At 67.8% G+C, this 56,529-nt stretch carries 47 protein-coding genes (1 of these 47 only partly in view); 17 read left to right on the forward strand and 30 right to left on the reverse strand.

What is annotated here, in order from left to right; genetic code table 11:
* The first annotated feature begins 187 nt into the window (after positions 1-187).
* Positions 188-1,534 (forward strand): phospholipase D-like domain-containing protein, encoded by a 1,347-nt coding sequence (locus tag FBZ89_RS27170; protein ID WP_186457608.1) that lies wholly within the window; start codon positions 188-190, stop codon positions 1,532-1,534.
* Here FBZ89_RS27170 and FBZ89_RS27175 read toward each other — a convergent pair.
* A complete protein-coding gene (locus FBZ89_RS27175; protein WP_145753882.1) occupies positions 1,531-2,340 on the reverse strand; it encodes an amidohydrolase family protein in 810 nt (269 codons plus the stop codon). The two genes, FBZ89_RS27170 and FBZ89_RS27175, sit on opposite strands and share 4 nt — an antisense overlap.
* Positions 2,341-2,351: 11 nt before the next feature.
* Positions 2,352-3,698 carry an L-fucose:H+ symporter permease gene (fucP, locus tag FBZ89_RS27180; RefSeq protein ID WP_145753883.1) on the reverse strand — a complete coding sequence of 449 codons (1,347 nt, stop codon included), beginning with the start codon at positions 3,696-3,698 and terminating at the stop codon, positions 2,352-2,354.
* Between the two features lie 241 nt (positions 3,699-3,939).
* Between fucP and folD the strand changes: the two genes are divergently transcribed.
* Positions 3,940-4,848: a bifunctional methylenetetrahydrofolate dehydrogenase/methenyltetrahydrofolate cyclohydrolase FolD gene (gene folD / locus FBZ89_RS27185; protein ID WP_145753885.1), complete on the forward strand. Its 909-nt coding sequence runs from the start codon at positions 3,940-3,942 to the stop codon at positions 4,846-4,848.
* Here folD and FBZ89_RS27190 read toward each other — a convergent pair.
* From FBZ89_RS27190 to FBZ89_RS27225, 8 genes are all read right to left on the reverse strand, one after another.
* Positions 4,841-7,084, reverse strand: coding sequence for a tetratricopeptide repeat protein (locus tag FBZ89_RS27190; RefSeq protein WP_145753886.1), 2,244 nt, complete (start codon positions 7,082-7,084; stop codon positions 4,841-4,843). The genes folD and FBZ89_RS27190 overlap by 8 nt on opposite strands.
* Positions 7,081-8,571, reverse strand: coding sequence for a tetratricopeptide repeat protein (locus FBZ89_RS27195; protein WP_145753888.1), 1,491 nt, complete (start codon positions 8,569-8,571; stop codon positions 7,081-7,083). Before FBZ89_RS27195 ends, FBZ89_RS27190 begins: the two co-directional genes overlap by 4 nt.
* Before the next feature lie 169 nt (positions 8,572-8,740).
* Entirely contained in the window at positions 8,741-9,751 is a 1,011-nt protein-coding gene (locus FBZ89_RS27200) for an efflux RND transporter periplasmic adaptor subunit (protein WP_186457609.1), read from the reverse strand.
* A 19-nt stretch (positions 9,752-9,770) separates the two neighbouring features.
* A complete protein-coding gene (locus FBZ89_RS27205) occupies positions 9,771-9,986 on the reverse strand; it encodes a DUF1656 domain-containing protein (RefSeq protein ID WP_145753891.1) in 216 nt (71 codons plus the stop codon).
* The gene (locus FBZ89_RS27210; protein ID WP_145753893.1) at positions 9,983-12,073 is read right to left on the reverse strand and encodes an FUSC family protein; all 2,091 of its coding nucleotides are present in this window, start codon (positions 12,071-12,073) and stop codon (positions 9,983-9,985) included. Before FBZ89_RS27210 ends, FBZ89_RS27205 begins: the two co-directional genes overlap by 4 nt.
* Positions 12,070-12,561, reverse strand: a complete 492-nt coding sequence (locus tag FBZ89_RS27215) for a MarR family winged helix-turn-helix transcriptional regulator (RefSeq protein ID WP_145753895.1) — start codon at positions 12,559-12,561, stop codon at positions 12,070-12,072. Before FBZ89_RS27215 ends, FBZ89_RS27210 begins: the two co-directional genes overlap by 4 nt.
* 237 nt (positions 12,562-12,798) lie before the next feature.
* A complete protein-coding gene (locus FBZ89_RS27220) occupies positions 12,799-13,104 on the reverse strand; it encodes a hypothetical protein (protein WP_145753897.1) in 306 nt (101 codons plus the stop codon).
* Between the two features lie 158 nt (positions 13,105-13,262).
* Positions 13,263-14,030, reverse strand: coding sequence for a helix-turn-helix domain-containing protein (locus FBZ89_RS27225; protein WP_145753899.1), 768 nt, complete (start codon positions 14,028-14,030; stop codon positions 13,263-13,265).
* Between the two features lie 6 nt (positions 14,031-14,036).
* Between FBZ89_RS27225 and FBZ89_RS27230 the strand changes: the two genes are divergently transcribed.
* Positions 14,037-14,231, forward strand: coding sequence for a helix-turn-helix domain-containing protein (locus FBZ89_RS27230; RefSeq protein ID WP_145753901.1), 195 nt, complete (start codon positions 14,037-14,039; stop codon positions 14,229-14,231).
* Positions 14,232-14,239: 8 nt separating this feature from the next.
* On the opposite strand, the gene FBZ89_RS27235 is transcribed toward FBZ89_RS27230, so the two are convergent.
* The 6 genes from FBZ89_RS27235 to FBZ89_RS27260 form a co-directional block, all read right to left on the reverse strand.
* Positions 14,240-15,076 carry a beta-keto acid cleavage family enzyme gene (locus FBZ89_RS27235; RefSeq protein ID WP_145753903.1) on the reverse strand — a complete coding sequence of 279 codons (837 nt, stop codon included), beginning with the start codon at positions 15,074-15,076 and terminating at the stop codon, positions 14,240-14,242.
* Between the two features lie 13 nt (positions 15,077-15,089).
* Positions 15,090-16,439 (reverse strand): sigma-54-dependent transcriptional regulator, encoded by a 1,350-nt coding sequence (locus tag FBZ89_RS27240; protein ID WP_145753905.1) that lies wholly within the window; start codon positions 16,437-16,439, stop codon positions 15,090-15,092.
* Positions 16,423-18,270 carry a sensor histidine kinase gene (locus FBZ89_RS27245; RefSeq protein ID WP_145753906.1) on the reverse strand — a complete coding sequence of 616 codons (1,848 nt, stop codon included), beginning with the start codon at positions 18,268-18,270 and terminating at the stop codon, positions 16,423-16,425. Before FBZ89_RS27245 ends, FBZ89_RS27240 begins: the two co-directional genes overlap by 17 nt.
* On the reverse strand, positions 18,233-19,024 hold the full coding sequence (locus tag FBZ89_RS27250) for an ABC transporter ATP-binding protein (protein ID WP_145753908.1): 792 nt from the start codon (positions 19,022-19,024) through the stop codon (positions 18,233-18,235). Before FBZ89_RS27250 ends, FBZ89_RS27245 begins: the two co-directional genes overlap by 38 nt.
* A 3-nt stretch (positions 19,025-19,027) precedes the next feature.
* Positions 19,028-19,849 (reverse strand): ABC transporter permease, encoded by an 822-nt coding sequence (locus FBZ89_RS27255; protein ID WP_040850280.1) that lies wholly within the window; start codon positions 19,847-19,849, stop codon positions 19,028-19,030.
* 75 nt (positions 19,850-19,924) lie between these two features.
* Positions 19,925-20,920 (reverse strand): ABC transporter substrate-binding protein, encoded by a 996-nt coding sequence (locus tag FBZ89_RS27260; protein WP_246172619.1) that lies wholly within the window; start codon positions 20,918-20,920, stop codon positions 19,925-19,927.
* 380 nt (positions 20,921-21,300) lie between these two features.
* On the opposite strand from FBZ89_RS27260, the gene FBZ89_RS27265 reads away from it, so the two are divergent.
* The 3 genes from FBZ89_RS27265 (at position 21,301) to FBZ89_RS27275 (ending at position 24,454) form a co-directional block, all read left to right on the forward strand.
* Positions 21,301-23,397 carry a S9 family peptidase gene (locus FBZ89_RS27265; protein ID WP_145753909.1) on the forward strand — a complete coding sequence of 699 codons (2,097 nt, stop codon included), beginning with the start codon at positions 21,301-21,303 and terminating at the stop codon, positions 23,395-23,397.
* A gap of 140 nt (positions 23,398-23,537) precedes the next feature.
* Complete coding sequence (locus FBZ89_RS27270) at positions 23,538-23,987, forward strand: NlpC/P60 family protein (RefSeq protein ID WP_145753911.1); 450 nt, start codon at positions 23,538-23,540, stop codon at positions 23,985-23,987.
* The gene (locus FBZ89_RS27275; protein ID WP_145753913.1) at positions 23,984-24,454 is read left to right on the forward strand and encodes a hypothetical protein; all 471 of its coding nucleotides are present in this window, start codon (positions 23,984-23,986) and stop codon (positions 24,452-24,454) included. The genes FBZ89_RS27270 and FBZ89_RS27275 overlap by 4 nt, the downstream gene beginning before the upstream one ends.
* A 4-nt stretch (positions 24,455-24,458) precedes the next feature.
* Here FBZ89_RS27275 and FBZ89_RS27280 read toward each other — a convergent pair whose 3' ends face one another.
* Positions 24,459-25,724, reverse strand: coding sequence for an MFS transporter (locus FBZ89_RS27280; protein WP_342780658.1), 1,266 nt, complete (start codon positions 25,722-25,724; stop codon positions 24,459-24,461).
* A 183-nt stretch (positions 25,725-25,907) separates the two neighbouring features.
* Between FBZ89_RS27280 and FBZ89_RS27285 the strand changes: the two genes are divergently transcribed.
* On the forward strand, positions 25,908-26,711 hold the full coding sequence (locus FBZ89_RS27285; protein WP_145753919.1) for an AraC family transcriptional regulator: 804 nt from the start codon (positions 25,908-25,910) through the stop codon (positions 26,709-26,711).
* Between the two features lie 63 nt (positions 26,712-26,774).
* Here FBZ89_RS27285 and FBZ89_RS27290 read toward each other — a convergent pair whose 3' ends face one another.
* The 4 genes from FBZ89_RS27290 to FBZ89_RS27305 form a co-directional block, all read right to left on the reverse strand.
* Positions 26,775-27,038, reverse strand: a complete 264-nt coding sequence (locus FBZ89_RS27290) for a hypothetical protein (RefSeq protein ID WP_040850272.1) — start codon at positions 27,036-27,038, stop codon at positions 26,775-26,777.
* A gap of 186 nt (positions 27,039-27,224) precedes the next feature.
* A complete protein-coding gene (locus FBZ89_RS27295; RefSeq protein ID WP_145753921.1) occupies positions 27,225-28,001 on the reverse strand; it encodes a cyclase family protein in 777 nt (258 codons plus the stop codon).
* Between the two features lie 167 nt (positions 28,002-28,168).
* On the reverse strand, positions 28,169-29,446 hold the full coding sequence (locus tag FBZ89_RS27300) for an MFS transporter (protein ID WP_145753922.1): 1,278 nt from the start codon (positions 29,444-29,446) through the stop codon (positions 28,169-28,171).
* Between the two features lie 13 nt (positions 29,447-29,459).
* Positions 29,460-31,838, reverse strand: a complete 2,379-nt coding sequence (locus FBZ89_RS27305; protein WP_145753923.1) for a TonB-dependent receptor — start codon at positions 31,836-31,838, stop codon at positions 29,460-29,462.
* 315 nt (positions 31,839-32,153) lie between these two features.
* On the opposite strand from FBZ89_RS27305, the gene FBZ89_RS27310 reads away from it, so the two are divergent.
* A complete protein-coding gene (locus FBZ89_RS27310) occupies positions 32,154-33,254 on the forward strand; it encodes an LLM class flavin-dependent oxidoreductase (RefSeq protein ID WP_145753924.1) in 1,101 nt (366 codons plus the stop codon).
* 95 nt (positions 33,255-33,349) lie between these two features.
* A complete protein-coding gene (locus FBZ89_RS27315; protein ID WP_145753926.1) occupies positions 33,350-33,997 on the forward strand; it encodes a TetR/AcrR family transcriptional regulator in 648 nt (215 codons plus the stop codon).
* Here FBZ89_RS27315 and FBZ89_RS27320 read toward each other — a convergent pair.
* The 3 genes from FBZ89_RS27320 to FBZ89_RS27330 are packed head-to-tail and all read right to left on the reverse strand — an operon-like array spanning position 33,969 to position 36,960.
* Positions 33,969-34,844 carry a carboxylesterase family protein gene (locus FBZ89_RS27320; protein ID WP_145753928.1) on the reverse strand — a complete coding sequence of 292 codons (876 nt, stop codon included), beginning with the start codon at positions 34,842-34,844 and terminating at the stop codon, positions 33,969-33,971. The genes FBZ89_RS27315 and FBZ89_RS27320 overlap by 29 nt on opposite strands.
* A gap of 14 nt (positions 34,845-34,858) precedes the next feature.
* Positions 34,859-35,644 carry an ethanolamine ammonia-lyase subunit EutC gene (gene eutC / locus FBZ89_RS27325; RefSeq protein WP_145753930.1) on the reverse strand — a complete coding sequence of 262 codons (786 nt, stop codon included), beginning with the start codon at positions 35,642-35,644 and terminating at the stop codon, positions 34,859-34,861.
* A complete protein-coding gene (locus tag FBZ89_RS27330) occupies positions 35,644-36,960 on the reverse strand; it encodes an ethanolamine ammonia-lyase subunit EutB (RefSeq protein ID WP_246172645.1) in 1,317 nt (438 codons plus the stop codon). Before FBZ89_RS27330 ends, eutC begins: the two co-directional genes overlap by 1 nt.
* A 242-nt stretch (positions 36,961-37,202) precedes the next feature.
* On the opposite strand from FBZ89_RS27330, the gene FBZ89_RS27335 reads away from it, so the two are divergent.
* Together FBZ89_RS27335 and FBZ89_RS27340 are read left to right on the forward strand one after the other, a co-directional pair.
* Complete coding sequence (locus tag FBZ89_RS27335; protein WP_145753932.1) at positions 37,203-38,282, forward strand: DUF5700 domain-containing putative Zn-dependent protease; 1,080 nt, start codon at positions 37,203-37,205, stop codon at positions 38,280-38,282.
* A gap of 115 nt (positions 38,283-38,397) precedes the next feature.
* Positions 38,398-38,883 carry a TspO/MBR family protein gene (locus FBZ89_RS27340; RefSeq protein WP_145753934.1) on the forward strand — a complete coding sequence of 162 codons (486 nt, stop codon included), beginning with the start codon at positions 38,398-38,400 and terminating at the stop codon, positions 38,881-38,883.
* Positions 38,884-38,958: 75 nt separating this feature from the next.
* Here FBZ89_RS27340 and FBZ89_RS27345 read toward each other — a convergent pair whose 3' ends face one another.
* A complete protein-coding gene (locus FBZ89_RS27345; RefSeq protein ID WP_145753936.1) occupies positions 38,959-39,864 on the reverse strand; it encodes a LysR family transcriptional regulator in 906 nt (301 codons plus the stop codon).
* A 92-nt stretch (positions 39,865-39,956) separates the two neighbouring features.
* Here FBZ89_RS27345 and FBZ89_RS27350 point away from each other — a divergent pair, with 92 nt between their 5' ends.
* Positions 39,957-40,937 (forward strand): zinc-binding dehydrogenase, encoded by a 981-nt coding sequence (locus FBZ89_RS27350; RefSeq protein ID WP_145753937.1) that lies wholly within the window; start codon positions 39,957-39,959, stop codon positions 40,935-40,937.
* A gap of 185 nt (positions 40,938-41,122) precedes the next feature.
* Here the strand turns inward: FBZ89_RS27350 and FBZ89_RS27355 are convergent, their stop codons facing one another.
* Positions 41,123-42,838, reverse strand: coding sequence for a tyrosinase family protein (locus FBZ89_RS27355; RefSeq protein ID WP_145753939.1), 1,716 nt, complete (start codon positions 42,836-42,838; stop codon positions 41,123-41,125).
* A 260-nt stretch (positions 42,839-43,098) separates the two neighbouring features.
* On the opposite strand from FBZ89_RS27355, the gene FBZ89_RS27360 reads away from it, so the two are divergent.
* Together FBZ89_RS27360 and FBZ89_RS27365 are read left to right on the forward strand one after the other, a co-directional pair.
* Positions 43,099-43,599 (forward strand): DUF2231 domain-containing protein, encoded by a 501-nt coding sequence (locus FBZ89_RS27360; RefSeq protein WP_211115371.1) that lies wholly within the window; start codon positions 43,099-43,101, stop codon positions 43,597-43,599.
* Positions 43,596-44,915 (forward strand): PQQ-dependent sugar dehydrogenase, encoded by a 1,320-nt coding sequence (locus FBZ89_RS27365; RefSeq protein WP_145753941.1) that lies wholly within the window; start codon positions 43,596-43,598, stop codon positions 44,913-44,915. The genes FBZ89_RS27360 and FBZ89_RS27365 overlap by 4 nt, the downstream gene beginning before the upstream one ends.
* A gap of 128 nt (positions 44,916-45,043) precedes the next feature.
* On the opposite strand, the gene FBZ89_RS27370 is transcribed toward FBZ89_RS27365, so the two are convergent.
* Positions 45,044-47,476 carry a TonB-dependent receptor gene (locus FBZ89_RS27370; RefSeq protein ID WP_145753943.1) on the reverse strand — a complete coding sequence of 811 codons (2,433 nt, stop codon included), beginning with the start codon at positions 47,474-47,476 and terminating at the stop codon, positions 45,044-45,046.
* A 209-nt stretch (positions 47,477-47,685) separates the two neighbouring features.
* Between FBZ89_RS27370 and FBZ89_RS27375 the strand changes: the two genes are divergently transcribed.
* Genes FBZ89_RS27375 through FBZ89_RS27385 form a run of 3 tightly spaced genes read left to right on the forward strand, consistent with a single transcriptional unit; the run spans position 47,686 to position 50,199 of the window.
* Positions 47,686-49,068, forward strand: coding sequence for an ATP-binding protein (locus FBZ89_RS27375; protein ID WP_145753945.1), 1,383 nt, complete (start codon positions 47,686-47,688; stop codon positions 49,066-49,068).
* A 16-nt stretch (positions 49,069-49,084) separates the two neighbouring features.
* Positions 49,085-49,702, forward strand: a complete 618-nt coding sequence (locus FBZ89_RS27380) for a response regulator (protein WP_145753946.1) — start codon at positions 49,085-49,087, stop codon at positions 49,700-49,702.
* 56 nt (positions 49,703-49,758) lie between these two features.
* Positions 49,759-50,199 (forward strand): hypothetical protein, encoded by a 441-nt coding sequence (locus tag FBZ89_RS27385; protein WP_145753947.1) that lies wholly within the window; start codon positions 49,759-49,761, stop codon positions 50,197-50,199.
* Here FBZ89_RS27385 and FBZ89_RS27390 read toward each other — a convergent pair.
* The 3 genes from FBZ89_RS27390 to FBZ89_RS27405 all read right to left on the reverse strand — a co-directional run.
* Positions 50,186-52,258 (reverse strand): methyl-accepting chemotaxis protein, encoded by a 2,073-nt coding sequence (locus tag FBZ89_RS27390; RefSeq protein ID WP_145753949.1) that lies wholly within the window; start codon positions 52,256-52,258, stop codon positions 50,186-50,188. The genes FBZ89_RS27385 and FBZ89_RS27390 overlap by 14 nt on opposite strands.
* Positions 52,259-52,682: 424 nt before the next feature.
* On the reverse strand, positions 52,683-53,081 hold the full coding sequence (locus FBZ89_RS27400; RefSeq protein ID WP_186457611.1) for a response regulator: 399 nt from the start codon (positions 53,079-53,081) through the stop codon (positions 52,683-52,685).
* A protein-coding gene (locus FBZ89_RS27405) for a chemotaxis protein CheB (protein ID WP_145753951.1) crosses the window boundary here: on the reverse strand, positions 53,065-56,529 show its 3' portion. It continues 24 nt past the right edge of the window; 3,465 of the gene's 3,489 nt are visible here — the last part of the coding sequence; its start codon lies beyond the right edge, outside the window; the stop codon is at positions 53,065-53,067. The genes FBZ89_RS27400 and FBZ89_RS27405 overlap by 17 nt, the downstream gene beginning before the upstream one ends.

Raw genomic sequence — 56,529 nt, forward strand, 5'->3', positions numbered from 1 at the left:
CAATCATCCGGCGATTCTATAAGCTCCGTGTCAGCCGGAGAATCCCCAAACCGCAAAAAATCATTGATTCATTTATTTATCAACAGTCCCTTAGGCCGCCGGCCCGGCACGTCTAAGCCGGAAATCAGGCCCCGCTCCGCCGCTGGTCGCAATGGCCGGCCGGCGGCGGCGATGGCACGATCCGGCCATGCCGCCCCGCCTAAGCTTCGTCAGAACCGCCCTCATCGCCCTTACCATGGTTGGCAGCCTCGCCGGCTGCGCCACGCTGCCCTCGGCCGATCCCGACATCGCCCGGGCGCTGGCCACGGCGGACGCGACCAGCCGGTTGGACCTGCTGCGCCGGCAGGGGGAGATCATCGGCGGCGCGCCCTTCGTCGGCGGCAACAGCGTCACCCTGCTGCGCAGCGGCACCGAGACCTATGCCGCCATGGACGCCGCCATCGACGGCGCCCGCACCCGCATCGACATGGAAAGCTATGAGTTCGATGGGGTGGAAGGATCCCGCTTCGCGGAGAAGCTGGTGACCAAGCGGGCGCAGGGGGTGGAGGTCAACCTGATCTATGACGCCTGGGGCTCGCAGGACACGCCCAAGGAGGTGTTCGACCGCCTGCGCCACGGCGGCGTGAACCTCCTGGTCTTCAACCCGGTCGATCCCGCCACCCTGCTGACCCTGGACGTCAACCGCCGCGACCATCGCAAGCTGCTGATCGTGGACGACGCCGTCGCCATCGTGGGCGGCGTGAACATCAGCGAGGTGTACGACCGCCGCCATCACGCCGGCGCGGGCGCTGAGAACCAGGACCCGGAACAGCGCCCCTGGCGCGACACCGATGTGCGCATCGCCGGCCCGGTGGTGGCGGAGTTCCAGCGCCTGTATGCGGACACCTGGGACCAGCAGCGCCAGGCCCAGGGGCCCGACACCGCCCCGGCCCTGGACGCGCCGCCACCAAGCCCGCGGACCCGTCCCGGCGATATCGTCCTTCAGGCCCTGAGCGGCGCGCCGACGGAGGGCCGCCCGCTGATCTATCGTAGCCTGCTGGTGGCCATCACACTGGCCCGCAAGTCCATCCACCTGACCACCGGCTATTTCGTGCCGACGCCGGACCTGGCCCGGGCATTGAGGCAGGCGGCGGGGCGGGGCGTGGATGTCACCGTGCTGGTGCCGGGGCCCAGCGACAGCCCCCTAAGCGACAGCCCCCTATCGGTCATGGCGGGGCGTGGGTATTACAGCGACCTGCTGGCCGCCGGCGTGCACATTTATGAGTACGCGGACGCCATCCTGCATGCCAAGACCGCCGTCATCGATGGCGACTGGTCCACCGTCGGTTCCTCCAACCTCGATTGGCGCAGCGTTGCCTTCAACAATGAGATCAACGCCGTGGTCCTGGGCGCCGGCTTCGGACGGGAGATGGAGGCCATGTTCCAGCATGACCTGACCCACGCCCGGGCCATAGAGCCCGAGGCCTGGCGCCATCGTGGCCTGGACGAGCGCCTGGGCGAATGGGGCGCCCGGCTGGTGGAGGAAGTGCTTTAAAGACGGTAGAAGCGCCGGGCCGCGCCGCCGAAGACTGCAGGATGCGCCTCGGCCGGCACCAGATCACGCGCCATGGCCAGCCAGCCGGCATAATCGCCGGCCAGGTTCAGCACCGGCCAGTCGCTGCCCCACATCAGGCGGTCGGGGCCGAAGGCGTCCAGCAGGACGTCCACATAAGGTTTCAGGGCGTGGACCGTCGTTCGGTCGCCAGCCTCGGTCAGCAGGCCGGACAGCTTGGCGTGGACCTGGGGCAGGGCGGCCAGGTCGCGTATGCGGGCGGCCCAGTCGTCGATCTCACCCCGGGGGATGTAGGGTTTGGCGCCGTGGTCGATCACCATGGCCAAGTCCGGGTGCCGGCGGGCGAAGTCCAGCAGGGCGGGCAGGTGGGGCGGCAGGACCAGGGCGTCGAAGCTCAGGCCATGGGCCACCATGGCGCGGGCGGCGGCATCGACAGCCGCATCGGCGATCCAATCCACGGGCAGGGACTGCAGCATGGGACGCAGGCCCCGCATCTTGGGCCGGGCGGCCAAGGCGGCGATGCGCGCGGGCGCGTCCGGCGCCTTCAGGTCCGTCCAGCCCACCACACCCCGCACGAAGGGCTGGCGTGCCGCTTCCTCCAGCAGGAAATCGGTGTCCTCGTCACAGGGCTGGGATTGCACCAACACGCTACCGGTGATGCCCAGGGGGACGGCCAGGGCTTCCAGGTCCGCCACCTCATGGTCGCGGTGGATGACCGCCAGGTCGGGCGTGGGCCAGCTGTGCCCGTGCCGGCCCAGGCGCCAGATATGCTGGTGGGCGTCGATCATGCCGGTCGCCCTTAGTGTGAGGCCACGACCTTCAGGCGTTCATCGCGCCGACCCACCGGTGCCGTGCGGCCCGCCAGGCTGAAGGTACCGACGACGGCGAAGCACGCCCCCGGCACCACCATGGCGACGGCGATGCTGGCCATGTCCGACACACGGCCCATGATCACGGGGATGGCGGCGCCCCCGATGATGGCCATGACCAGCCAGGATGACCCCAGCTTGGTCAGCGGCCCCAGGCCGCGCAAGGACAGGGCGAATATGGTGGGGAACATGATGGACATAAAGAAGCTGGTGGCGATCATGGCGCCCAGCCCCAGCCAGCCGCCGCCAAATGCCCCCACCAGGCACAGTACGACGTTGATGGCGGCGAACACGCCCATCAGCCGTTCCGCCGGCACGCGGCCCATCAGGGCCGTTCCCGCGAAGCGCCCGGCCATGAAGGCCATCAAGGACAGGGTGAGGTAGGCGGCAGCCGTCTTCTCCCCCGTGCCCGGCAGGGCGTGCTGGGAATAGCGGATCAGGAAGCTCCACACCCCAACCTGGGCGCCGACGTAGAAGAACTGCGCCACCACGCCGAACAGGAAATGGCGGTGGCGCAGCAGACGGCGGAAGCCGCCCCCATCACCGGCTGCCGCCTCATCTGCCCGTTCCTCCGGTCGTTCCTCCGTCCCGTCGGTCAGGGTGGGGAAGCGCACGGCGAACACCACCACCGCCCACAGCAGGACCAGCAGGCCCAGCACCAGGTAGGAGGATTGGGCCGCTATGGCCTCCGTATCCCGGAACCGGGCCAGTGCCTCGGGCGACAGCGCGGCCAACTGCTCGGGCGTGTATTCCACGCCGGACAGGATGAACTGCCGCCCCACCAGGACGCCCGCGACCGAGCCCAGGGGATTGAAGGCCTGGGCCAGGTTCAGCCGCCGCTCCGCCCCCGCCGGGTCGCCCAGCACGGTCATCAGCGGGTTGGCGGAGGTTTCCAGGAAGGCGAGGCCGCTGGCGATGACGAACAGGGCGCCCAGGAAGGCGCTGTAAGCGCGCAGTTCGGCCGCCGGATAGAACAGCAGCGCGCCGATGCCGTAGAGCGCCAGGCCGAGGACAATGGCCGCCTTGTAGCCGTAACGCCGGGCGAACAGGGCCGCCGGCATGGCGCAGAAGAAATAGCCCAGGTAGAAGGCGGACTGCACCAGGCCCGACTGCCAATCCTGAAGGTCGAAGGCCTTGCGGAACTGCGCGATCAGCACATCATTCAGGTTGTTGGCCACGCCCCACAGGAAAAACAGGCTGACGATCAGGGCGATGGGGATCGCCCATTTCGGCTGTGCGGCTTGGTGCTGATGCGGATGCGCGCGGCCGTCCGACATGTCCCCTCCCAGGGTGTTCTTTGTGCCGGCGTGCGGCCCGGCTGGTGATCAGCACATCAAATATGAATTTATACGTCAAATATAAAAATGCCTGGCGGTAACCTCGTCACGGCACCGAGGGAACCGACGGCGTCGCATGGCAGGGTTCGGAAGGCTTTTGAGCCCAAGGGATTGGCGGCGCAGTGCGCTGCGGCTAATGTCCCCGCGCAATTCTCAGGTTTCGCTGGCGGAGGAACAGGTCATGGCGCACATCATCGATGGTAAGGCATTCGCGGCCGCCCTTCGGGAACGCATCGGCGCCAAGGTCGCCCACCTCACCACCCGCCACGGGCTGAAGCCCGGCCTGGCCGTGGTGCTGGTGGGCGAGGACCCGGCCAGCCAGGTCTATGTCCGCAACAAGGGGGAGCAGACTCACGCCGCCGGCATGCACTCCGTCACCCACCGGCTGGAGGCCAGCACCACGCAGGAAGACCTGCTGGCCCTGGTGCACAGCCTGAACGCCGATCCCGCCATCCACGGCATCCTGGTGCAGCTGCCCCTGCCGGCCCATATCGACAGCAACGCCGTGCTGGCCGCCATCGACCCCAACAAGGATGTGGACGGCTTTCACGTGGTCAACGCCGGACGCCTGGCGGTGGGCCTGCCCGGCATGGTGCCCTGCACCCCGTTGGGTTGCCTGATGCTGCTGAAGGACCATCTGGGCAGCCTGAAGGGCAAACACGCCGTGGTGGTGGGGCGCTCCAACATCGTGGGCAAGCCCATGGCCCAACTGCTGCTGCAGGCCGACTGCACCGTCACCATCGCCCACAGCCGCACCGCCGACCTGCCGGCCCTGTGCCGCACCGCCGACATCCTGGTGGCCGCCGTCGGCCGGCCGGAGATGGTGAAGGGCGATTGGGTGAAGCCCGGCGCGGTGGTCATCGACGTGGGCATCAACCGCGTGCCCGCCCGCGCCCCCGAAGCGGCGGCGGCCGGCAAGACCCGCCTGGTGGGCGACGTCGCCTATGACGAGGCGGCATCCGTGGCCGGTGCCATCACCCCGGTGCCCGGCGGCGTGGGCCCCATGACCATCGCCGTCCTGCTGCTGAACACCCTGACCGCCGCCTGCCGCAGCCGTGGGCTGGAGGGTGAGGTGGCGGAGTTCAACTGACCGGCTGCATTGGGGCGGGCAGTCTCGCCCGGTCCGCGATTTCCGCCAGCGCCGTCCGCACCTCCGCCACCACGCGGTCCCAGTCCCCCGGCGCCGTCTGGTTGAACAGGCGCAGGGTCGGGTACCAGGGGCTGTCGTTCCGGCCCCGGAACCATCGCCAGCAGCTGTCGTGGCGGTTCATCACCCACACCGGTTGGCCCAGCGCGCCGGCCAGATGGACGACCGAGGTATCGACGCTGATCACCAGGTCCAGATTGGCGATCAGGGCGGCGGTGTCGGCGAAGTCCGCCACCTGATCCATGCGGTCGATCAGGGGAAGGGCGGGCGGCAGCGTGTCGTCCTTCTGCAGGCTGTGGAGGCGCACGCCGGGCACGGTGCCCAGCGGCATCAGCAACTCCGGCGCCACGGAGCGGCGGCGATCCACGGCCGCCAGCTCCGGCCGGTCGCGGCGGGGGTTGCCGGCCCAGGCCAGGCCGACGCGCAAGCCCGCGCCGTCCCCGGCCAGGCGATCGTGCCAGGCGGCCACGTCCAGCGGGTCGGCCGCCAGGTAGGGCACGTCCGCGGGGATGGTTTCCACCGTGGTGCCAAAGGCCAGGGGCAGGCTCATCATCGGACACTGCAGGTCGAAGGGCGGTAGGGGCTCTCCTTCCACCAGGATGTGGGTCACGCCGGGCAGGGGGCGCAGCAGGCGGGCCAGCTGCGGCTGCACCGCCAGGGTGATGGTCAGGCCCCGCGCCGCCACCAGGGGCAGGTAACGACTGAACTGCAGGGTATCGCCCAGGCCCTGTTCGGCGTGGACCAGGATGGTTTTGCCGGCGGCGTCCTCGCCCCGCCATTGCGGCTGGGGGAACTGACGGGCGTAGGGCGTCATCTGGCGGGTGCGCCAGCGCCATTCATATTCCCGCCAACCTTCCGCGTACTGCCCGGCGGCCAGCAGCGACATGCCCAGATTGTTGTGGCAGGCACCGTAGTCGGGCTTCAGCGCGATGGCGCGGCGGAAGCAGGCGGCGGCCATGTCCAGCTCACCTTTCGCCTGAAAGACGGCACCCAAGTTATTGTGCGCCTCCGGATAATCCGGGTTCAGGGCCAAGGCGGCCTGAATGCTGGCCTGCGCCAGGTCCATCCGCCCCTCGGCATGCAGGGCCATGCCGAGATTGTTGTGCGGCTCGGCATAGTCCGGCTGGGCATCGATGGCCAGATCGAAGGCTTGCGCCGCCGCCGCGCCCTTACCCTGCGCCAGAAGGGCGAGCCCTAAGTTATTGTGGGTCTTGGGATTGCCGGGCAACAGCGCGATGGCGCGGGCGAAACAAGACTCCGCCTCGGCATAGCGGCCGTGGACGTAGAGGATAAGGCCCATGTTGTTATGGGCGTCGGCGAAATCAGGATTCAGCGCCAGCGCCCGCTGATAGCACAGCAGCGCCTCCGGCGCGTGCCCCAGGGTTTGCAGGGTGGTGCCCAGGCTGCTGTGCGGCACGGGATCGTCGGGGCGCAGGGCCGTCGCCCGGCGCAGGTGCGGCAGGGCGGCGTCATGCCTGTCCAGGTCCTGCAAAGCCAGGCCCAGGTTGAAGCAGGCTTCGGCATGGTCGGGCGACCGGTCCACCGCTCGCTCCAGCCAGGGCAAAGCCTCCTCCAGCCGGCCGGTCAGGCGCAGCACCAGGCCCAGGTTGTAGAGGGCGTTGACATAGGTGGGCTTGACCGTCAGCGCTTCGCGGAAGCCGGCCTCGGCCTCCGCCCAGCGGCTTTGCAGGCGATGGACGACGCCCCGGTTGTTGAGCGCCGCCGCATAGGCGGGGCGGAGTTCCAGCGCCCGGTCCAGCGCCGCCAGGGCTTCCCCCAACTTTCCCTGAGCTTTCAAGGCATTGCCAAGGTTGTTGTATCCTTCGGCGAAGTCTGGTTTCAGCGCCACGGCGCGCTGGAAGCAATCGGCGGCGGCATCGATGTCGCCCTGCGCCTCCCGTACCGTGCCCAGGTTGTTCAGCGCCTCGGGGAAGGCCAGCCTCAAGGCCAGGGCCTGGGTGATCAACGCCACCGCCTCATCCACGCGCTTCTGCTGGAAGGCGACGACGCCCAGCAGGTGCAGGCTTTCCGGGTGCCGGGGCATCAGCGACAGCGCCTTGCGGTACAGCACGGCCGCCGCCTCCAGCCGGCCGGCTTTGTGCTGGACCACGGCGGCGGCGAACGCCTTCTGCGCCGGCGGCAGGGGCGGCTTGGGAACGGCGGCGGGGCGGGCGGTCATGGGCGGTTTCCAGAGGTGAAGGTGGCGGCCAGCGCCGTGCGTACGGATTGAACGACGTCCCCCCAGTCACCCAGGCGCGCTTGCCGGAACTGACGCAGCGTCGTGGGATACCAGGGGCTGTCATCCCGGCCGCGCAGCCAGCGCCAGCAACTGTCGAACCGGTTCAGCAGCCAGACACTGACGCCCATGGCCGCCGCCAGGTGGGCCACGGCGGTATCGACGCTGATCACCAGATCTAGGTTGCTGACCAGGGCGGCGGTGTCGGCGAAATCCACCACGCTGTCGATCAGGCCGCCCAGGCGGGCCGGCACGTCCACCTCCGCCGCGCCTTTTTGCAGGCTGATGAAACGCACGCCGTCTTCATCCAGCAGGGGTATGAGGGCGGCCAGGCCCATGGACCGGCGGCGGTCGGCCACCGCCACGTCGGGCGTGCCGGCGCGGGCTGCCCCCGCCCAGACCAGTCCCACCCGGGGCCGGTCGTCACCCGGCGCCGCCAGCACCAGGCGCCGTCGCCAAGCCTCCGCCTCCGGCGGGTCGGCCGCCAGATAGGGCGCGGCCGCTGGGATGGTTTCCACCGTGGTACCGAAGGCCAGCGGCAGGCTCATCATCGGGCAATGCAGGTCGAACGGCGGCAGGGCCTGGCCATGGGCCACCACCTGCTCCACCCCCGGCAGCCGGCGCATCAGCCGGACCAGGGGCTGGGGCACTTCCACCACCACGCGCAGACCCCGGTCCGCCACCAGGGGGATGTAGCGGCAGAACTGCAGGCTGTCGCCGTAGCCTTGCTCCCCATGGATCAGCACGATGCGGCCGGGCGCCTCCTCACCGCGCCATTGCGGGCAGGTAAAGGGGCGGCGGGCACCGGCCAGCTGGGCGTCCTGCCAGCGCCACTCGAACTCCCGCCAGCCTTCCTCGTACTGGCCGGCGGCCAGCAGGGTCATGCCCAGGTTCTTGTGGGCGGCGGCATAATCGGGGCGCAGCGCCACAGCGCGCCGATACAGCGCGATGGCCTGATCCAGCCGGCCCTGCATCTGCAGCACCACGCCGCTGTTGTTCAGCGCCTCCGGATAGTTCGGGCGCAGGGCCAGCGCCCAGTCGAAGAAGGCCAGCGCGTCGTCCAGCCGGTTCTCCACCTGCAACAGGTGGCCCATGTTGTTGTGCGCCTGGGGGTCGTCCGGGTCGCTGGCCAGCGCGTCCTCGAAACAGCTCATGGCCTGGGCCAGGTCGCCGGCGTCGTGGTGCGCGATGCCCAGGGCGTTGTGCAGACGGGCGTCGAAGGGGTTGAGCACCAGGGCCTGGCGGTACTGCGTCACCGCCTCATCCCGCCGGCCGTCGGCCTGCAACAGGACGCCCAGGTGGAAGCGCGCGTCGATGGCGGTGGGACTGTCCGCCACCACGCCCTCCAGGCGCAGGATCGCGCGCCGGATGGCCTCGGCATCCGGCAAACCGTCCGTCGGCACGGTCGTCGTGCCGGATGCCCATTGCATGATGCCGATCACCCCCGATAGCCGGCACCCGCCCACGGGGCACCCGGCTCATTGAACGGGGCGCGGCCCGCCGGCTGTCGAGCGCCTATCGGTCCGCGACATCATGTCCTGGAATGAAAGGGGCGGCACCCCTCGGCGCCGCCCGTCATGCACCTTCCGGCGGACCGCTTCACCGGGCCTTGGGCTTGTTGGCCGGGGCCGCCGGCTGGGGTGCCATCTGGGGTGTGGCTGCCGCCGGGGTCGCCTGGGGCTGCTCGGCCCCCTGCGGCGTCGGATGGGGCAGCTTGGTCAGGGGCGTCTTCAGCACGGCGTCTGAGCCCACGACCGCCACGGTGGCGGTGCGGCCGGGGATCAGGCGCAGGTCGGGCGGCGGGTTGTCCAGCACCACCCGCACCGGGATGCGCTGGGCCAGGCGCACCCAGCTGAAGGTGGGGTTCACGTTGGCCAGCAGGTTGCTGCCGTCCGTGCGTTCGCGGTCCTCGATGGCGGCGGCCACGCTCTCCACATGACCACTGAAGCTGCGCGGGTCGCCCATCAGGCGCACGGTTACCGGATCACCCACATGGATGCGGCCCAGCTTGGTTTCCTCGAAATATCCCTGGACGTGCAGGCTGTCGCTGTCCACCAGGGCGGTCACGGCCTTGCCGGCGGTGACATAGTCGCCGGGGCGCAGGTCGAAGTTGGTGATGTAGCCGTTCACGGTGGCCATTACCTCCGTCCGGTCCAGGTTCAGCTTGGCGACGTTGCGGTCGGCCACGGCCTGCAGGTAGATGGCCTCGGCCTGCTTGGCGGCGGCCACCGTCTGCTCCTGCTTCTCCCGCGACACGGCGGAGGCACTCAGCGACTGGTAGCGGTTCCGCTCCAGCACCAGCTCGTCGAAATTGGCCTTCTTGGCCGCCACGGCGGCGTCGGCCTGCTGCAGCGCCAGGGTGAAGCGGGCGCGGTCGATGCGGAACAGCACCTGGCCCTTGGTCACGGTCTGGTTGTCATGCACCAGCACCTCATCCACCAGGCCGGAGACGTCGGGCGTGACGCCCACGATGTCGGCGCGCACCCGGCCGTCGCGGGTCCACGGCTCTTCCATGTAGTAGATCCAGAAGCGCCAGCCCACCAGGGCGGCGATGGCGACCACGACCAGGGTGACGGCCAGGCGGGTCAGGGCGGTGATGAAGCTGCGCATGGCGGCGACGTCCAGCAAGTCAGGGATGAGAAGTGTAATGGGTGAAGACGGCGGCGACGCCGCCCAGGACGATGACGTAGATGGCCAGGTCGAACAGCGGCCGGTGCCAGACCAGGCGATAGGCGCCCACCAGGCGCAGCCCCCAGCGCACGGCCATGGAGATGAGGAAGGCGACCACGCCCCAGACCAGCAGGGGAGAGACGAAGACGCCGTGAATGTCCATTTCGCCGATCATGCGGCCAGGCTTTCTTCCGGGGTGGGAACGGCGGGTGTGGGCGGCGGCAGGTCGGGCATGCCGTCCGACAGGGCCCGGCGGATACCGGCCAAGGCCAGTAGCGCCTGGCGCGGCTTGCGGCCGGACAGGGGCATCAGCGCCGCCAGGGCGGCGTCGATGTCGCCCAGCAATTCCGGCGCGGGCGGGCGCGGGGCACCGGCGCGGCAGACCGCCCGGTAATGGTCGGCCAGCTGGGACAGCGCCCCGTCCACCGCCGCCCGCGCCCGCACAGGCAGGGCCCGTTCCACCCCGCGCAACTCCAGCACGTTCATGCCCGTGCGGATGTCGGCCAGGGCATCGGCGGCCGCGATTTCCGACCCCGGGGGCAGGGCGGCCAGGCGCGGCACCAGCAGGCCCATGCGGTCCAGCAGCTTGCCGGCGAACACGGGACGCAGGCCGCCGTCGGGGGCGGGGGTGCGGGTGTCGGCCACGGCCCGGATGTCGTACCAGCAGGCGCGCAGGATTCGCCGGGCGCCCCATTCCGCGCCCACCGCGCGCACCAGCGCCGTCATCAGCCCAGCGAACCCCATGCCCAGTACCAGCGCCAAAGCGCTGTTGAGGTAGGAGGCGAAGTCGGCGCTGTAGGTATTGCTTAGGCCGGCCAGGGTGGGCAGGGTGGCGCCCACCGCCAGGGCCCGGCCGGCCAGGCGCGGATTGGCGATGACGCGGCCCAGCAACAGGAACATGGGCCCCAGGGCGAAGGCCAGCATCACGAAGCCGTCGATGTGCGGCATGATGGCGAAGATGTAGATGCCGGCCAGCACCGCGGCCACGGCGTTGTACAGCGCGAAGTCCAGGATGGCCGGCACCGGGTTGTCCTGCGCGGCGAAGAAACAGCAGGCGACGGCCGCCATTTCCAGGGCGATGGCACCATCCGCCCATTCCGTGCCGATCCAGAAGGCGCTGCCCAGCAGGATGGTGATGGCGGCGCCCGCCCCAGACCACAGGGCCATGCCCAGGTCCCGGTGCATCACCACCTCCGCCCCCGCCCGACCGCCCCGGCGGCGGCGCACCTTGGGGCCATGCCCGCCGCTGATTATATACAGGCGCAGGTCGCGGCAATCCTGCAGCGCGTCCATCAGGTCCTTCAGCCGCGTCAGCAGGTTCAGGGTCAGCACGTCGCGCCAGTCGGCCGGCGCCGTGCGCAGCGCCGCGATGCGGGCGCGCAAATCCGCCGTGCGGTCCGCCGGCGCCTCTACGTCCGCCACCCAGTCGCCGACATCGGCCAGCAACGCCTCCAGCGCCGCCGGCAGCGGTCGGCCGTCGGCTTTCAAGGCGCGAACGCGGTCGCCCAGGCCCGACAGGATGGGCAGCAGCATGACCAGGCGCTGGCGCAGTTGCCGCACCTCCTGGCTCATGCCGTGCAGGTGGCTGGTGTCGTAATCCAGGTGGGTGGCCATCATCTGCAGCTCGACCGCGTCAGCGGCCAGGCGCCGCCGGTCGGAACGGGTGGCCGCCGTTTCCTCCGCCCCGGCCAGGGCGTCGCGCGCCCAGCGGGTGACGTCGGCCGCGAAGGCGTCGATGCGATCACTGACCACGGGCCCGATGCCGCGCGGGAAGATGACGCTGCCGATGACCGTGGCGCAAAGGATGCCGACGGTGATCTCCTCCACCCGGGCCAGGGCCGCGTCGAAGACTGTGCCGGGATCGGTGACAGTGGGAAAACCAATCAGGGCTGTGCTGTAGGCCGCCAGCATGAAGACGTAGCTGCGCGGCGTGCGGTCCAGCAAGGCCAGGGTCAGGCAGGCCATGGTCCACAGCGCCATGGCCACGCACAGCAGGGGTGGGGCGTCCACCAGGTTGGGGATGATGGCCACCGTGGCCACGGCGCCGATGACGGTGCCCAGCACGCGGAACACACCCTTCGACCGCATGGCGCCGGCCAGCGGCTGCGACACGATGAAGACCGTGCCCGCCGCCCAGTAGGGACGCGGCAGGTCCAGGCTGAACCCAATATACAAGGCCGCCAGGGCGGCGGTGGCCGTCTTGGCGGCGAACATCCAGTCACCGGCGCCCTTGGAGGGCCCCTTGAGCCAGGCGGCGGTCACGGCGCGTCTCCCTCGGTGCCGTCCTTGGCGCCCGGGGACCGGCCCAGGGCGCGTTCAACGGCCGCGAAGACGGTCAGCGCGGTTTCCAGCTGCTCCGGCGTCACCTCCGCCAGCAGGCGCCGGCGCATGTCGTCCAGCGCGTCATCCAGCCGGAGGGCCAGCGTGCGCCCCTCGCCCGTCAGGTGCACGGTCTTCACCCGCCGGTCGCGCGGGTCGCTGCGGCGTTCCAACAGGCCGTCCCTTTCCAGCATGTCCACCAGCCGCACCAGCGAGGGGCCTTCCACGCCCACGTGATCTGCCAGCTGGCCTTGGCGGATGCCGTCGCCCAACCGGGCCAGCACCACCAGCGGCAGGGCCGTCGCCTCGGACTGGCCATAGGCCTTCAACGCCGCGTCCGCCTCCCGCCGCCAACACCGCGCGATATAGCACAGCGTCAGGCCGAAGGCGCGATGCCGGGGGGGAATGGGAAGGGGGGCGGTTTGTTCCATACCAAGAATATTAGAATCCTAATGATTAGCGTTAAAACGTTCATAAGTGGGAACCAGATCTGCGCCGACGTGATGGCGCCGCCTGCAACTGGGGGAGAGGCGAGAGGGGGGAGTGGGGGAAAGGTGAGAGGAGGGAGGCGCAACGGAAGCGGTGTCACCGCCACTGATGAAGGTATGTGCCAACATACCACTTATGATTGCCTGGGAACCAGACGCCTACTTGTCCCTTCGGCGCGCCTATCCCTTCGGACAGCGGGCTTTACGCCCGAATGGCGGGTCTGACTTGTAAGGGACCGGCCAGCGCGGCGCGGCGGTCAGTGCCAACGCCGCCTGCTCCAGCCGGTCGGCATTCAGGAAACGATGCGCCCGGGCAGCGACCCCAATATGGGCGGCAGCGGCCCGGCGCAGGCGGTGGCTGGGGGCTGTCCGCGCCACCACGGCCAGCCCGTCCAGGCCGCGCACCACCAGGTCCAGGAACGTGTCGTGCCGTGCCAACTGGGCCAATTGCCAGTAAAACTGTGTGGTGCGCTCAAGACGGGTCATCAGCCTCCTCCACAGGGAAAGGGCTCCTCAGGCGGTCAGCGCTTGGGGAAGGGGAACATCGGCGGAACAGCCGCTGTCCTGACGGTGCCTGAACGGCAACCGCCCGTCAATTCATAAGTTGCTTCTATGGCAACTTGCGCACCGAAGACGGGTGGCGTTCAGAGGCGACGGCCCACCCAGACGACACGGCCGATGATGTCGATGTCGGCCGCCGCTCGCTCATAGACGCGGTGATGCGGATTGTCGGAGCGGATTTCAACCAGGGGCGGATGGCTGCCCATGATCAGTTCCAGCCGCTTTATCACCACGCCCTGTCCATCCCACAGGGCGAAGATCCCGGGGGGCGAGGGGGACTGGTCCGCCAGGTTGACCATGACCCGGTCGCCGGGCAGCAGGGTGGGCTCCATGCCGTCACCCCGCACCTCCACGATGCGCACGGCGGCAGGCCGTACCTGCAATTCGGCGGAAAGATAGCTGGCGGGGAAGCGCCAGGGGGCGATGGTCTCATCTTCGCGGAAGCTCTGCGGCTTGCCTCCATGGCCGGCCAGGAAGCCGCCGCGCCGGTCACCGTAGATATCGACCTCCGCCACCTCGACAGACGCGTCGTCCTGTCCCCAGTCGGGCGGGGCCGACGTTACCGTTATCGGCTCCAGCAATTCCGCCACACCGCAGCCCAGGCTGGCGGCGATCGCCATCATGCGCTGCTGCGACAGGCGCGTGCGGCCGGATTCCAGCTTGGAGATCACCGTCTTGTCGGTGCCGATCAGGGCGCCCAGCTGTTCCTGGGTCATCCTTTTGGCTTCACGAAGTTCTCGGATACGGTTGGGTGGGCGGTCCATCATGACAACGAAGTTGCCACAGCGGCTACCAATCGTCAGTCGCCATGCGGGCAACGCGTTGACAGAAAGTTGCCTATTCGGCACCATTCATCCATGACGCTCGCCGACTATCTCCAGGCGCGTGGCCTCACCGCCGCCGAGTTCGCCCGCCGCATCGGACGCAGCCGTTCCACCGTCGCCCGGTGGTGCACCGGCCAGCGCCACCCCGACGCCGCCGCCATGCGGGCCATCATGGACGAGACCCAGGGGGCGGTGATGCCGAATGATTTTTTCAGCACCGCGACTTAGGGCGCGGGTCAACCGAACCGCGCCCGCACCCCGTCCGCCGTGGCCACCGGGCGCCCCATGAGGCGGCTGCCTTGGGCGGCGGCGGCCACGAGGGCGGCGTTGTCGGGGGCCAGAGTGCCGTCCGGCAAGTGCAGGTTGTTCTCGAAGCCCACGCGGATGTGTCCGCCCAGGCCGGCAGCGGTCAGCACGCAGGCGTTCTCCCGCCGGCCGAAGGCGCAGACGGCCCAGGGCACGTCGCCGGTGTTGTCATCGGGCGCGTCGGCGACGGGCGCCACGAAGGGCAGAAGGTCGCGCGGGTCGCTGACCTGGCCGGCGGTATAGCGGCCCAGGACGTACAGCAGGAAGTGCGGCACCTCCGGCACCACGCCGCGCCGGCGCAGATCATGCCAACGCAGCAGGTCGTCACGGGAATAAAGGATGGTCTGCACCATGATCCGCTCCCGCGCCAGCCAGGCGAAGAAGTCGGCGGCCTCTTTCTCATGCGCGGCGTCCGGAGCCAGCTCACGGATGGCGAGCGACACCGCCTCAGGCCTTAACGCGCGGATGACGGCCATCTGATGGGGCGGATGGTAGATGCCGGCGGCTTCCGTCGTGACCTGGATGACCAGGCGGTCGCCCACGGCTTGGCGCACGGCCGCCGTGGCGGCGGCATAGGCATCGGCGTCCAGCAGGTGGCGGCCCTGGCTGTCCCGCACGTGCATGTGGATCATGGCCGCACCCGCCTCCAGACAGGCGGCGGCGTCCTGGGCGATGTCCGCCGAGTCCAGGGGAATGGCCGGATGGTCGGTCTTCAGCCGGCGGGCGCCGTTGGGCGCTACGGTCAAGATCACGGGATCGGCGTTCATTCGGTGCCCCAATTCATTCCGCGCCGCCAATATTCAGGCGTTTCATCTTGTCGTACAGCGTCTTGCGCGGCACGCCCAGCGTTTCCGCGGCGCGCGTCACCTGGCCGCCGCTGGCGCGCAGGGCCTCGGTGATCAGGTGGCGTTCCACCCCGTCCAGGATGTCGGCCAAAGGGGCGTTCGCGCTTGTTCCACCCTCGACGGCCGCCGCCCCATCCTCCGCCAATCCCAGCACATGGCGATCGGCGGCGTTGCGCAGCTCGCGCACATTGCCGGGCCAGTCCTTCAGCATCAGGGCACGCAGCAGGGCCGGCGTGGGCTCGGCATAAGGCCGGCGGAAGCGGGCCGCCGCCTGCAAGGCGAAGTGCTGGAACAGCAGGGGGATGTCCTCCCGCCGCTCGCGCAAGGGGGGCAGGGTGAGCGTGACGACGCTCAGCCGGTAATAGAGGTCGGCGCGGAACCGGCCGGCGTTGGCCAGGTCCAGCAGGTTTTCCTTGGTGGCGGCCACCACGCGCAGGTCCACCGCCACCCGGTCGTTGCCACCCAGCCGTTCCAGCGCCCGGTCCTGCAGCACCCGTAGCAGCTTGACCTGCAGGGCCAGCGGCATGCTCTCGATCTCATCCAGGAACAGGGTGCCGCGATGGGCGTATTCGATCTTGCCCACCCGGCGCTTGGCGGCCCCGGTGAAGGCGCCGGCCTCATGCCCGAACATCTCGCTTTCGAACATGCTGTCCGGGATGGCGCCGCAATTCACGGCGACGAAGGGAAATGCGGCCCGCGGCCCGCCCTCGTGCAGCGCTCGGGCCACCTGTTCCTTGCCCGTACCCGTTTCGCCCAGCACCAGCACATCCACGTCGGTGCCGGCCAGGTCCGCCACCAGGCGGCGGGTGCGCACCAGGGCCGGACTTTGCCCCAGCAGGTGGTTTTCCACCGCCGCGTTCTGATCCAGGGCCTGGCGCAGGCGCCGGTTCTCCCGCACAAAGGCGCGCTTTTCCAGGGCGCGGCGGATCACCTCCACGAAATGCTCGGTGACGAAAGGCTTCTCGATGAAGTCATAGGCGCCGTCCTGCATGGCGCGCACCGCCATGGAGATGTCGCCCTGGCCGGTGACCAGCACCACCGGCAGCTCCGCATCTAGCGCCCGCACCCGCGACAGCAGGTCCAGCCCGCTCATTCCCGGGAGGCGGACATCCGTCACCAGGATTCCCGGCGTGTCCGGTGACAGGTCGGTCAGCGCCGCCTCGGCCGTCGGGTAAGTGGCCACGGCCAAGCCGGCCAGCTCCAGCGTCTGGCGCACGGTCAGGCGAATGATCTCCTCATCATCCACGAACAAGACAACGGGTGCGATATCAAGCAGTTGGGTCATCACGCTCAACTAAGGTCAAAGGCAGGGTCAGCAGGAAGGCGGCGCCGGCGTTTTCACCGGGATGGGCCTCACCGTCGCGGGCCTCCAGTTGCCCGCCATATTCCTGGGTGATGGCCAGGGAGATGGCAAGGCCCAGACCCAAGCCCTGGCCACCCGGCTTGGTGGTGACGAAGGGGTCGAACAGCCGGTCGCGCACGGCGGGATCCAGGCCTGGGCCGTTGTCGGCCACCGTCACCCGCACGGCGGCGCGCTGGTCCAGCTGGGCCGGGGTGGCGGTGATGGCGATGCGGGGCTCGGCCACCCCGGCCGTCGCATCCTCCGCGTTGCGGATCAGGTTGACCAGCACCTGTTGCAGCCGCACGGGATCGAAGGCTACCGTCACCTCCGGCACGTCCACCGTCACCTGCACCCGCGCCTCCTTCAGGCGGCGATCCAGCAAGGCAAGCGCCTCCTGCACCGCGCCCGGCAGGGCGACGGGCTGGGCCGGCCCCTCACTGCGGCGGGAGAAGTTGCGCAGCTGGCCGGAAATCTTGGCCATGCGGTCCACCAGCCCGGCGATGTGGACCAGGTTCTGGCTGACCTCCGCCTGGCGGCCCTGGTCCAGCAGCAGGCGGGCGTTGTCGGCCAGGGCGCGCAGGGCCGTCAGCGGTTGGTTCAGCTCATGGGTCACGCCGGCGGCCACTTGGCCGATCATGGCCAGCTTGGCCGCCTGCACCAGCTCGGCCTGGGCGTCGCGCAGGTCGGCGGTGCGCGCCTCCACCTGGCGTTCCAGGTCCTGGTAGGCGCGGTCCAGGGCCGCTTTCGCCAGCCGCTGATCCCGCAGGCGCTTCACCCGCTGGCGCACGTACAGCCCGATGGCCAGCGCCAGCAGCAACAGCAGCGCCAGGCCGATGCGGGCTGTGGCGGCGGCCTGGGCCACGGGGTGGGCGTCGGCGGCCAGCGCGATGGTCCAGCCATATCGGCTGAGCCCCCGCTCCACCAGCAAGTCCGGATGGGCCCGGAGGGAGCGGGGCAGTACCAGCGGCGGATGGTCCAGCCCGACATATTCGCGGGTCTCATTCAGGTACTTCACGGTGTCCGGATCCAGCGGCCGGCGGGCGCGGAACTTCCATTCCGGATTGGATGATAAAAAGACGATGCCGAAACGGTCGGCCACCAGCACCGCGTCGTGGGAGGTGCGCCAGCCATCCTCCAGCGCGTCCAGCACGATCTTGACCGCCAGGACGCCCACGCGCCGTCCGTCCCGCTCCACCGGTGCCGCGATGAAATAGCCCGGCAGGCGGGTGACCGTGCCCACGCCATAGAAACGGCCTACGCCCTGGTCACGCGCGTCCTTGAAATAGGGGCGGTAGGAAAAGTCCACGCCGAGGTAGCTGTCCGGCCGGTTCCAGTTGCTGGACGCCACGGTCCGCCCCTCGGCGTCCATGAGGTACAGGACGGCGGATCCGGCGCTCGCGTTCACCGCTTCCAGATACCGGTTCACACGGTCGACCTCGGCCGGGTCGGTGTGGCCGAAGCCGGCCGTCGCCAGCGCCACCACCGCCGGGTCCCGCGCGGCGACGGAGGGCAGGTAGTCGAAGCGCTCGACCGCGCTGTCCAGGTTGTTGGCGTAGATCTCCAGCCGGTGGCGGGCGTCGGCGGCAACCGCCTCCACCGCCCGCCGCTCGGCATGGTCCACCGTCAGCATCCACATCCCCACGGCCCCCGCCGCCGCCAGCAGCAGCGCCAGGGCGCCACCAGTGCCGACGGCGCGCAGGCGCGCCGCGAAGGGGAAGGGGGCGGCCAAGGGGGGATCAGTCGGTGGTGAGGCCGGCGCGTTCCGCCGCCTCATGCCGCTGCTGCTCCTCCGACACCAGGCGGGACAGTTCACGCTTCAGGGTGTTGAACTCGGGCGAGGCGGCATCGCGCGGTCGCGGCATCTCCACCCGGATGTCGCGCTTCACCGTGCCGGGGCGGTAGGTCAGGACGACGATGCGGTCGGCCAGGTAGATGGCTTCCTCGATGGAATGGGTGACGAAGACGATGGTCTTGCCCAGGCGCGCCCAGAGCTTCAGCAACTCATCCTGCAGGGACCGGCGGGTCAGGGCGTCCAGCGCGCCGAAGGGCTCATCCATCAGCAGGACGGGGCTGTCCAGCGCCAGGACGCGGGCGATGGCCACGCGCTGGCGCATGCCGCCGGAGAGATCCTTGGGGAAGCGCTCACCGAATTCCGACAGGCCCAGCATGTCCAGCAGCTCGCGCACCCGGGCGTCGGCCACGTCATTGGCCACGCCCTTGACCTCCAGCCCGAACCGGACGTTCTTGAACACCGTCATCCATGGGAACAGGGCGTATTCCTGGAACACCATGCCCCGGTCGGGCCCGGGGGCCACCACCGGGCGGCCACCGACGGTAATGCCGCCCTCCGTGGGATGGGAGAAGCCGGCGATGGCGTTCAGCAGCGTGGACTTGCCGCAGCCGGACGGCCCCAGCAGGCAGACGAACTCCCCCGACGCGATGTCCAGGTTGATGTCCTTCAGCGCGACCACCTCGTTCCCCGGGACGGCGAAGCGCTTGTAGACGTGGTTGATCAGGATGTCGGACATGCTTCAGTGCTCCAGCCCGCGGTGCCAGCGCAGCAGGTGGTTGTTGATGCGGGTGACGCCGCTGTCGATGGCCAGGCCCAGCAGGCCGATGGTCAGCATGCCGGCGATGATCTTGTCGGACCAGAAATACTCCCGCGCCTCCAGGATGCGGAAGCCCAGGCCGTTGTTGACGGCGATCATCTCCGACACGATCACGACGATGAAGGCGGTGCCGATGCCGATGCGCACGCCCGACAGGATGTAGGGCGTGGCCGCGGGCAGCATAACGCGGCGGAAGATGGTCAGGGGCCCGGCGCCCAAATTGCGGGCGGCGCGCAGGTAGATGCCGTCCACCTGGCGCACGCCGGCAATGGTGTTCACCAGCACGGGGAAGAAGGCGCCCAGCGAGATCAGGAAGATGGCCGGCGGATTGCCCAGGCCGAACCACAGGATGGACAGCGGGATGTAGGCGATGGGCGGAATGGGCCGCAGCACCTCCACCAAGGGGTTCAGCCAACGGAAGGCTGCCCGGCTGGCGCCCATGGCCAAGCCCATCGGCAGGGCCAGGATGGCCCCAACCAAAAAGCCCATGACCACGCGGTACAGGCTGCCCATGGCGTCCATGATCAGCTCGCCGGAGAACAGCCAGGCGATATAGCCGCCGTTGGCGGGATCATACGGCTCGGCCGGGGCGAGATAGGCCCACCAGCGCACGGCCACCGCCACGGGCGAGGGCAGGATCTTCGCGTTGACCAGGCCGGAACTGGACGCCGCCTGCCAAATGGCAAGCAGCACGAGCGGCACGACGGCCCCCTGCAGGGCCGCCAACCAAGTGTTACGCCGCATTCGGGTACTCCCCTTAAAGGCGGAAAAGGCGGGTGAAAAAAGGCCCGCCGCTTGGACGGCGGCGGCCCCAGGCGCTTACTGGATGCCCAGGTCCTTCTTGGCGTCGGCCAGCAGGTCCAGCTTCACGTAATCGGTGGCGGTCGGCACCTTGGCCATCTTGGACACGCCATACTTGGCCATGGTCTCGCCCGTAATCTGGATCTGGGCGGGATCGATGTCATAGCTGTACTGGGCGTTGCCCATGGCGCTGTTGAAGTCGGCCTCGGTCAGCTGCTTCTTGAACAGCGTCTCGCGCACATACTTGGATGCCACCTCCGGCTTGTCGATGAAGGTCTTGGTGGCCTTCACGAAGCAGCGCATGAACTTCTCGGCCACGGCCTTGTGCTTGTCGTGGAACTCCTCCGACATCACCAGGGTGCGCACGGGGCTGCCGATGGCGGTGTCGTAAGGCTTCATCACCTCGACGCCGAAGCCGCCGTTCACGGCCTGCGAGCCCTGCGGTTCCGTCTGCATGATGGCGTCCAACTGCTTCAGCATCAGGGCCTGGTTCAGGTCCGGATAGTTCAGGTAGACGATCTGCACGTCTTTGCCCGGCTGGTCGGACCAGGTGAGATTGTTCTGCGCCAGTTCGGCGGCCAGCAGCACCTCCTGGATGCCACCCCGAGTGACGCCCACCTTCTTGCCCTTCAGGTCGGTGACCTTGGTCACCTTGGCGTCGGGTGCGGCCACCAGGCGGGCGCCGCCCTTGGCGAAGCCGGCGACGATGTAGATGGGGGCGCCGGCGGCGCGGCCGGAGATGGCGGCCTCCGACGCGGTGGCGCCCACGTCCAGCTCACCGGCCACCATGGCCTGCATGATGTCGGGGCCCTTGGCGAAAATCCGTTCCTCCACCTTGATGCCGCAGTCGGTCAGCATCTGGGTGTAGGACACGGCGCCGAAGTGGGCCAGCTTCAGGTTGCCCAGGCGCACCACATCCTCGGCGGCGGCCGGCAGGGCCGCCAGCGACAGGGCCGAAGCGGCCATAAGGGCGGCCAGCAGGGTCTTCTGGGGCATGGTCTTCTTGCGCGTCATCTTAAATACCTCCCGGGCTTTGGTATCCAAAGGCCGCCGATCAGCGCCGGCGGTTCCTGGTCGTCTTGGAACTGGGAGCAATACTAGCAGAAGCTGTGCCAACCGCCGGGCCAAACCATCACCGTGAGGGAGAACGGCTTGAAACGCCAGCATCCCCGCCACCGTGCGCGGGTCGGGTCTTAAGCGGGGGAGAGGCGCAGCGACGCCCCGCTGGCGGTTTTTCCGCCACAGCGGGGACGGGGCTGTCACCTTTTCCGCCGCGACCGGGCGGCAGCCGGTCTTGTGCCGTCAAGCGCCGTAGGCGACGGGGACGAATTGCGCTATGACGGCCCCCAAGCGGCCGCAAGGCCGATGGGGTTCCTGCCTTTCGGAGAGCTTGGATGAACCGTTCCCTATACGCCCTTGGGTACGCCCTGGGCGCGCCTCTGGCGTTGGCCCTGGCCGTAACCGTTTCGCCTGTTGCCATGGCGGCGGAGGCCGCGCACGGCCTGACGCCGATGGAACTGGCGACGATGGACCGCGCCAGCGACGCGCGCGTCTCGCCCGACGGCCGCCTGCTGGCCTTCGACGTCCGCACCGTCGATTACGCCAACAACAAGGCCGCCCATTCCCTCTGGGTGAAAGAGATCGATGGCAAGGGTGACGGCCATCGCCTGGCCATTTCCGATGGCGGCGCCAGCACCCCGCGCTGGTCGGCCGATGGCAAGAGCCTCTATTTCATGTCGGGCCGGTCCGGCAGCCAGCAGGTATGGAAGACGGACGCCGCTGGCACCCAAGCCACCCAGGTGACGACCCTGCCGCTGGATGTGGGCAGCTTCAACCTGGCGCCGGACGGCACGCACATCGTCGTGTCCATGGCCGTGTTCCCCGGCGCCGAGACGGGTGACAAGCCGGCCAAGCCGGCGGACATCGCCAAGTCCAGCGGCGTGGTGTTCGACAAGGTCTTCGTCCGCCATTGGGATGAGTGGGCCGACGGCACGCGCAACCACCTGTTCGCCCTGGCGCTGAACGGCGAGGGTGTGGCCACCGGCGCGCCCGTGCCGCTGATGAAGGGCTTCGATGGCGACGCGCCGGGCAAGCCCTTCGGCGACGACAGCGAAATCACCATCAGCCCGGACGGCAAGACCGTGGTCTTCACCGCCCGCCTGGCCGGCCGGACGGAGCCGTGGAGCACCAACCTGGACCTGTGGCAGGTCCCCATGGACGGCAGCGCCGCCCCGGCCAACCTGACGGCCGGCAACGCCGCCATGGACACGGGCCCGGTGTTCAGCCCCGACGGAACCAAGCTGGCCTGGCGCGCCATGAAGCGCCCAACCTTCGAGGCCGACCGCTTCGGCATCATGGTGCGCGACCTGAAGAGCGGCGAAACGCGGGAGATCGACCCCGCTTGGGACCGCTCCGCCGACACGCTGGCCTGGACGGCCGATGGCCGCACCCTGCTGACCACCGCCTATGACGTGGGCCAGTCCAAGCTGTTCTCCGTCGATGTCAAGTCGGGTGCGGTGAAGGCGCTGACCGGCGAGGGCCATGTGACGGCCATCGAGCTGGTGAAGGGCGGGGACAAGGGCGTGGTCTACATGGCCGACAGCCTGTCCGGTCCGTCGCAGGCCTACAAGGTGTCGCTGAAGGGCGGCAAGGCGGAGCAGTTGACCCATGTGGGCGGCGGCACGCTGGCCAACGTTACCCTGGGCGCCTATGAGCAGTTCAGCTTCCCCGGCTGGAACAACGAGACGGTCCACGGCTATGTCGTGAAGCCGGCCAATTACCAGGAAGGCCACAAGTATCCCGTGGCCTTCATCATCCATGGCGGCCCCCAGGGCTCCTTCGCCAACGCCTGGAGCTTCCGCTGGAACCCGCAGGCCTACACCGGTGCCGGCTATGCCGTGGTCATGATCGACTTCCACGGCTCCACCGGCTACGGCCAGGCCTTCACCGACGCCATCAGCCAGCATTGGGGCGACCGCCCGCTGGAAGACCTGCAGAAGGGCTGGGCCGCGGCGCTGGCCAAGTACCCCTTCCTGAACGGCGACCGGGCCTGCGCGCTGGGCGCCAGCTACGGCGGCTTCATGATCAACTGGATCGCCGGCAACTGGAACGGCCCGTGGAAATGCCTGGTCAACCATGACGGCGTCTTCGACAACCGCATGATGGGCTATTCCACCGAGGAACTGTGGTTCAGCGAGTGGGAGAACGGCGGCAAGGTCTGGGAGAACCCGGCCGGGTATGAACGCTTCAACCCCGCCAACCACGTCGATCAGTGGGTGAAGCCGCAACTGATCATCCACGGCGGCCGCGATTTCCGCATTCCCTTCGAGCAGGGCCTGGGCGCCTTCACCGCCCTGCAGCGCAAGGGCGTGCCCAGCAAGCTGGTCTACTTCGCCGACGAGAACCACTGGGTGCTGAAGCCCCAGAACTCCGTCCAGTGGCACCAGGAGGTGCTGGGCTGGCTGAACACCTGGACGGCCGAAGCCAAGTAAAGCCGGGCGTCTGGCTGAACTGACCAGGCAAGGGGCCGTCCGCGGGGACGGCCCCTTTTTTGATGACCGTCCCCTTGAAGGCAGCGCCATTAATACAACCATTGTTGCCGTCTGGATCAACCGCCCATCGTGAAAACGCCATGGATCAGATGCCGCCGCCGTCCACCGGGGCCAAGCTAGCCGCCTCAGCGGAGAACTTCCTCATCACGTACGCGGGCGCGCGATATGCCAGCCCTCCCGTTTCCGATCAGGCCTTCGACTGTTCCTACTTCGTGTGGCTTGTCATCAGAACCGTCAATCCGCACTTCGAACGCGAAGCATCCGGCGCCATTGCTGCGGATCGCCTGCGCTTCCAGCCGGTGCTGGGCACACCGGAAGCCGGCGACATCGTTTATTTCCCACCAGGCCCGGTGCCCTATGAGGTCAAGAAAGGCCATAAGCGAAATTACCCGGGACACGTCGCCATAATGGTGTCCGCTTCCGAGTTTATCGGTATGCAAAGCAGCGGCGTCGGCAGGGTTCATGTGCCCGACACCTGGTGGTGGCCTCGGACCAAGGAATTCTACCGATACATAGGACCCACGCAATGAAGCTCGCGCTCACGATCGCTTTTCTTGTCGGCATTTCAGTATCGGTCGGCCACGCGGCCGTGGATGTAGACACCATTCCGATGGGAAATCCTCAAGGCGCCCCCGAAATGTTCGGGACCTGGACAGTCACGAAAGTCCTGTGCAAGGACTGCGCTGGCCGCCGGCCGGAGGAAGTGGGCACCAAACTCATCTTGGCCCCGACGTCGTTCACGGACCCCTTCTCAATCACCTGTACCAACGCCTCTTATCCCAACCGGGCCATACCCGGTGACCAGGTCATGAAACTCTTTGGCACCAACTTACCCAAGAGCGCCAAGAACCTTATTCCTCAGAAGGGCCCGGTTACCGATGCGCGGCTTGCCTGTGACAAGGGGCCTGTTGGTCGAGTTTTGTTTTTTGGTGGTGACAAGGCCATTTATCTCTATGAGGGCGAGGACTATTTCATAGAGCGCGCCAAGACGCCGTGATTCCTCACCCCGCCCGGCGCCCCCGCCGCATCGCCCCTTCGATATCCGGCAGGAACACCGTCAGGATGCCCAGGGCCGGCAGGTAGGCGCAGACTTTGTAGACGGTGGTGATGCTGGTCAGGTCCGCCAGCCAGCCCAGGGCCGCCGCCGCCACGCCCGCCACGCCGAAGGCCAGGCCGAAGAACAGGCCGGCCACGGTGCCGACCTTGCCCGGCATCAGTTCCTGGGCATAGACGACGATGGCGGGGAAGGCGGACGCCAGGCAGACGCCGATGACGCCGCTCAGCACGCTGGTCCAGAACAGGTTGGCGTACGGCAGGGCCAGGGTGAAGGGCAGCACGCCCAGGATGGACCACCAGATGACATGCTTGCGCCCGAAGCGGTCACCGATGGGGCCGCCGGCGATGGTGCCGACCGCGGCGGCGCCCAGGAAGATGAACAGGTGCAACTGCGCCGCCTTCACCGACAGACCGAAGGTCTGGATGAGATAGAAGGTGAAGTAGCTGGTGATGCTGGCCAGGTAGACGTACTTGGAAAAGATCAGCATCAGCAGGATGACGAAGGCCAGGCTGACTTGGCGCGGCGTCAGGCCGGTGAGGTCCTCCTTGGCCGCCTTGGCGGCCTTGGGTTTGGCGTTGCGCTTGTACCAAAGGCCGATGTTGGCCAGGACGATCATGCCTAGAAACGCGGCCAGGGAGAACCAGGCGATGCTGCCCCGGCCATGCGGCACGATGATGAAGGCCGCCAACAGGGGCCCCAAGGCGGAACCGGCGTTGCCGCCCACCTGGAACAGCGACTGGGCCAGCCCGTGCCGTCCGCCCGAGGCCATGCGCGCCACGCGGGAGGATTCCGGATGGAAGACGGATGAGCCCGTGCCCACGAGGGCCGCCGCCGCCAGCACCAGCGGGAAGCTGGGCGCCATGGCCAGCAGCACCAGGCCCACCAGGGTGAAGCCCATGCCGATGGACAGGGAATAGGGCTTGGGCTTGGCGTCGGTATAGAGGCCGATCAAGGGCTGCAACAGCGAGGCGGTGATCTGGTAGACCAGGGTCACCAGGCCCACCTGGCTGAAGCTGAGGTCGAAGCTGCCCTTCAGGATGGGGTAGATGGCCGGCAGCATGGACTGCATCATGTCGTTCAACAGATGGCAGAAGCTGATGGCCCCCAGCACCGAGAACACGGTGCCGCCGGCCTTGGCCCCGATCTGACCCATGGCCGTCTGCCCCACGGGGGATGGTGCCGCCGCACCCACGCTTTCAGCCTGACTCACCGGTGGCACTCCCATCCCATGGGGCCGCGTGGCGCCGCGACCTCCCGATTTCCCAACCAGCCCCCTTTGCAAGAGACCTTGCATTTCGGCGGCTGATGGACAAGCTAGCGCGCATGCTGGCGGCCTGCTTTCATCTTTAGGCCAAACTATTGCGGAACTGGGCCAACAAGGAGAGACACGTTCATGGTCCGCGATGTCCCCTCCCAGGTTTACGAGACGGCGCCGCAGCCGGTCTTCGCGCTGGGCAACGACTATCCACCCGGGCATGTGCTGCCGCCGCACCAGCATCGGCGCTGCCAATTGCTGTATTGTATTCGCGGCGTCATGACGGTGGCGACCGCGCAGGGCACCTGGATGGTCCCGGCGGACCGGGCCGTGTGGATCCCGGCCGGCGTGGTGCATGAGGTGGCGGTGGTGGTGGGCCCCGCCGTCATGCGCAGCCTGTACATCGATCCGGCGGTACTGCCGATGGCGCGCGGACCCGACACGCTGGCCCCCGGCGGCGGTCGCTGCCAGGTGGTGGGCGTCACGCCGCTGGTGCATGCCCTGCTGATCGAGGCGGCGGAGCTGCCGGTGGACGATGTGCCGGCGGAAAGCCGCGGCGGCATGATCATGGCCCTGCTGCTGCATGACCTGGCGTCGCTGCCCGTGCTGCCGTTGTCCATGCCGCTGCCCACCGACGCACGGCTGGCGGCCCGCTGTCGCGCCTTCGTGGCCGAGCCCGACCCGCACGCCACCATCGACGGCTGGGCCCATGAATTGGGCATGAGCCGCCGGGCCTTCACCCGCCAGTTCCGCCGCGAAACCGGCCTCAGCTTCGCCGCTTGGCGCCAGCAGGCCTGCCTGTTCGCGGCCTTGCCCCGGCTGGCGGCGGGGGACGCGGTGACCACCGTGGCGCTGGATCTGGGCTACGACAGCCCCGCCGCCTTCACCAGCATGTTCAAGCGCCTGCTGGGCGTGCCGCCCAGCCGTTACCTGCGGGCCTGAACGAACAGGGCGGCACCCACCGGAGCCGCCCCGCCCTTAATCACAAGGGACCCGCGCGGAGGGTCAGACCGCCTCGAAGGTGGCGATGGCCGGCGCGCCGGCCATCTGGCCCGTGTAGGTGACGACAAAGGGAACAGGCAGCGCCGGTCCCAGCAGGACGGTGGCGGTGATGATGTATTCCTCCCCCTTCGACAGGCCCTGGCCCGTCACGGCGAAGATGGTGACGTTGGGGGACGGGCCGCCCCAGACATAGCTGCCGATGCCCCCCGCGATGTTGGCGCCGTGGCCCGAAATGCGGGTGTTGGTGAATTCAGTCACGCCGGCCATTCCGATCTCCATTTTTCAAAGGGTTGACGCCCAGGACGATGCGCGCCGCAGCGTGCGGCCTTAGATTGTTCGCATATGCGACAGGGCGCGCCTAAGGTGTGCCGCAACGCGTCAACCGTCAATTCGAAAAGTGGCAGAGTCGAAAAAATTTCTTATTATGGTTGTAGGTCGCCGCGTCTATCGGCTTTACCCGTCGATGATGGCGACCGCCCGGGTCCACCCGGCCGAGGCACCTTTGATCTTGGCCGGGAAGCAGCTGACCGTGAAGCCCGTGGCGGGCAGAGCCTCCAGGTTATGCAGCTTTTCCAGGTGGCAATAGCCGATGTCGCGGCCGGCCTTGTGGCCTTCCCAGATCAGGCCCACGTCCTTGGTCTGGGCGAACTTCTTGGCAGTGTGGGGGAAGGGGGCGTCCCAACTCCACGCGTCGGTGCCGGTGACGCGCACGCCGCGCTCCGTCAGGTACAGCGTCGCCTCCCGCCCCATGCCGCAACCGGCGCCCAGGAAGTCGCCCTGGCCGTAGCGGGAACCGGCATGGGTGTTGACCAGCACGATGTCCAGCGGCCGCAAGATATGGCCGACGCGGGCCAGTTCCGCCTCAACCTCCGCCGCGCTGACCACATGGCCGTCGGGCAGGTGGCGGAAGTCTAGCTTCACACCGGGGTTGAAGCACCATTCCAGCGGCACCTCATCGATGGTGATCGCCCGCTGCCCCTTGTTCATGGTGGAAGCGTAGTGCCAGGGCGCATCCAGATGGGTGCCGTTGTGGGTCGACAGGCGCACGGTCTCGGCCGCCGCGAACTCCGCATCCGGCATGTCGTTGGGGTCCAGCTCGGGGAAGAACGCCGTCAGTTCATGCAGCGTATCCTTATGCGTCTGGTACTCGATATGCGGGCGCATGAAGGGCGGGTCGGCCACCACGTCGTTGTCGAGGGTGACGGAGATGTCGATGAAGGTGCGGGCCATGCTGCCGGTTCCTGTCTGTACCACCATGGGCGACGGGACCGCCGGGTTCATGACCCGGGTACGCTGGTGTCCTTATTCCTCCCGTCTTGGGTCCGCATTAGACCGGGGCGCGGGGGTAAAAGAAAAATCGATAAAACCCATGCGTCGTCATCGGCGGGGCGAATAGGTCATGCCCCGTCGGCCACCCGCACGCGTGGGATCAGGATACGTACCAGCAGGAAGGCCAGGCCGTAGGCCACGGCGCAATAGATGAACAGCGGCTGATAGCCACCATGGGCCGCCAACCAGCTGGTGGCCTGCAGGATCAGCACGCCGCCCAGATTGCCGCTGAAGGCGCCGACACCGATGGCCGTGCCCACCATGCGCACGGGGAAGGCGTCGGCCGCGAGCGCGAAAACGTTGGTGGAGAAACCCTGGTGTGCCGCCAGCACCAGGCCCACCAGCAGCACCGCCGGCCAGGGGCTGTCCGCCCAGAGCGCCAGCGGCAGGGGCAGGACCAGCACGGCGGAGGCCGCCATGGGTATCCAGCGCGCCCGGCTGGGCGACACGCCCGCCGCCAGCAGGCGCGCCGGCACGATGCCGCCCAGCAGCGCCCCCACCGTGGCCAGGGCGTAGACCGTGGCCACCGGCGCCCCGATGTGCCGCATGTCGAGATCAAAGCGCTGGTGGAAGAAGTCCGGCATCCACAGCAGCATGAACCACCAGACCGGATCGGTCAGGAACTTGGCCCCAGCCACCGCCCAGCAATGCCGGTCAGTCAGCAGCAGCCGCCAGGACCAGGCCGGCTGATCCTCGACGGGTGAGGCCACGGCCCGCACCCGGGGCCGTGAGGGCAACAGGAACCAGGCCACCAGCCAGATGAGGCCGGCGGCGCCGGTGATGAAGAAAGTGAGGTGCCAGCCCCATTCCAGCGCCAACCAGGGCAGGATCAGGGGGGTCGCCACCGCGCCCACATTGGGCGCGGCGTTCATCAGGCCGATGGCGATGGAGCGGCGGTCGGCCGGGAACCAGCGCGCCACCGCCTTGGCGGCCGCCGGGGTGTTGGCGGCCTCCGCCACACCCAGGGCCAGGCGGCAGGCCAGGAACTGCCCGGTGGTACGGGCGCCGGCATGCGCCATGGCCGCCAGGCTCCACGCCGCCACCGCCAGGGGATAGCCCCAGCGCAAGCCCACCCGGTCGATGAACCAGCCGGCCCCCACCAGGGCCAGCATGCCGGCGGCCTGGAAGGCGGTCATGACCAGGCCGTAATCCTCCTGCGCCCAACCCAGATCGGCATCGATCAAGGGCTTCAGCAGGGCCATGCTCTGCCGGTCGGCGTAGTTCAGGGCCGTGGCGGCGAAGACGCAGGCCAGCACCAGCCACGGTGCCCAGCCCAGCGGCCGGCGGGCCACAAGGGCGGGGGCCTCGGTCACGCTGTCCGGGCCGGTGTCGGTCTGTGTCGTCATGCCGTCAGCCTACTCAGAACTTCGTCCGGATGCCCAGGCCCAGGATGCGCTGGGCATCGCGCGGCACGCCCAGGCGGACATAGGTGGTGGAGGGCACGGCGACGCCGTTGACCACGCTGGTGGCGCTGTCCGGCACCTTGGACACGGTATAGAACTGGTTCAGCAGGTTCTGGGCATAGAGGCGGACGACGAAGCGGTCCTCCGGTGCCGCGAAGTCCACGCCCAGATTCCAGATCCCATAGGCCTTCTGGATGGTGGCCGGGGATTCGCCGATGTCCATCTGCTGGTCCGCCCGCCAGGAATAACTGGTGTCGATGGTGATGCCCACGGGCACGCTGTCCGGCAGGGGCAGCTTGTAGGCCGCGTCCGCCGTCAGCTTCCACTTGGGCGCATAGGGCAGGACCTTGCCATTGGGGTAATAGCAGGTGGCCGGCGCGCCGGTGGGGCAGGCGAACTGCACGATGGTGGCGTCGGTGTAGGCGGCACCCCCGTTCAGCGTCAGACCGGGCAGGGGCCGCGTCAGGAAATCCAGTTCCACGCCCTGGGTGCGCACCGTGCCGGCGTTGACCAGGGTGCTGACCACGGCACCGTTGATGTTGGTGAAGCTGTTGGTCTGGAAGCCGTCGATGTCGTCGCGGAACAGCGCCAGGCTGGCGACGACCTTGTTGTCCAGGGCGGAGGTCTTCAGCCCCACCTCATAGGCGTTGGAGGTTTCCGGCGACAGGCGGCCGGTGTTGTTGGCCGCCATGTTGAAGAAGATGTTGTAGGCCGGCCCCTTATAGCCCTGGGAATAGGTGAAGTAGGCCATGGTGTTGGGGCCCAGGTCGTACTGAACCCCCGCCTTGGCCGACGCGTCGTTGCGGCTGTAGTTGTTGGCGCTGGCGAAGCTGGCGCCGATGCCGGCGAAACCGGTAGCGGTGGCCACGCGCTGGAAGGTGTAGTCCAGCTCGTCATGCGTCAGGCGGCCGCCGAAGGTCAGGCGGAAATCGTCGGTGATATGATAGGTGCCCTGGCCGAACAGCGCCTCGTTGTTGGTGGTCACGCTGTCCACCGCCGTGCCGGAGGCGCGGCCGTAGGTGGAACTGCCGGACGCGCACGGGATGTTGCCGTTGGCCAGCGCCGCCAGGGTAGAGGCGGTGCAGGTGACGTCCGACCGGGTGAAGCGTTCCTTGGTGTCGGTGTGGAAGAAGAAGAACCCGCCGACATAATCGAACCGGCCCCCCAGGTCGGAGGCGTAGCGCAGTTCCTGTGAATACTGGTTCAGGTCGACGTAGCCATGGTCGGCCAGGCTGGTGCTGCCGCCGGGCACGGATGACCCCACGTAGGCCGGGTAGCTGGCGGTGAAATCACCGTCCCGGGTTTCCACATTGTGCCAGCCGCGCCAGGCGGAGATGGAGGTGAAGGTCCCCGCCGGCAACGCCCAGTCCACCTGGACGGAGGTGCCGAAGTTGCGGTCCTTGGTGCGGGGATCGACATCGTTGTTGATGTCCTTGTTGGTCGCCGAGGGATACACGGGCGCCAAGGCCGGGATCAGGCCGCGCACGTTGGCGGCGCTGTTGGAGATGATCTGGATGGATTCGGCGCAGCAATTGTCGTCCGCCTCGGCATAGTCGCCGATGAAGGTGACCTTGACCGCGTCGGTGGGCGTCCACTGCAGCTTGGCCCGGGCGCCCTTGTGGTCATAGCCGTTGATGTCGTGGCCGTTGTGGACATTGCGGCCATTGCCATCGGCATGACCGTAAAACGCCGCGAGCTGGGCCACCAGGTCGCCGCTGAGGGGGGCGGAGATGCTGCTGCGCAGCCGTACCTCGCCATTGTCGGCGCCGGATGCCTCGGCATAGCCGCCGAAGCTGGTCTTGGGATCCGCCGTCACGATGTTGATGACGCCAGCCGAGGCGTTCTTGCCGAACAGCGTGCCCTGGGGCCCCCGCAACACCTCGACCCGGTCGATGTCCAGCAGGTCGGTCACCGCCATGCCGGAACGGGCGTAGACCACGCCATCCACCACGGTGGACACGCTGGGCTCCGCACCCGAGCTGAACGACAGGGTGCCGATGCCACGGATGTTCAGGGCAGAGTTCTTGTTGGTGGTGCCTTTGCGGAAGGTCACGCCCGGCACCAGGTTGGGCAGGGATTCCGAGGTACTGACGCCGGCATGGGCCAGGGCGTCGCCCGTCACCACCGACATCGCGACCGGAACCGAGGTCAGGTTTTCCCCCCGCTTCTGCGCCGTCACGATGATCTCCGTCAGCGCGTCGTCATCCGTGGACGTGGCCTCGGCCGCGTGGGCGCCGCCCGCCAGGGACAGCGCCAGGGCGGCGGTGCCCAGCAGACGGAATGACAAACCCACTTTACGCGACTGTCCGATGGCTGCCCTGTTGGTGGTCTTCATCCCTCGAACTCCCCTTCCGTGGCATTAATTCACATCAGTTTATGTGTTTATTGAAGATTATTCACTAACATATTCAGCATACAAATTAACGCGGTCAACGAACTTCACTGCAAATTTGGACAATTGCCGTATGCGTGATGAGCATTCCCCACAAAAAATAAGTTGAAATGGAAACCGGTGGGGTGGAGAGTGTGCGGGCCCGGGCAGGGGCCTTGCCAGGCCTCGACCCGCGTCACGAATTCCGCTTCATGTTCAGGGACTTAACCATTCGATTCCCCGGGCATGCCAGCCAGATGGAAAGGCCTGAGCCACCCCATGTCGAACACCACATCCCCGTCCTCCCAGACTTCGTTGTCGGCCGCCCCCCATTGTGAGGTGGGCTGGTTTTCCGCCCTCTGCGACGACGACTATGAGTTCCTGGGGGTGCGCGATCCGGCCCTGCTGTCCAGTTTCGAGCACTGTCGGAACATCGTGCTGACGGCGGAGAAGGGCGGGTACGATAACATCCTTCTGCCCTCCGGCTACAGCCTGGGCATCGACACCACCGCCTTCGCCGCCGCCATGGCGCCGCTGTTGCGCCGGCTTAAGCTTTTGGTGGCCATCCGCTGTGGTGAGATGTGGCCGCCGCAGTTGGCGCGCCAGTTGGCGACGCTGGACCAGATGCTGCAGGGTCGGCTCAGCATCAACATCATTTCCAGCGACATGCCGGGCGAGACGCTGCCCAGCGCCGCCCGCTATACCCGCACGACAGAGTTGATGGCGTTGTTGCGTAGCCTGCTGAATGGGGAGGCGGTGGACTTCAAGGGCGAGTTCTACAATGTCGCGGTGGAGCCCCCGCGCGTCCGCCCTGTCAATGGCAAGGCGCCGCTGTTCTACTTCGGCGGCCTGTCGGACGACGCGCGCGAGGCCGCGGCCAAGGGGGCGGACGTCTACCTGATGTGGCCGGACCGCCTGGGCGAGGTGAAGGCCATCGTCGACGACCTGTCGGCCCGCGCCGCCCGCCACGGCCGCCCGCTGCGCTTCGGCTACCGCGTCCACGTGGTGGTGCGCGAGACGGAGGCGGAGGCGCGCGCGGCCGCTGACCGCCTGCTGTCCCGCCTGGACGCGGCGGAGGGTGACCGCATCCGCAAGCAGTCGCTGGACAGCGCCTCGCTGGGCGTCAGCCGCCAGGCGGGCCTGCGCGAGGCCTCGGACAACGACGGCTATGTCGAGGAAAACCTGTGGACCGGCATCGGCCGCGCCCGCTCCGGCTGTGGGGCCGCCATCGTCGGTGACCCGGACCAGGTACTGGCCAAGCTGCGGGCCTATCAGGCGGTGGGGATTGAGGCCTTCATCCTGTCAGGCTATCCGCATGCGCGGGAATGCGACCTGTTTGCCCGCCATGTCCTGCCACATTTGAACCATGGCCCCCTTTAAAAGCGTTCCTTGAAGGGGAACATCTGTTCCCTTAACCCCAGCCGCGACCGCCGGTATATAGGCGGCTTGCGGCTGGAATTGGGGATGTGTCGGCTATGGCTGTGGAACAGTACCGGGAACGTGTGAAGTCCGAAAAGCGCGCCGCGGCCCTGGCCGCCGCCGGCCGGGCCTTCCTGTCCCACGGCTACGACCGCACCACCCTAGCCCATGTCGCCAGGGAGGCCGGTATCTCCACCGGCACCCTGTTCAAGCACTTCCCTACCAAGGCCGCCCTGTTCGAGGGCATCATGGAAGAGTTGTGGGAGGTGGATCCGGAGTTGCAGCGCCCGCCGCCGCCCGCCGGGAACCCCGCCGCCGGCCTGACCGCCATCGGCCATGATTATGCCGGCAAGCTGCGCCAGCCCCACACCGGCCCCCTGTTCCGCGTCATCATCGCGGAGGCGTCGCGTTTCCCGGAGCTTGGTCAGGCGCTGTTCCTGCGCGGCAAGGCACCCTACCTCGACCGCCTGCATGCCTATCTGCGGTCCGAGATCGCGGCCGGCACCATGGACATCCACGACGTGCCCCTGGCCGCGCGCCAGTTCCTGGGCATGATCAACGATTTGATCTTCTGGCCCACGTTCCTGGCCGCCGATCAGGTGGTGGACGATGCCGAGGTGGCGCACGTCATCGACGAGGCGGTGCTGACCCTGCTGGCCCGCTACGGCCGGCCCGTCAAGGACGAGGCGGCACGGCCGGCGTGAGCCGCTGGGCGAACAGCCACTCCCGCCAGCCGGCCGCCAGGATCATGTCTGGCGGCAACCGGTGCTCCATCCCCTGATAACGCACGAAGACGGGCGCACCGCCGGCGGCGGCCACCGCCTCCGCCCAGGCATGGTCGGCAGCGTAGGGGTTCTCGGTGTCGTGGTCGCCATGCACCTGCAGGGTGGGCACGGTCGCCACCCCGGCGGCCCGCGCCCGGTCCGGCGGCACGGACGAGAAGGCGACCGCCGCGGCGAAGCGCCCGGGTTTGGCCACCAGCGCGTCCAGCGCCGCCGACGCCCCCATGGAGAAGCCCACAATATAGATCCGCGCCGGGTCGACCGGCAGACGGCCCGCCAGGTCGTCCACCAAGGCCAGCACCGCAGGCAGGGAGATGCCGGGGTGGGATGCCAACAGGCCGTCGCCGCCTGGGGCGTAGTCGGCGCTGCGCGCGTCCACCTGCGGCACCACCACATAGGCGGGGAAGCGGCGGCGCAGGTCGGGCAGGGCCCAGGCCTTGGCGAAGCCGGTCATCTGCCCGGCATTGTCCTGGCCGATGCTGCCGGAGCCGTGCAGGACCACCACCAGGGGCAGCTTGGCCGCCATGGGTTGGGCCGCCACCGTGGCCGGCGCCAGCAGGCGATAGGGCACGGTGCGGCCATCGGGGGCGGTGTAGGTCTTGGCCACGAAGTCGTCGCTGAGCGGCGCCTTGATGACCTCGTCCACCGCCTTGAGGTCGGCCGGCAGAGGGGCGTAGGGCAGGGTCCGTTCCTCGACGCGGCCGGCTTCCGCCTGGGCCCCTGAAGCCAGCGCCATCATCGACAACGCCACCAAACCTGTCCGCAGCACGGCCGTCCCCTCCCTCAGTCCGCCAGCAACATGGGGGCGCGGCCATCGGCCAGCAAGCGGTCGCTTTCGTCCTTCAGGGCCACACCCGTCACCTGACGGCGCCGGGCCTCGCGCAGCAGCCAGGCCAGCTTGAAGGCCGCCAGGTCGTGGGAGAGGCCGCCGTCGCGAATATTGGACAGGCAGTTGCGTTCGGCATCCAGGCGGCCCGGGGCGGGGTTCAGGGTAAGGTAGACGCCCAGGCTGTCGGGGGCGGACAGGCCCGGCCGCTCCCCGATCAGCACGGCCACGGCATGGGCGCCCAGTGCCTGGCCCACCGCGTCGCCCAGCGCCACCCGCGCCTGGGACGCCACCACCACCGGCGCCAGGCGCCAGCCCTCCCGCCGGACCCAGGGCAGGAAGGCGGCCAGCAGGGGCAGGGCCTGGCGGTGCACCGCTGTCGCCGACAGGCCGTCGGCGATGACGATGGCCAGGTCCGGACGGGTCGTGGGCAAGGCCGTCAGAGCCTGCCGGCCCGCCGGATCCAGCAGACGGCCCAGATCCGGGCGGTTGAGGTAGGTGGCGCGGTCGGGTGCGGCGCTGTGCACGGCCACCGGCGCCAGATCCAGGACCGTCAGTTGCTCCACCAGGCCGGTGGCGTCGAACGGGGTGTGCACAGCGTCGCGCGCCCGGGCGTGAGCCAGGGCGAAGCGCAACACCTCCGCCGTCGGCAGGCTGTCGCCCGCCCGGCCCAGGGCGATGCGCGCCGGGGTGGCGGCGGCCAGGTGCGCCCAGGCGTCGGGCGTGACCGTCGGCTTGCCCATCAGCGCCATCCCCGCAGCAAGGGCTGGCTGGGCGGCTGGGGCAGGGGCCGGCCGTCGGCGCCGGTGATGCCCATGGCGGTCAGCCAGGCCTCAAACTCCGGCGCGCGCTTCAGGCCCAACAGGCGGCGGACATAGAGGGCGTCATGAAAGGAGGTCGACTGGTAGTTCAGCATGATGTCGTCCGCCCCCGGGACACCCATGACGTAGGACACGCCGGCCGTGGCCAGCAGGGTCAGCAGCGTGTCCATGTCGTCCTGGTCGGCCTCGGCATGGTTGGTGTAGCAGACGTCGCACCCCAGCGGCAGGCCCAGCAGCTTGCCGCAGAAATGATCCTCCAGCCCGGCGCGGATGATCTGCTTGCCGTCATAGAGGTATTCCGGCCCGATGAAGCCGACCACCGTGTTGACCAGCAGGGGGCGGAACTCCCGCGCCACGGCGTAGGCCCGCGCCTCCAGCGTCTGCTGGTCCACGCCATGATGGGCGCCGGCGGACAGGGCGCTGCCCTGGCCGGTCTCGAAATACAGGACGTTGTCGCCCACCGTGCCGCGCTTGAGGGCCTGGGCCGCCTCCATGCCCTCACGCAGCAGGGCCAGGTTGACGCCGAAGCCCTGGTTGGCCGCCTGGGTGCCCGCCACCGACTGGAACACCAGATCCAGCGGCACGCCCCGGCTCATCAGCTCAATGCTGGTGGTGACGTGGGTCAGGATGCAGGCCTGGGTGGGGATGGCGAAGCGCTGGATCACCCCGTCGATCAGGCGCGCCAGGTCGGCCAGCGTCGACAGGCTGTCAGATACCGGGTTCAGGCCGATCACGGCGTCGCCGCAGCCATAGAGCAGCCCGTCCAGGATGCTGGCCGCCACGCCGGCGGGGTCGTCCGCCGGGTGGTTGGGCTGCAACCGCACGGCCAGTGTGCCGGGCAGACCAATGGTGTTGCGGAAGCGGGTGACGACGCGGCACTTGCGCGCCGCCAGGATCAGATCCTGATTGCGCATGATCTTGGACACCGCCGCCGCCATTTCCGGCGTCAGGCCGGGGGCGAGGGCGGCCAGCGCGTCCGTCGTCGCCTGATCAGACAGCAGGTAATCCCGGAAGCCGCCGACCGTCAGGTGCGACACCGGGGCGAAGGCGGCCGCGTCATGCCGGTCCAGGATCAGGCGGGTGACCTCATCCTGCTCATAGGGCACCAGGGCCTCGGTCAGGAAGGTCTTCAGCGGCAGGTCGGCCAGGCACATCTTGGCCGCCACGTTTTCCTCGGCCGACTGGGCGGCGATGCCGGCCAGCCGGTCGCCCGATCGGGGCGGCGTCGCCTTGGCCATCAGATCCTTGAGATCGGCGAATGTCCAGGTTCGGGCGCCCAAGGCGATGCGGTACGGCGCGCGTCCAACCAAGCCCACATCTCCCCTGACAGGCATCATGGCGGGGCCGATCATGACATCGAATGCCGCCGTGGAGAAGGTGGCCGCGCGACGAGTGGCCCCAGCCTGGCACCGGCAAGCGGCCTACGGCGCCGGACCCATGTCCTGATATTTTGACGGTATGATTGAGGGGAGGCGCGGACATGAACGGATCGATGTATTCCGCCGTCGTTGGGGCGTGTCTTTTCCTGGCTGGCACCACCTGGGCCCAGGCCGGGACGGCCATGGCCCAGGCGCCGGTGTCGCTGGCGCTCGACACGTCGGAGGCAGACGAGGCCCTGCGCATCCTGGACAAGAGCGCGGCGCATGAGCCGGTCGCGACGGCGGATTGGAACCGCTTGTTCGCGACACGGCCCTATCAGTGGCTGAAGGCCCGGGAGGCGGCCATGGGACGCCCCCTTTCCGACGAGGACTTCCAGCGCTTCCTGTTGTCGCCGGAGGCGGCGGCACAGCGGTCGGATTGGGCATCGACCCTGGCCGCCATGAAACAGGCGGACATGGCCCGGCTGGGCGCCGGGGTTCTGGCGTGGCTGCCGCCGGGCGCCAGCATCCGTGCCCAGGTGTTCCCGGAAATCAAGCCGCAGCGCAACAGCTTCGTCTGGAAAAAGCCTGCCACGGCGGCGGCGGATGAGGACGGCGGCCCGGCCATCTTCCTGGCCGTCAACCGGCAATCGCGCGACCAGTTCGAGAACACGGTGGCCCATGAATGCCACCACATCGGCCTGGAAAGCCTGGCGGCGCGGCAGGAAGAACTGCAAGCGGGGCTTCCCGCCAATGTGAAACGCGCCGTGACCTGGCTCAGCGCCTTCGGGGAGGGGGAGGCGATGCTGGCCGCCGCCGGCGCCGACCGGCATCCCCATTGGGAGGATGACGCCCCCGTCCGCGCCCGCTGGGACGGCGACATGCAGCGCTTCGCCGCCGACCTCGACGCCATCCAGCAATTGCTGCTGGACATCCTGGACGACAAGCTGATTCAGGACGCGGACATCATGAAGCGCGCGGCCCCGTTCTGGGGCGATGCCCAGGGGGCCTGGTACACCGTGGGCTATGAGATGGCCGTGCTGGTGGAAAAGCGCTTCGGCCGCGCGGCCTTCAACGATTGCCTGCTTGACCCGCGCAAGCTGCTGGAACTCTACAACCAGCTGGCGCAGGAAGCCAACGCGCACGGCGCCCGGCTGGCCACCTGGTCACCGGATCTGATCAAGCGGCTGCAAGCCGGCTGACCCGGCGACCAGGCATCGAACGGGGCGCACCAAACGGGGCGCATGGAACGGGCGCGACAGTCGCGAAGTTATTGTGTACCAATGCCTTGGTAGACACCGTTCAAGGAACGTGCGCATGACGACCCATGAGGATGAACCGCCGGCGCCATCGTCGGTTTCCCGGGCCCTCATCCTCTTCGTCGTCCTGGTCCTGGGCATAGGATTGGCCATCGGCTACCTGACGGTGCCGGGCCAGTGGTATTTGCACTTGGCCAAGCCTGGCTTCACGCCGCCCAATTGGGTGTTCGCGCCCGCCTGGACCATCCTCTATGTGCTGGTCGCCATCGCCGGGTGGATGGTATGGCGGCGGGACAGGGACAGCCGGCCCATGCGGCTGTGGTGGATCCAGATGCTGCTGAATTTCTGTTGGTCGCCCATCTTCTTCGCTGCCCACCTGACGGGCTTGGCGCTGGCCGTCATCCTGTTGTTGCTGATCACCATCCTGGCCTTCATCGCCACGGCCTGGCGCGGCGACCGTACCGCCGCCCTGTTGTTCCTGCCCTATGCCGCCTGGGTCGCCTTCGCCTCGGCGCTGAACGCGGGGATCTATTTCCTGAACTGAGATGTGCGACAAATTCTCCCGCACGCGATCTGCTCCGCGACGCAATACACCAACCCTTGCCGATCAGCACTATCGTCACAGATTGCCCTTGTATGTCGAGGCTGCGGTCGCCTGCAGCAGACGCCAGAGCGCCGACGCTGCCGGCCCATGAACGCGTCCGGCCTGACGCGCGGCGACGAGCTCAATCACGCCGCCGCGAAAATAACCGTTGACCAGAGAGATCAGCCGGCCTTCCTGCAATTCGGTATCGACAAGAAAATCCGGCATGTGGCCCCAGCCAAGACCCTGCAAGATAACTTCTTTCTTCATCAGTTGATCACTAACCGTGCAGGTCCGCGCACCTTCAATGACGTAGTAGTTTCTTGCGGGCAAATTCTCCGCGCTGTCTCGAATGACGCACTGAACCAAGTCCCGCATTCGTTCTGGCGACGCCTCCTCCACCGGAAAGGGCAGGAAATTCGGGGCGATTACGGGGATCAACCGAACACGGCGAAGGTCGATCGTCTCGAAGCGCGGATCGCTCTGATCGACATGATGCAGGATCAGGTCTGCACGGCCCTCCAGCAGCAGTTCCCAAGGGCCGGAAATCGCGGCGAACTGAAGGTGTAGGCGGGTGGCGGGGCGTCCGTCAAAGAAGTCGCGCAGGAGTCGCAGCATTTCGGGAAGCGGCGACAGATCACCGATCACGACCCGTAACTCGCTTTCCTCGCCGGCGGCGAGTTGGGCCGCGTAGAGCTGAAGGTCCGCCATTTCCGTGAGCACGCGTCTGGCCCGCGCCAGGAATGCCTCTCCAGCGGGCGTAAGGACCATGCGGTATCCGGCTCGATCAAACAGGGGAAAGCCGATCTGACGCTCAACGTTGGTGATGGCCGTATGCAGGGTTGGGTGCGTGCGGCCGAGCCGCAGCGCGGCGGCCTGCAGCGATCCTTCCGAGACAACGGCGTCGATCGAGCGGAGTTGGGCGAGCGTTAAACCATGCATGGTGGTAAAATCTACAATGTTGTAAGAAACTTTGTAAAATAACTTTATGCCCGCTGCATGTAGATCTCCTAAGAGGAAAGAAGGAGCCCCGCATGCGCGCTATTGTCATAACCCGACCCGGCGGTCCCGAAGTTCTCAGTCTCGCCGAACGCCCGACACCGGAGCCACGAGCAGGCGAAGTTCTGATCGCGGTCAAAGCTTTCGGCTTAAACCGGGCGGAGCTTTATTTTCGGAGCGGCGCCTGGGGCGAGGTGGCGGAGATCAGCGGCATCGAGTGTGCCGGTGTCATTCAGACTGACCCCGAGGGTGGCTTTGCGCCCGGCCAAAAGGTCGTCGCTCTCATGGGCGGGATGGGACGTACACGTAACGGCTCCTACGCTGAGTTTGTGAGCGTGCCGCGCGAAAACGTTGTTGCCATCAACACTGATCTGCCTTGGGAAGAACTCGCAGCACTTCCTGAATCCTACGCCACTGCCTGGACCTGTCTGGTTGGGAATCTCCAACTGGCTTCCGCCCAGACGCTGGTGATCCGAGGAGCGACTTCCGCGCTGGGTCAAGCGGCCCTGAACATCGCGAATGGTCTGGGAGTCAGAACGGTCGCCACTACTCGTCGGGCTGAACGGGCCGAGATGCTGTACCGACTTGGTGCGGCGCATGTCCTGATTGGCGCCAGCAAATTGGCTGCCGAGGTGCGGGACATCGCGCCGACCGGCGTGGATGCGGTGCTGGATCTGATCGGCACGACGAGCGTGCTCGACTCTCTGGCAGCACTCCGGCGGGGTGGTCGCGTTTGCCTGGCCGGGTTTCTTGGCGGTGGCACGCCGTTGGACAAGTTTGATCCCGTCTTCCAAATGCCGAGCGGCGTTCATCTCAGCACATTCGCCAGCGCGTTCGCCTTCGGCACCCTGGAGTATCCGCTCGGAGTGATTCCGTTCCAGGACTTCGCCGACAATGTCGCTCGGGGGGCCTACCAGGCCAGGCCTGCTCGTGTATTTGGTTTTGCCGACATCCAGGCGGCGCACCGGCTGATGGAGACGGACGCGGCCGGCGGGAAGGTGGTCTTGCGAGTTTAAAAGATCGAGGGCACTTCCAACTGATATTAAAGCGATATCGCGCTTCAGTTTAGAACTCACCTGTGCGTGACGTGATGGATGTGGAAAAAACCGATAATCTATCTTATGGAAATTGTATCATGCCATTGGAAGGGACCCCGTTTCCGGCGGTCCCTTCCAGGCATCTCAGCTTATGCGGTCCAGGATCACTGGGCCGGCTGCACCATCAGGCTGATCTTCTGGATTGTCAGGCCGGCATCGGCATTCATCGTCGGCTTCTCGCCGGTGCCCTCGCGGCCGGTGGTGGCTTCGAAGCTGACGGTGACGTCGGACAGGCTGGCCTTGCCGCCGGCGACCTCGCGCAGGGCGTCGGTGACGTCGAAGTCGTCGGTCTTGGGCCCCTGGTGCTCGGCATGCTTGGCGGCCGCAGCGCCCGACAGGCTGAAGAAGCTGATGGTGCCCACCTGCACGCGCTTCTTGGGGTCCTTGCTGTTCTCCAGGAACACGTCGAACATGGTGCCGGGGTGCGCCTTGTAGCTGATACCCTCCAGGATCAAATGGGTCTCGGTCGCCGCCGCGTTCCGCGGGGCCAGCGCGAAGGCCTGCAGCCGCGCCTTGTCACCGCCCTGGGGCATGGTGATCTTCACCTTGGTCTTGGCCTGGGTCAGCGCCAGCGGCTGGGAGGGCGCGTTCAACGGTTGGGGCTCCGCAAGCAGGCTTTCGGTGGCGGGCGCGTTGGGGGCCGGCCCATTAGGCGTCAACGGGTTGGGCGTCAACGGGTTGGGCGGCTGGTCGGCGGCCTTCACCGCCGCGGCGGCCAGCGCGACCGTCGAACCGGCACTGGCCACCAGCGTCTCGCCGGCGCCGCGGGCGCAGTTCGTTTCCTGCTCATATTTGTAGTCGACGATGGTGCCGTTGAACAGGTCGCGGACCGTGACCGTGAACTCCTTGCCGCTGGTGTCGACGAAGGAATAGGGCTGGTTCAGGAAGGCGTCGGTGTCCGGGTTCTGGTGGCCGCCGATATTGCTCCAGCAGCTCCACATCCGGTCGATGTTGGCGTGATGCGACCAGAACACCGGATCGTTGGAGGAATAGGGTACCGAGCCCATGTCCACCACCGGGCAGGTCACGCCCACGGTGCAGTGGACATAGCCGTGCACCCTGCCCTCGATATAGTTCTGGTAGGCGGTGAACTGCTTCAGCTTCAGCGCGGAATTGATGTTGGTGGAGTTGCCGTTCAGCGTGGCCTTGCCCGTCAGCCAGCCGGGCGCGCGACGGGCCTCATACAGCGGGTTCGGCTGGGTCTTACCCGAACCGTCGACGTAGGTCTTGTCGATGAAGGCCGCTGGCATGGCCAGTTGGGCCGGGTTGCTATAGTCCCAATACGGCAGGCGCAAGGTCGGGTCGCCCGCGGCCGCCTGTAACTGCTTTTCGAAATACAGCAGGTACAGGCGGTGCCAGGCGAAGAACCAGGGCGTGCCGTGCTGGCAATTCGCCCACACGTCCTTGGCCACCTGGTCCGGCGGGGTCGTGTCCTGGATGCCCTTGAAATAGACCAGGTATTGCTGCGGCAGGCCCTGCGTGTTGTCGGCCACCGTGCCGAAAGGCGAATCCGGGCCGAAATAGCCATGGATGTTGGCCCAATACTCCCAGCTGGTGCGATACACGGCGCTGGCATGGTCGGCGCTATTGCGGGATTTCATGACGGCCACGGCCTTGCGCAGGCTGGCGACCTTGGCCGCGTCCTTGGCGAAGTCCTGCCAGCTGAGACGGATGCCGTCTGGGGATTTAGCTGAATCCTTGGCCGCCTCCGCGCTTGCCTCGGCATTGGACAGGGACGGGACGGCGAATGCCGTGGCGATGGCGAGGGCCGCCGTGCCGATCAGGCGACGGGCGGCGCGCGATGACGTGATGATGCGCATTTCACAACCCCTGGGTGAAATCTATGCGCGACTCATATCGCGACCTGCGGGCTTTGTCACTATAGATATACCTGCATTAATAGTAGGTAAATGGCCAAATTCTGAGGGTTTCTGCGGAAAATGACCGTTTGTGGGCCGCCACCAGTCCGGAAGAAATACTCTTTTTACGCGTGCGCCGAAGCGGGAGCCACGCGCCCTCTGGAACCACGCCGACACCTAAGGGGTTGAGGGCGCGGGGAAGATTATGGAGAGGAATGGCCATGCCCAGTGACATCACGCGATCGACGGTCCAGGGGACACCGGTGCATCTGACCACTGTGGAAAGCACGACCACCGAGGTTGTGCGCCACCCCCTTTATCCCATGCTGGCCCCCTTCCCCAGTGTCTGCTTCGTCGGCGCCTTCTTCACCGATCTCGCCTACTGGGGCACGGCGGAAATGATGTGGGCGGACTTCTCCGCCTGGTTGCTGTTCGCCGGCGTGGTGTTGGGCTGTCTGGCCCTGGTCGCCGGCCTGGTGGACCTGGGGCAGCGGCGCTACGTCGTGACCCAGGCGCCCATCTGGCCGCATGTGCTGGGCAACCTGGTGGCGCTGGGCCTGGCCATCCTGAATTGTTTCGTGCACAGCCGCGACGCCTGGACCTCCGTCGTGCCGCAGGGGCTGATCCTGTCGGCCCTGGTGCTGATCGTCGTGCTGACCAGCAACTGGATCGGCTGGTCGGTGCTGGTCTACCGCCGCCGAGTGGTGGAGGTGCGGCCATGAGGCGGCATACCCTTCGCCTGCTGGCACTGGCCGGTGCCTTTACCCTAAGCGCTTGCGACGATGGCAGCCAGGGCACGGACCCCAACGCCCAGATCGGCGCCAACCCCACCCTGCCCAAGCAGCAGCAATACCTGTTGCCGCCCATGAAGGTGGCCAAGGTGGTCGGCTGGAAGGATGGTGAGAAACCGGCCGTGGCCCAGGGGTTGAAAATCCAGGCCATGGCCACCGGGCTGCACCATCCCCGGTCCCTCACCGTCCTGCCCAATGGCGACGTGCTGGTGGTCGAATCCGTGGCGCCCAAGGGCGAACCCATCAAGCGCCCTAAGGACCTGATCATGCATTGGGTGGAATCGTTGGCCACGTCCGGCGGTGAAACCAAGGACAGCAACCGCATCACCCTGTTGCGCGACGCCGATGGCGACGGCGTGCCGGAATCCCAGAGCGTTTTTCTGGACCACCTGAATTCCCCCTTCGGCGTGGCTCTGGTGGGCAACGACCTCTATGTGGCCGACACCGACGCCATCATCCGCTACCCCTATACCGAGGGCGACACCCAGATCACGGCGGAGGGCACCACCCTGACGCCCCTGCCCGGCGGCCCCATCGACCACCATTGGACCAAGAGCCTGGTGGCCAGCCAGGACGGCACCCGCCTCTATGTCGGCGTCGGATCCAACAGCAACATCACCGAGAACGGCATCGAGGCGGAAAAGAACCGCGCCGCCATCTGGGAGGTGGACCGCGCCACCGGCCGCTGGCGCATCTACGCCGATGGCCTGCGGAACCCCAACGGCCTGAGTTGGGAACCGCAGACCGGCACCCTGTGGGCGGTGGTGAATGAGCGCGACGAGTTAGGGCCCAATTTGGTGCCGGACTACATGACCTCGGTGAAGGAGGGCGGATTCTACGGCTGGCCCTACAGCTATTACGGCCAGAACATCGACCCGCGGGTGAAGCCGCAGCGCCCCGATCTGGTCGCCCGCGCCATCGTGCCGGACTATGCCCTCAGTACCCATGTCGCCCCCCTGGGCATGGTCTTTTACACCGGAAGCACCCTGCCCAGCAGTTACCAGGGCGGCGCCTTCGTGGGTGAGCATGGCAGCTGGAATCGAAAGATTCCAAATGGTTATAAGGTTATTTTCATACCGTTCGGCAACGGCCAGCCCAACGGCCAGCCGGTGGATGTGGTCACCGGTTTCCTGGATCAGGACGGCAAGGCCCACGGCCGCCCGGTGGGCTTGGCGGTGGATAAGACCGGAGCCCTGCTGATCGCCGACGACGTGGGCAACACGGTCTGGCGGGTGACGGCGCAATAGGCTACTGGAAGAACTCCAGTCCCTGGCGTTCGGATAAAAAGAGGGGGACCGGCAGCGGATGGAACCGGTCCCCCTTCCCTAACGGTGCTTATCGCGTCGCCCGCAGGGAACCGCATGAACTCAATGGCCTAGAACGACACTTTCACACCGCCGTAGAAGGTGCGCGGCGCGCCCAGGGTCAGGGTGCGGGCGTCGCTCAACGTGCGGCCCAGGATGTCGCTGGCACCGCCCGTGTCGAAATAGGTGCCGTAACTGGCATAGCGGCGGTCGAACAGGTTGTTGACACCGCCGATCAGCTGGATGTTGGACAGGATCTGGTAGGACGTGCGCAGGTCCATGGTCCAATAGGGCGTCAGCTGGGAATTCTGGTTGGCGTCATCACCCACCAGGTACTGGCTGCCATAGTACTGCACGGCGCCGCCCACGCTCCACGCGTCGGTCACTGCCACATCGCCGCCCAGCTTCACCTGGTGGCGGGGAATGCCGGGGATGCGATTGCCGCTGTGCACGGTGATGGTGCCGTTGTCATCCGCCTGCGGGTTGTTGGGCGAGGCCAGCACGCCGTCGAACTGATAGGTGGCATCGACGAAGCTGTAGTTCAGGTAGACCTGCCAGCGCTCGGCGGCGAACGTCAGGCCGGCGTCCACGCCCTGGCGACGGGTCCCGGGCACATTGGTGTAATAGCCGCGGCCCTGGATGGTGCTGGCCAGGGCCACGATGTCGTTGTCGCTGTCGGTGCGGAACAGGCCCACGGTCCAGTCCAGCCGGCCGGAGAGGATGCCCTGGGTACCGCGGACGCCGGCTTCATAGGTGTCGGCCACCACCTGGCGCAGCGGCGGATCCGCCACCAGGGAATTCTCCAGCAGGCAGGGGCGCAGGGGGTCGGCGCAGTCCAGCTCCAGCGGCGTGGGCGCGCGGTTGGACTGGGAATAGCCGCCATAGACGCTGACTCCGCCGCCCAGCTGATAGGTCAGGCCGGCCTGCGGGTTCCAGTGGGTGTAGCGGTTGTCGCCGTTCAGTTCTGGCGCCGCCCCGCCCCGGTCGCGGGTGCCGATGTCAGCCACGTTCAGGCGCAGGCCGGCGGTCAGCGACAGAGCCGGCGTCAGATCCAGCGTGTCGGTGACATAGGCGCCGTAATAGTCGGTGGTGCCGGACAGCCAGACCGGGGCGTAGCCCAGGTTGCCCAAGGTGCGGATGATCAATCCGGCCCCTGGGATATCATCGGCGTCGCCGCCTTGGGTTGTCACTGAGAGGTCGGGGTTGATGATGCCCAGCGTGGTGGTGGCGGTGAAGCGGATGTCGCTGTGGTCGATGCTGCCGCCGGCGGCGAAGCGGTTGCCCAGGCCCATCAGCGGCCGGTCGCTGGTCAGCTGCAGCGACCCGCCCACGGCGGTGGTGTCGGTGGCGCTGCGGTCCAGGGTGCCGTAGGTGGCATCCCGGTCGAAAGCGACGGTGTGGCCGGCCAGGTCGGTGATGACGAACTGGTTGCGGAAAGCGGTTGTCTTGCCGCCCGCCGGCGTGCCGAAGGCATCATCCTCCAGGCACAGCTTGCCGCCGTAGGAGGAGCGCGCGCTGCAGCTTTCGAAATCGCTGTCGTTGCCGTCCACATGCTTCTGCCCGAAATGGCGGCCGTAGACATTGCCCTGCAGAGCCCAGCCAGGGGCAATGTCGATCCTGCCGTTCAGGGCCAGCATGCCGCTGTCGTTCTTGGTGGTCTGCGGCCAGGTATAGACGGCGGTTTCATCCGCCTGGATCATTTCCAGCGGCGTGGGGCCCACGACGCCCAGGCTGGACCGCGCGGCGGCGGCGATCAGGTGCACCTCCGCCGTTTCGCCGCGCCAGCCGGCGTCGGCGTAAAAGCGCTCGACGTCGGACGCCGACTGCTTGCGCCAGCCATCATCCTTCTCCGCCTCCGCCGCCAGGTAGAGGCTGAAGGGCCCCGATTGCCAACCGAACTCGGCGGAGCCCTGGATCCGTCCGTTGCTGCCGCCCAGCAGCTCGGCGCTCGCTCCCTGGAAGGTGAAGCCGTTCTTCATCTCCAGGGTCACCGCCCCGCCCAGGGCGTTCAGCCCATAAGCCGGGTTGTTGGTGGCCAAGGTCAGGCGGTCGATCGCCACCTCCGGCGCCAGGTCCCAATTCACCGTGTCGCCGAAGGCCTCGTTCAGGCGCACGCCATTCTGATAGACGGCGATGCCCTGAGGCGTGCCCTGCAGGGGCGAAACGGTGAAGCCGTGGTAGCGGACATCCTGGAACAGGGCGTTACCCTGGGTGTCCGACAGCGCCAGCCCCGGCATCCGCTGGGCCATGCCGTCCAGGATGGACACGGAATGCAGACGGGCCAGGTCGTCCGCCGAAAGGGTGCTGGCGGCGGCCGGTACCTTGTCCAGCGGCACGTTGGCGCCCGGCAGGGGGGTCACGCCGATGACGATGATGTCGCTCAAGGTCGGCGGGGCGCCATCGGGGGCCGGGTCGGGCTCGGCCGCCCCGGCCAGGGTGGAAAGGGCCAGGGTGGAACAGGTGGTGCAGAGCAGGGCCAACAAGCCGGCCGGGATGTTTTTCATTATCAGGGCGCACCGGTGGGATGGAGCTGACCTTAGGCTAGCCCCGAGGGCCCCGGCCCGGCCATAGGCCCCCTTCCCGATTTTTCCGGGAAAAATTCCCGATATCACAGCGGTTGTTGCACCTGCCCCCCAAGCGCCTGTTAGATAGGGGCGGGAGGCGCCGTCCGAAGGAGGGCGGCCACATTACCGGCCACTGGGGAACCAACCTCATGTCGCTACGCATCCGCCTGGTTCTGAGCATCGCCCTGTTGTTGCTGGTCAGCCTGGCCACCGGCGGGGCCGCCGCCTGGCTGCGGGCGGAGCGGTCCGTGCGCACTGAGATGGAGGCGGCCCTGTCTGTTGGCCAGCATACGGTCGGCAGCGCGCTGGCCCACCTGGCCGGCCGACCGGCGCCGCAGGACCGCAGTGACGAGGATATCACCGTCCTGCTGACGCGGCTGGTTGGCGCCTTCAACGGCGACCGTCACCTAAGGGTCAGCCTGCGCCAGCCGGGCGGCGGGGTGGTAGCCAGTTCCCGCTTGGCCGTGCCCGACCATCCGGCCCCCGCTTGGTTCGTGCGGTCGCTGGACGTGCCGCAACTGAGCGCCGAGGTGCCCCTGCCCGGCTTCTCCGGCCAGGGCCTGTGGCTGCGCCTGGAAACCGATCCCTCGGGCGAGGTGTCGGAAGTGTGGGGCGAACTGGGCGACGACGCCGTCATGATGCTGCTGTTCAGCGCGCTTGCCCTGCCCATGGTCTATTGGACGCTGGGCCGGGCCCTGCGCTCCGTCGACCGGTTGTCCAAGGCCTTCGCCCAGGTGGCGGAAACCGGCATGGAGACGGCGCGGCCGGTAGCGGAGGCGGGCCCGCCAGAGCTGCGCCGCCTGGCCGTGGGCTTCAACCGCATGATCGAGCGCCTGGCGGCGGCGGAGGCGCGCAACCGCCGCCTGCACGAACAACTGCAGACCATCCAGGAGGAGGAGCGCGCGGAGCTCGCCCGCGACCTGCATGACGAGGTCGGCCCCTACCTCTTCGCCATCAATGTCGATGTCACCGCCTTGATGGCCGCGGCGGAACGGGCGGGTGACGTCGCGATGCGCGACCAGGCCCGCTCCGCCCGCGAGGCGGTGACCCATGTGCAGCAGGAGGTGAAGGCCATCCTGGCCCGCCTGCGCCCGCCCGGCCTCAGCGACCTTGGCCTGGGGCCGGCGCTGGAGAACCTGGCGGCCTTCTGGCGCGCGCGCCGGCCGGACGTGGCCATCGCTGTCACCGTGGCGCCTGGCCCGCACCTGAGTGAGTTGGGGGACACCGCGATTTACCGGGTGGTGCAGGAAAGCCTGAGCAATGCCATCCGCCACGGCCGGCCCCGGGCCGTCAGCGTTGGCGTGGCGTCGTCAGCCGGTGGCGTCACCATCGACATCACGGATGACGGCGATGGACTGCCGGCGGACGCGCCGCCCAGCACAGGCTATGGCCTGCGCGGCATGGCGGAACGGGTGGCGGCCCTGGGCGGCAGCCTGACGGTGGGCAACCGGCCAGAGGGGGGCGTGCGTGTCCACGCCGTGCTGCCTTCGGCCGCCGGCATAGCCGCGTTGGCGACCTCGGAAGCGGCGTGATCAGGATGACGGCCCCATGAAGCTCTTGCTTGTCGACGACCATGCCATCGTGCGTTCCGGCCTGCGCCGTCTGCTGGCCCCCCTGCCCGGCGTCGCCATCGCCGAGGCCCCCACCGGCCGCGACGCCCTGGCCCGCTATCGCGAGGACCGGCCGGACATCGTGCTGCTGGACCTGAACCTGCCCGGCGTGGGCGGGCTGGAGCTGTTGCAGCGGCTGCTGATCGAGGATCCCACCGCTTGCGTCCTGGTGTTCAGCATGCATGCCGAGGCGCTATACGCCTCGCGCGCGCTGGCGGCCGGCGCCAAGGGGTACATGAGCAAGAATGCCGACCCGGAGGAACTGCTGGCCGCCATCCGCCGCCTGGCCGAGGGTGGCCGCTATGTGGAGAACGAGATCGCCCAGGAACTGGCGGTGCACGGCATGCCCGCCAGCCATCCGGCCCAGCGCCTGACGGAACGCGACCTGGAAATCCTCCGCCTGCTGGGCGAAGGCCGGGCGCTGGCGGAAATCGCCAGCGAGTTGGGCGTGGGCTACAAGACCATCGCCAACACCTGCACCGCCATCAAGGCCAAGCTGGGCGTTGCCCGCACCGCCGACCTGATCCGCCTGTCCATTGAAATGGGGGTGAGCTGACCGGCCCGCTCGCGCGTATGCTGAACCGGATGCAAACGACGGAAGGGGGCGTTGAGATGTTGACGGGACGACAGGCCGCTATTCTGGTCCTGCTGGGGGGCATATTCTGGCTGTCGGCGCTGGCCTACCTGCGCGGCCTGCCCCAGCTTCTGACCGCCCCCTTCTGGAATCCGCTGAACTTCGCCAGCACCGTCTCGGTCGCCTGGACCTCCGTATATCTCATCCGGCGGCTGGCGGGATTGGCACAAGAACAGCTGATGGCGGGCGTGGGGCTGGTGGGCGCCGTGGTCATGGTGGCCGACGGCCTGGTGCTGAACTGGTTCCCACGGGTTTATGGGCCCAACGACACCGTCAGCCGCCTGGCCGGCGCCTGGTTGCTCTGGGGCTATGGCTTCAGCTTGGCGGCGGCCCTGCTCATGGCGCGGACCGCGAGGGGGGCCGCCATGTCCGGCGACAGCCCCCCTTCCCAGCCCCGTGCTGCCGTCACGCCGCCTTGATGGTGGCGACGAAGCCACTGACCACCGAGCGCAGGGTATCGGCCTCGCGGCCCAGCACGTCGGAGGAGCTGAGCACGCTGCGCGCGGCGCTGCCCGTCTCATCGGCGGCGGTGCGCACGCCGGTGATGTTGGACGACACCTCCTGCGTGCCGACGCTGGCCTGCTGAACGTTGCGGGCGATTTCCCGGGTGGCGGCGCCCTGCTCCTCCACGGCCGAGGCGACGCCGGTGGTGATCTGGCTCATGCTGGCGATGGTGGCGGTGATGCCGTCGATGGCGGCGGCGGCGCGCGCCGTCTCCTCCTGGATGGCGCCCACCTGGGCCTGGATCTCCTCCGTCGCCTTGGCCGTCTGGTTGGCCAGGGCCTTGACCTCGCTGGCGACGACGGCGAAGCCCTTGCCGGCTTCACCGGCCCGCGCCGCCTCAATGGTGGCGTTCAGGGCCAACAGGTTGGTCTGGCTGGCGATGTCGGTGATCAGCTTCACCACGTCGCCGATGCGCTGAGCCGCGCCGACCAAGCCGTCGATTGAGTGCTTGGTGGTCGATGCCTCACGCACCGCCGCCTCGGATGTGGTGGTGGCGCCCACCATCTGGCGGGCGATCTCGCCGATGGACTGGTTCAGTTCCTCGGCCGCCGCCGCCACCGTCTGCACATTGGCGGAGGTCTCCTCGGCGGCGCCGGCCACGGTGTTGGACAGGCTGATGGTGTCGCCGGCCGAGAGGGTCAGGCTGTCCGCCGCCCCGCGCAGCGATCGTTCGGCCCCGGAGAAACCCTCCACCACCTGGTCGATGGAGGTGGCGAAATCCCGCGTCGCCGCCTCCAGACGCAGGCGGCGCTGTTCCTTGGCGGCCTCCTCCTCCCGCTGGCGATCAGCCAGGATGTCGGCCTCCTTGGCATTCACCCGCAAGGTCGAGATGGCGCCCGCCATCTCCCCGATCTCATCGCGGCGTTCCGTCAGGGGGACGGCCAGGTCATGGTCGCCGCGGGCGATCTTCATCACCACCTGCGTCAACACCGACAGCGGGCCGGTGACCCGGCGGCCGACCAGCCAGACGATGCCGCCCAGCACGCCGCCGGCGGCCAGCAGCAGCAGGGCGACCAGCAGCAGGGCCCGGCTGGCGCTGGCATGCTGCTCGTCGGCCAGGCGTGTCGCCTCGGCGATGGCGGCGTCGCGGATGCCCAGGATGCCGGCCAGCTGGGGCACGCTGGTCTTGCGGTATTCCGTGACATCAAGGGGATAGGGCGTGCCGGCGGCGCTGGCCTCCAGCACCTTGGCGCGCATGGCGCCGAAGACGCCCTTATAGCCCTGGCGCGCCACCTCCGCCGCCTTCACCAGGCTGTCGGGCGTGCCGGCCAGGGCCAGTTGGCCGTCCAGCCGCCCTTCCAGGTCATCCAGATGCCCCTGCATGACCTGAACGTCGCGCGTGGTCTGCGGGCTCATGGGCTTGCCGCTGTTCAGCGCCTGCAACAGCATGGAGGACTGGCGACCGGCATAGTCGCGGTAGGACCAGGCCATCACGGCGATGTTGGCATAATGCCCCGCCTCCGGCGCGCGCTGCAGCAGCGACCGGCCGGTGGCGTTCAGTTCGGCGCCAAGGTCCGCCATGACGGCGAACATACCCTTGACATAGGTGTCGACCTCGCCCGCCGGACGGTCCGCCACCGGCTTGGCCACCAGGGCGTCGACGATGCCGCGCTGGGTGGCCAGCCGGCCGTCTAACGTCGACATGACCGCCTTCAGGCTGTCCTTGGTATCGAAATCCTCGGTGGCCAGCAGATCGGCCAGGGCCTTGCGCACGGCATCGGACTTGGCGCGCTGCTCCTTCATCGGCACCAGCGTCGCCGGGTCGGCGCTGCCCAGCGCCACCAGCGTGGGGCCGCGCTCGACCGCCAGGTTCTCCGTCATGCGGGTCAGCGCCGCCATGACGCGGGCCAGGCCCTGGGCATCCGCCGCCGCGGCCGCCACCCGCCATTGCTCCACCGCCACCACGGCGCCCAGCACCAGCATCAGGACAGCGACGCCGCCCAGGCATGATGCGATCAACTTGCGTATGGTCATCGGACGTCTCCCCTCACGGTCCTAGGGGCGGCCGGTCCCGCACCCGACGAAACCGCGCCCCACACCACGGCCGCCATCCCGCAATGGCTAGCCGTAATGGTTAATCCCTGGCGTGAGAATTAGGACAAATCCTTCAACAAACGGTTAAGGGGCGACGGCGCCGGGCAGGATGGCGAGCAGGATGGTCCGCGCCTGCGCAGCGCCAGGGCGGTGCACATCAGGCCCGCGGGCACCTCCCCATGGTTTCGTGGCCCAGCACGTCGCCACTTTCCATGAGGGGATGATGCCGTCGCGCAGATGCACGTCCCGCGCCGCAAATGGCACAGGCCGTCACCTTGATGGTGCGGGATCAATCCGGTCGGAACGGCGGGGTTCCGCTTATGGCTCATGGCGCGAAATTTCCCCGGGGCGGAGCCGGCCGCGGTCAAGCCAGCGCCTTCTGCCTGGCCACCAGGGCCAGCATGGTGGCCATGAAGGCGTCCTGCCGTACCGGCTTGGTCAGCACCGGGACGCCGGGATATTTGGCCTGCATGCTTGGCGACAGCATCTGACCGCTGTAGAAGAAGAAGGGAACCCCCCGTTCGGTCAGGATGTCGGCCACGGCTTCGGACGTTTCGCGCCCCAGGCGCACGTCCAGGATGGCGGCGGTCAGGCGGGGATTGCGGGCGGCGACGATCGCCTGCGGCACGGTGGCGGCGCTGAGGATATCGGCACCCGCGTCCCGGAAGGTCTCCTCCAGGTTGATGGCGATCATCACCTCGTCATCCGCGACCAGGATGCACGTGCCGGCCAGCGGCAGTTCGGGATCAGCTGTCGTCCCCATCCTGCTCTTCCTCCTCAAGGTCGATTTCCATGGTGCACACCAGGCCCGTGGGCTCGAAAAGCCGGGTCACGGTGGCGCCGGGCATACCACGCTCAATCAGAACTCCGCCGAAGCCGTGATGTTCCGGCGGAACGACGGCGGGGCCGTCGAATTCCCGCCACGTCACCGTCAGGAAGGGCCGGCCCTCGCGGGTCACCTGGGTCCACGCCAGTTCCACCCGCCCGCCGGCGACGGAAAGGGCCCCGTACTTGGCGGCGTTGGTGGCCAGTTCGTGCAGCACCAGGCCAAAGGGGGTTGCCAGGTGGGGCGGCAGCAGGACATGGGCGCCCTCCAGGCGCAGGCGTTGCGGATCGGCACTGATGTAGGCCGCCAGCTGGATGCGGGCCAGGGCCATCAACTCCGCCCCTTCCCATTGGCAATCGACCAGCAGGGTATGCGCCCGGGCCAGCGCGGTCAGGCGGCCTTCGAACAGGTCGACGAAGCGGTCGCTGGACCCGGCCGTGCGCAAGGTTTGCCGGGCCAGTGATTGCACCACCGCCAGGGTGTTGCCCACACGATGGCGCAGTTCACCCAGCAGCAGGCGCTGGCGCCGTTCCCATTTTTTCCGGTCGGTGACGTCGCGCGTGCTTTCCAGCACCAGCCGCCGGTCGCCGACGCTGATCATCTCGATCTGGCTTTCCACCGTCAGCACCCGGCCGTCCTTGGTGGTATGCCGCAACTCGCCGCTCCAGGCGCCCTTTTCCGCCAGCGCCTGGCGCACGATGTCGAAGCTGCCGTCCACCAGCGTCGACCGCAGCAGTGTCGCCACATCCTGGCCCTTTGCCTCCTCGCGGGAATAGCCGTATAGCTCCTCGCTGCCCCGGTTCCACTGGACGATGCCGTCGTCGTACTCCCAGACGAAGATGGGCGCGCGGGAGAATTCGACCAGGCGCATTTCCTGCTTCAGCCGCGCCTCGCTGTCGCGCAGGGCCTCTTCCACCCGCCGGCGCTCGGTGATGTCGAAGAAGGTCACCACCACGCCGTCGATGCGGTCGTCCACGGTGCGATAGGGCCGGATGCGGACCAGGTACCAGCCGCCGCCCCGGCTCTGCACCTCATGCTCCAGCAACGTCAGCTCCCGCAGCACGGCGTGGGCGTGGTCCGCCAGCTGGTCATAATCCAGCTGGTGGGTGAAGTCGGTGATGGGCCGGCCGGCGTCGGTGGCGGTGATGTTGAACAGTTCGGTCACGCGGGGCGTGAAGCGCTTGATGCGCAGCGAGGGGTCCAGGAACAGGGTGCCGAAATCCGCCGCCGCCATCAGGTTTTGCAAGTCGCTGTGCGCGCGGGACACGCTGGCCAGCTTCTGCTTCAGCTCATTGTTGACGGTCTGCAGTTCCTCATTGGTGGATTGCAGCTCCTCCTTGCTGGTTTCCAGCTCCTCCGAAGTGGATCGGTACTCCTCGTTGATGGACTGCAATTCCTCGTTGGCGGCCCGCAACTCCTCGTTCGTGGCCTCCGATTCCTCCCGCGTCGCCCTCAGGCGGTTTTGCGCCAGCTGCAATTCCTCCTGCAACTGGCGGATGGTCTCGTTGGTCGGCTCGCGGTTCTGGCCGCCTTCGTCCCCGTCGTCGTCCGCCCGCACCGTCTCGCCCTCGATGAACAGCACCAGGGCGTAGCGGCTGGGGTCGCCTTCCTCAAGAACCGGTTTCACCTGCAGATAGACGCGCTGCGGCTGGCCGTCGAATTTCACCACCAGCGGCCGGGTCAGCGTCGCCTCCTTCCGGTCGAAGGCGCGGTGCAACGCCGCCTCCAGGTCGAAGCGCAATTCGGGCCGCACCATGTCGGTGGCCACGGTGGTGACGGGGCCGCCGGAGGGCTGCAGGAAACGGCCGGCGGTTTCGGACAGGTGGATGGCACGGTGCGTCTCATCCACCAGCATGCTGGGCGGCGCCACGCGTTCCAGCATCTGGCGGTGCAGGGCCACGTCGCCGCCTGGCCCCAGCGGCCGGTGCGCAGGCGCGCCACGGCTGGGTGCGGCATGGTGGGCGCTGGGCATGATGGGCAGGGCCGTCCGCCTTTCCCCGGTATTGGGGATCATGCGGTAGATGCGGGCGTCACGGTCCAGGGCCCGAAACAGGCCGGGGGGATGGTCGGCATTCTCCGACGCGCCCAGGAACAGAAAACCGCCGGGGTTCAGCGCGTAGTGGAAGGTGGTGCAGACCTGGTGCTGCAGTTCCCGGTCCAGATAGATCAGCAGGTTGCGGCAGGACACCATGTCCACCCGGGCGAAGGGCGGATCGCGCAGGATGCTGTGGCTGGCGAACATGACGGTGTCGCGCAATTCCCGACGGACCCGGTAATGATCACCCTCGCGCTGGAAATAGCGGCGCAAATGCTCCTCGGGCACGTCCTGCTCGATGGTCAGGGGAAAGCATCCTTCCCGGGCGACCACCAGCGCATCGGCGTCCAGATCGGACCCGAAGACCTGGATTTCGGGCCGTATGTCACGCCGCGCCGCTTCCTCCAGCAACAGGATGCCGATGGTGTAGGCCTCCTCACCCGTGGCGCAGGCGGGGACCCAGATGCGGATGGTGTTGGCCGCCTCCTTCCCCTCGAACAACTGGGGAATCACAAGGGCCGCCAATTGGTCGAAGGCCCGCTTGTCGCGGAAGAAGGTGGTGACCGAGATCAGGAAGTCGGTGAACAGGGCATCGGCCTCGTCCGCGTGCTCCCGCAGGTAGGTATAATACTGGCCCAGCGTTTCCTGCTGCGTGACCTGCATGCGCCGGGTGATGCGGCGAGCGATGGTGGCACGCTTGTACTGGCTGAAATCATGGCCCACCCGCACCCGCACATGGGCCAGGATGCGGCGCATCATGTTCTCATCGTCGTCCGGCGCGGTCGGCACTTCGCCATCCTTCCGGTTCCGCAACAAATCCGCCAGCTGCCGGGCCAGGTCGCGCACGGGCAGGACGAAGTCGGCGGCGTCGGTGGCGATGGCGTTGCGGGGCATGGAGGCGAACTCCGCCTCGTCCGGGTCCTGCACCAGGACGATGCCGCCCACCTCCTTGATGGCCCGCACGCCCACGGCGCCATCGGCCCCGGCACCCGTCAGGATGACGGCGAAGCCGTCGCTGTGCTGCGCCGCCAGCGACCGGAAGAACAGGTCGATGGGTGCCCGCTTGGCCCGTGGCTCGTCAAACGACAGGGCCGAGATCATGTGGTCGGCGATGTTGAGCGCGCTGTCCGGGGCGATGACATAGACGTGGTTATTCCGTAGGTGCACGCGGTCGGTGACCTGCGAGACCGGCATGCGGGTGCGGGTCGCCAGGATCTTGGCCAATTCGCTGCGCCGTTCGGGATTCAGATGGATCACGACGACGAAGGCGGCATTAGGTTCATCGGGCAATGCCTCGAACAAGGCCTGCAGCGCCTTCACCCCACCTGCCGACGCCCCGATGCCGACGAT

Origin of the sequence: Nitrospirillum amazonense (assembly GCF_007828045.1) — a bacterium.
GTDB classification, from domain to species: Bacteria; Pseudomonadota; Alphaproteobacteria; order Azospirillales; family Azospirillaceae; genus Nitrospirillum; species Nitrospirillum amazonense_C.

What these genes read in the sequence shown, in the direction of transcription:
- FBZ89_RS27170 (WP_186457608.1), top strand. Translation starts at nt 188, where the DNA reads ATGCCGCCCCGCCTAAGCTTCGTCAGAACCGCCCTCATCGCCCTTACC.
- FBZ89_RS27175 (WP_145753882.1), bottom strand. Translation starts at nt 2,340, where the DNA reads ATGATCGACGCCCACCAGCATATCTGGCGCCTGGGCCGGCACGGGCAC.
- fucP (WP_145753883.1), bottom strand. Translation starts at nt 3,698, where the DNA reads ATGTCGGACGGCCGCGCGCATCCGCATCAGCACCAAGCCGCACAGCCG.
- folD (WP_145753885.1), top strand. Translation starts at nt 3,940, where the DNA reads ATGGCGCACATCATCGATGGTAAGGCATTCGCGGCCGCCCTTCGGGAA.
- FBZ89_RS27190 (WP_145753886.1), bottom strand. Translation starts at nt 7,084, where the DNA reads ATGACCGCCCGCCCCGCCGCCGTTCCCAAGCCGCCCCTGCCGCCGGCG.
- FBZ89_RS27195 (WP_145753888.1), bottom strand. Translation starts at nt 8,571, where the DNA reads ATGCAATGGGCATCCGGCACGACGACCGTGCCGACGGACGGTTTGCCG.
- FBZ89_RS27200 (WP_186457609.1), bottom strand. Translation starts at nt 9,751, where the DNA reads ATGCGCAGCTTCATCACCGCCCTGACCCGCCTGGCCGTCACCCTGGTC.
- FBZ89_RS27205 (WP_145753891.1), bottom strand. Translation starts at nt 9,986, where the DNA reads ATGATCGGCGAAATGGACATTCACGGCGTCTTCGTCTCTCCCCTGCTG.
- FBZ89_RS27215 (WP_145753895.1), bottom strand. Translation starts at nt 12,561, where the DNA reads ATGGAACAAACCGCCCCCCTTCCCATTCCCCCCCGGCATCGCGCCTTC.
- FBZ89_RS27220 (WP_145753897.1), bottom strand. Translation starts at nt 13,104, where the DNA reads ATGACCCGTCTTGAGCGCACCACACAGTTTTACTGGCAATTGGCCCAG.
- FBZ89_RS27225 (WP_145753899.1), bottom strand. Translation starts at nt 14,030, where the DNA reads ATGGTGCCGAATAGGCAACTTTCTGTCAACGCGTTGCCCGCATGGCGA.
- FBZ89_RS27230 (WP_145753901.1), top strand. Translation starts at nt 14,037, where the DNA reads ATGACGCTCGCCGACTATCTCCAGGCGCGTGGCCTCACCGCCGCCGAG.
- FBZ89_RS27235 (WP_145753903.1), bottom strand. Translation starts at nt 15,076, where the DNA reads ATGAACGCCGATCCCGTGATCTTGACCGTAGCGCCCAACGGCGCCCGC.
- FBZ89_RS27240 (WP_145753905.1), bottom strand. Translation starts at nt 16,439, where the DNA reads ATGACCCAACTGCTTGATATCGCACCCGTTGTCTTGTTCGTGGATGAT.
- FBZ89_RS27245 (WP_145753906.1), bottom strand. Translation starts at nt 18,270, where the DNA reads ATGAGGCGGCGGAACGCGCCGGCCTCACCACCGACTGATCCCCCCTTG.
- FBZ89_RS27250 (WP_145753908.1), bottom strand. Translation starts at nt 19,024, where the DNA reads ATGTCCGACATCCTGATCAACCACGTCTACAAGCGCTTCGCCGTCCCG.
- FBZ89_RS27255 (WP_040850280.1), bottom strand. Translation starts at nt 19,849, where the DNA reads ATGCGGCGTAACACTTGGTTGGCGGCCCTGCAGGGGGCCGTCGTGCCG.
- FBZ89_RS27260 (WP_246172619.1), bottom strand. Translation starts at nt 20,920, where the DNA reads ATGACGCGCAAGAAGACCATGCCCCAGAAGACCCTGCTGGCCGCCCTT.
- FBZ89_RS27265 (WP_145753909.1), top strand. Translation starts at nt 21,301, where the DNA reads ATGAACCGTTCCCTATACGCCCTTGGGTACGCCCTGGGCGCGCCTCTG.
- FBZ89_RS27270 (WP_145753911.1), top strand. Translation starts at nt 23,538, where the DNA reads ATGGATCAGATGCCGCCGCCGTCCACCGGGGCCAAGCTAGCCGCCTCA.
- FBZ89_RS27275 (WP_145753913.1), top strand. Translation starts at nt 23,984, where the DNA reads ATGAAGCTCGCGCTCACGATCGCTTTTCTTGTCGGCATTTCAGTATCG.
- FBZ89_RS27285 (WP_145753919.1), top strand. Translation starts at nt 25,908, where the DNA reads ATGGTCCGCGATGTCCCCTCCCAGGTTTACGAGACGGCGCCGCAGCCG.
- FBZ89_RS27290 (WP_040850272.1), bottom strand. Translation starts at nt 27,038, where the DNA reads ATGGCCGGCGTGACTGAATTCACCAACACCCGCATTTCGGGCCACGGC.
- FBZ89_RS27295 (WP_145753921.1), bottom strand. Translation starts at nt 28,001, where the DNA reads ATGGCCCGCACCTTCATCGACATCTCCGTCACCCTCGACAACGACGTG.
- FBZ89_RS27300 (WP_145753922.1), bottom strand. Translation starts at nt 29,446, where the DNA reads ATGACGACACAGACCGACACCGGCCCGGACAGCGTGACCGAGGCCCCC.
- FBZ89_RS27305 (WP_145753923.1), bottom strand. Translation starts at nt 31,838, where the DNA reads ATGAAGACCACCAACAGGGCAGCCATCGGACAGTCGCGTAAAGTGGGT.
- FBZ89_RS27310 (WP_145753924.1), top strand. Translation starts at nt 32,154, where the DNA reads ATGTCGAACACCACATCCCCGTCCTCCCAGACTTCGTTGTCGGCCGCC.
- FBZ89_RS27315 (WP_145753926.1), top strand. Translation starts at nt 33,350, where the DNA reads ATGGCTGTGGAACAGTACCGGGAACGTGTGAAGTCCGAAAAGCGCGCC.
- eutC (WP_145753930.1), bottom strand. Translation starts at nt 35,644, where the DNA reads ATGGGCAAGCCGACGGTCACGCCCGACGCCTGGGCGCACCTGGCCGCC.
- FBZ89_RS27330 (WP_246172645.1), bottom strand. Translation starts at nt 36,960, where the DNA reads ATGGCCAAGGCGACGCCGCCCCGATCGGGCGACCGGCTGGCCGGCATC.
- FBZ89_RS27335 (WP_145753932.1), top strand. Translation starts at nt 37,203, where the DNA reads ATGAACGGATCGATGTATTCCGCCGTCGTTGGGGCGTGTCTTTTCCTG.
- FBZ89_RS27340 (WP_145753934.1), top strand. Translation starts at nt 38,398, where the DNA reads ATGACGACCCATGAGGATGAACCGCCGGCGCCATCGTCGGTTTCCCGG.
- FBZ89_RS27345 (WP_145753936.1), bottom strand. Translation starts at nt 39,864, where the DNA reads ATGCATGGTTTAACGCTCGCCCAACTCCGCTCGATCGACGCCGTTGTC.
- FBZ89_RS27350 (WP_145753937.1), top strand. Translation starts at nt 39,957, where the DNA reads ATGCGCGCTATTGTCATAACCCGACCCGGCGGTCCCGAAGTTCTCAGT.
- FBZ89_RS27355 (WP_145753939.1), bottom strand. Translation starts at nt 42,838, where the DNA reads ATGCGCATCATCACGTCATCGCGCGCCGCCCGTCGCCTGATCGGCACG.
- FBZ89_RS27360 (WP_211115371.1), top strand. Translation starts at nt 43,099, where the DNA reads ATGCCCAGTGACATCACGCGATCGACGGTCCAGGGGACACCGGTGCAT.
- FBZ89_RS27365 (WP_145753941.1), top strand. Translation starts at nt 43,596, where the DNA reads ATGAGGCGGCATACCCTTCGCCTGCTGGCACTGGCCGGTGCCTTTACC.
- FBZ89_RS27370 (WP_145753943.1), bottom strand. Translation starts at nt 47,476, where the DNA reads ATGAAAAACATCCCGGCCGGCTTGTTGGCCCTGCTCTGCACCACCTGT.
- FBZ89_RS27375 (WP_145753945.1), top strand. Translation starts at nt 47,686, where the DNA reads ATGTCGCTACGCATCCGCCTGGTTCTGAGCATCGCCCTGTTGTTGCTG.
- FBZ89_RS27380 (WP_145753946.1), top strand. Translation starts at nt 49,085, where the DNA reads ATGAAGCTCTTGCTTGTCGACGACCATGCCATCGTGCGTTCCGGCCTG.
- FBZ89_RS27385 (WP_145753947.1), top strand. Translation starts at nt 49,759, where the DNA reads ATGTTGACGGGACGACAGGCCGCTATTCTGGTCCTGCTGGGGGGCATA.
- FBZ89_RS27390 (WP_145753949.1), bottom strand. Translation starts at nt 52,258, where the DNA reads ATGACCATACGCAAGTTGATCGCATCATGCCTGGGCGGCGTCGCTGTC.
- FBZ89_RS27400 (WP_186457611.1), bottom strand. Translation starts at nt 53,081, where the DNA reads ATGGGGACGACAGCTGATCCCGAACTGCCGCTGGCCGGCACGTGCATC.